General features: G+C 40.6%; 51 protein-coding genes (2 of these 51 only partly in view). 29 read left to right on the forward strand and 22 right to left on the reverse strand.

Annotation, left to right across the window (positions count from 1 at the left end; genetic code table 11):
* A protein-coding gene (gene sohB / locus CXF81_RS18120) for a protease SohB (protein WP_101182810.1) crosses the window boundary here: on the forward strand, window positions 1–931 show its 3' portion. 98 nt of this gene lie to the left of the window's left edge; the window shows 931 of its 1029 coding nt (coding positions 99–1029); the start codon falls outside the window, past its left edge; it ends in the stop codon at window positions 929–931.
* Between the two features lie 94 nt (window positions 932–1025).
* Here sohB and CXF81_RS18125 read toward each other — a convergent pair whose 3' ends face one another.
* Window positions 1026–1373 carry a hypothetical protein gene (locus tag CXF81_RS18125; RefSeq protein WP_101182811.1) on the reverse strand — a complete coding sequence of 116 codons (348 nt, stop codon included), beginning with the start codon at window positions 1371–1373 and terminating at the stop codon, window positions 1026–1028.
* 90 nt (window positions 1374–1463) lie between these two features.
* Between CXF81_RS18125 and CXF81_RS18130 the strand changes: the two genes are divergently transcribed.
* Both CXF81_RS18130 and CXF81_RS18135 read left to right on the forward strand, forming a co-directional pair.
* Window positions 1464–2222 carry a Nif3-like dinuclear metal center hexameric protein gene (locus CXF81_RS18130; RefSeq protein ID WP_101182812.1) on the forward strand — a complete coding sequence of 253 codons (759 nt, stop codon included), beginning with the start codon at window positions 1464–1466 and terminating at the stop codon, window positions 2220–2222.
* A 131-nt stretch (window positions 2223–2353) separates the two neighbouring features.
* Complete coding sequence (locus CXF81_RS18135; RefSeq protein WP_101182813.1) at window positions 2354–3130, forward strand: methyltransferase domain-containing protein; 777 nt, start codon at window positions 2354–2356, stop codon at window positions 3128–3130.
* Between the two features lie 22 nt (window positions 3131–3152).
* Here CXF81_RS18135 and CXF81_RS18140 read toward each other — a convergent pair whose 3' ends face one another.
* A complete protein-coding gene (locus CXF81_RS18140) occupies window positions 3153–3641 on the reverse strand; it encodes a glutathione peroxidase (protein ID WP_101182814.1) in 489 nt (162 codons plus the stop codon).
* A gap of 135 nt (window positions 3642–3776) precedes the next feature.
* Window positions 3777–5432: a response regulator gene (locus CXF81_RS18145; protein ID WP_232771989.1), complete on the reverse strand. Its 1656-nt coding sequence runs from the start codon at window positions 5430–5432 to the stop codon at window positions 3777–3779.
* A gap of 267 nt (window positions 5433–5699) precedes the next feature.
* On the opposite strand from CXF81_RS18145, the gene CXF81_RS18150 reads away from it, so the two are divergent.
* The 7 genes from CXF81_RS18150 to CXF81_RS18190 all read left to right on the forward strand — a co-directional run bounded on the left by CXF81_RS18150 (window position 5700) and on the right by CXF81_RS18190 (window position 15400).
* Window positions 5700–7190 (forward strand): CoA-acylating methylmalonate-semialdehyde dehydrogenase, encoded by a 1491-nt coding sequence (locus tag CXF81_RS18150; RefSeq protein WP_101182816.1) that lies wholly within the window; start codon window positions 5700–5702, stop codon window positions 7188–7190.
* A 103-nt stretch (window positions 7191–7293) separates the two neighbouring features.
* Entirely contained in the window at window positions 7294–8448 is a 1155-nt protein-coding gene (locus CXF81_RS18155) for an acyl-CoA dehydrogenase family protein (protein ID WP_101182817.1), read from the forward strand.
* Between the two features lie 2 nt (window positions 8449–8450).
* The gene (locus CXF81_RS18160) at window positions 8451–9617 is read left to right on the forward strand and encodes an enoyl-CoA hydratase/isomerase family protein (protein WP_101182818.1); all 1167 of its coding nucleotides are present in this window, start codon (window positions 8451–8453) and stop codon (window positions 9615–9617) included.
* 1 nt (window position 9618) lies between these two features.
* The gene (mmsB, locus tag CXF81_RS18165) at window positions 9619–10506 is read left to right on the forward strand and encodes a 3-hydroxyisobutyrate dehydrogenase (protein ID WP_101182819.1); all 888 of its coding nucleotides are present in this window, start codon (window positions 9619–9621) and stop codon (window positions 10504–10506) included.
* 69 nt (window positions 10507–10575) lie between these two features.
* A complete protein-coding gene (locus CXF81_RS18170; RefSeq protein ID WP_101182820.1) occupies window positions 10576–11634 on the forward strand; it encodes a putative RNA methyltransferase in 1059 nt (352 codons plus the stop codon).
* On the forward strand, window positions 11631–12206 hold the full coding sequence (gene gmhB, locus CXF81_RS18175) for a D-glycero-beta-D-manno-heptose 1,7-bisphosphate 7-phosphatase (RefSeq protein WP_101182821.1): 576 nt from the start codon (window positions 11631–11633) through the stop codon (window positions 12204–12206). Before CXF81_RS18170 ends, gmhB begins: the two co-directional genes overlap by 4 nt.
* A gap of 1073 nt (window positions 12207–13279) precedes the next feature.
* Window positions 13280–15400 carry a TonB-dependent receptor gene (locus tag CXF81_RS18190; RefSeq protein ID WP_101182823.1) on the forward strand — a complete coding sequence of 707 codons (2121 nt, stop codon included), beginning with the start codon at window positions 13280–13282 and terminating at the stop codon, window positions 15398–15400.
* Between the two features lie 72 nt (window positions 15401–15472).
* Here CXF81_RS18190 and CXF81_RS18195 read toward each other — a convergent pair whose 3' ends face one another.
* Window positions 15473–17008: a DUF3413 domain-containing protein gene (locus CXF81_RS18195; RefSeq protein ID WP_101182824.1), complete on the reverse strand. Its 1536-nt coding sequence runs from the start codon at window positions 17006–17008 to the stop codon at window positions 15473–15475.
* Window positions 17009–17016: 8 nt separating this feature from the next.
* Window positions 17017–17235 carry a DUF1414 domain-containing protein gene (locus CXF81_RS18200; protein WP_101182825.1) on the reverse strand — a complete coding sequence of 73 codons (219 nt, stop codon included), beginning with the start codon at window positions 17233–17235 and terminating at the stop codon, window positions 17017–17019.
* Window positions 17236–17434: 199 nt separating this feature from the next.
* Between CXF81_RS18200 and yejK the strand changes: the two genes are divergently transcribed.
* From yejK to CXF81_RS18215, 3 genes are read left to right on the forward strand one after another with little or no spacing between them, the layout of a single operon-like run.
* Entirely contained in the window at window positions 17435–18454 is a 1020-nt protein-coding gene (gene yejK, locus CXF81_RS18205; protein WP_101182826.1) for a nucleoid-associated protein YejK, read from the forward strand.
* 8 nt (window positions 18455–18462) lie between these two features.
* On the forward strand, window positions 18463–19353 hold the full coding sequence (locus tag CXF81_RS18210; RefSeq protein WP_101182827.1) for a 6-carboxytetrahydropterin synthase: 891 nt from the start codon (window positions 18463–18465) through the stop codon (window positions 19351–19353).
* Window positions 19346–20356, forward strand: a complete 1011-nt coding sequence (locus CXF81_RS18215; protein ID WP_232771991.1) for a M23 family metallopeptidase — start codon at window positions 19346–19348, stop codon at window positions 20354–20356. Before CXF81_RS18210 ends, CXF81_RS18215 begins: the two co-directional genes overlap by 8 nt.
* 65 nt (window positions 20357–20421) lie before the next feature.
* Here the strand turns inward: CXF81_RS18215 and CXF81_RS18220 are convergent, their stop codons facing one another.
* Window positions 20422–22230, reverse strand: coding sequence for a M61 family metallopeptidase (locus CXF81_RS18220; protein WP_101182828.1), 1809 nt, complete (start codon window positions 22228–22230; stop codon window positions 20422–20424).
* Between the two features lie 104 nt (window positions 22231–22334).
* Here CXF81_RS18220 and CXF81_RS18225 point away from each other — a divergent pair, with 104 nt between their 5' ends.
* The 6 genes from CXF81_RS18225 (at window position 22335) to CXF81_RS18250 (ending at window position 26844) form a co-directional block, all read left to right on the forward strand.
* Entirely contained in the window at window positions 22335–23000 is a 666-nt protein-coding gene (locus tag CXF81_RS18225) for a flagellar brake protein (protein ID WP_101182829.1), read from the forward strand.
* A gap of 50 nt (window positions 23001–23050) precedes the next feature.
* On the forward strand, window positions 23051–23512 hold the full coding sequence (locus CXF81_RS18230; RefSeq protein ID WP_101182830.1) for a DUF962 domain-containing protein: 462 nt from the start codon (window positions 23051–23053) through the stop codon (window positions 23510–23512).
* 279 nt (window positions 23513–23791) lie between these two features.
* On the forward strand, window positions 23792–24634 hold the full coding sequence (locus CXF81_RS18235) for a DUF6279 family lipoprotein (RefSeq protein WP_101182831.1): 843 nt from the start codon (window positions 23792–23794) through the stop codon (window positions 24632–24634).
* Window positions 24635–24893: 259 nt separating this feature from the next.
* On the forward strand, window positions 24894–25397 hold the full coding sequence (locus CXF81_RS18240; protein ID WP_101182832.1) for a hypothetical protein: 504 nt from the start codon (window positions 24894–24896) through the stop codon (window positions 25395–25397).
* A gap of 116 nt (window positions 25398–25513) precedes the next feature.
* On the forward strand, window positions 25514–26512 hold the full coding sequence (locus CXF81_RS18245) for a rhodanese-related sulfurtransferase (protein ID WP_101182833.1): 999 nt from the start codon (window positions 25514–25516) through the stop codon (window positions 26510–26512).
* An 83-nt stretch (window positions 26513–26595) separates the two neighbouring features.
* Entirely contained in the window at window positions 26596–26844 is a 249-nt protein-coding gene (locus tag CXF81_RS18250; RefSeq protein ID WP_101182834.1) for an EF-hand domain-containing protein, read from the forward strand.
* Window positions 26845–27068: 224 nt separating this feature from the next.
* Here the strand turns inward: CXF81_RS18250 and CXF81_RS18255 are convergent, their stop codons facing one another.
* The 3 genes from CXF81_RS18255 to CXF81_RS18265 form a co-directional block, all read right to left on the reverse strand.
* Window positions 27069–28436: a DEAD/DEAH box helicase gene (locus tag CXF81_RS18255; RefSeq protein WP_101182835.1), complete on the reverse strand. Its 1368-nt coding sequence runs from the start codon at window positions 28434–28436 to the stop codon at window positions 27069–27071.
* A 144-nt stretch (window positions 28437–28580) separates the two neighbouring features.
* On the reverse strand, window positions 28581–29240 hold the full coding sequence (locus CXF81_RS18260) for a 3-oxoacid CoA-transferase subunit B (RefSeq protein WP_101182836.1): 660 nt from the start codon (window positions 29238–29240) through the stop codon (window positions 28581–28583).
* A gap of 2 nt (window positions 29241–29242) precedes the next feature.
* The gene (locus CXF81_RS18265) at window positions 29243–29947 is read right to left on the reverse strand and encodes a CoA transferase subunit A (RefSeq protein WP_101182837.1); all 705 of its coding nucleotides are present in this window, start codon (window positions 29945–29947) and stop codon (window positions 29243–29245) included.
* A 186-nt stretch (window positions 29948–30133) separates the two neighbouring features.
* Here CXF81_RS18265 and CXF81_RS18270 point away from each other — a divergent pair, with 186 nt between their 5' ends.
* Window positions 30134–31015: a LysR family transcriptional regulator gene (locus CXF81_RS18270; RefSeq protein ID WP_101182838.1), complete on the forward strand. Its 882-nt coding sequence runs from the start codon at window positions 30134–30136 to the stop codon at window positions 31013–31015.
* Here the strand turns inward: CXF81_RS18270 and CXF81_RS18275 are convergent, their stop codons facing one another.
* Entirely contained in the window at window positions 31016–31714 is a 699-nt protein-coding gene (locus tag CXF81_RS18275) for a hypothetical protein (protein WP_232771992.1), read from the reverse strand.
* A gap of 99 nt (window positions 31715–31813) precedes the next feature.
* A complete protein-coding gene (locus CXF81_RS18280; RefSeq protein ID WP_101182840.1) occupies window positions 31814–32536 on the reverse strand; it encodes a sensor histidine kinase KdpD in 723 nt (240 codons plus the stop codon).
* Between the two features lie 249 nt (window positions 32537–32785).
* Between CXF81_RS18280 and cysB the strand changes: the two genes are divergently transcribed.
* Window positions 32786–33760, forward strand: coding sequence for an HTH-type transcriptional regulator CysB (gene cysB / locus CXF81_RS18285; protein WP_101182841.1), 975 nt, complete (start codon window positions 32786–32788; stop codon window positions 33758–33760).
* 49 nt (window positions 33761–33809) lie between these two features.
* Here cysB and CXF81_RS18290 read toward each other — a convergent pair whose 3' ends face one another.
* The 3 genes from CXF81_RS18290 to pabB form a co-directional block, all read right to left on the reverse strand.
* Window positions 33810–35183 (reverse strand): L-serine ammonia-lyase, encoded by a 1374-nt coding sequence (locus CXF81_RS18290; RefSeq protein WP_101182842.1) that lies wholly within the window; start codon window positions 35181–35183, stop codon window positions 33810–33812.
* Between the two features lie 225 nt (window positions 35184–35408).
* Window positions 35409–35999 (reverse strand): CoA pyrophosphatase, encoded by a 591-nt coding sequence (locus CXF81_RS18295; RefSeq protein ID WP_101182843.1) that lies wholly within the window; start codon window positions 35997–35999, stop codon window positions 35409–35411.
* A complete protein-coding gene (pabB, locus tag CXF81_RS18300; protein ID WP_101182844.1) occupies window positions 35996–37495 on the reverse strand; it encodes an aminodeoxychorismate synthase component I in 1500 nt (499 codons plus the stop codon). The genes CXF81_RS18295 and pabB overlap by 4 nt, the downstream gene beginning before the upstream one ends.
* Before the next feature lie 110 nt (window positions 37496–37605).
* Between pabB and CXF81_RS18305 the strand changes: the two genes are divergently transcribed.
* Together CXF81_RS18305 and rmuC are read left to right on the forward strand one after the other, a co-directional pair.
* On the forward strand, window positions 37606–39138 hold the full coding sequence (locus CXF81_RS18305; protein ID WP_101182845.1) for a fumarate hydratase: 1533 nt from the start codon (window positions 37606–37608) through the stop codon (window positions 39136–39138).
* Window positions 39139–39334: 196 nt separating this feature from the next.
* Window positions 39335–40966 carry a DNA recombination protein RmuC gene (rmuC, locus tag CXF81_RS18310; protein ID WP_101182846.1) on the forward strand — a complete coding sequence of 544 codons (1632 nt, stop codon included), beginning with the start codon at window positions 39335–39337 and terminating at the stop codon, window positions 40964–40966.
* Between the two features lie 31 nt (window positions 40967–40997).
* Here rmuC and CXF81_RS18315 read toward each other — a convergent pair whose 3' ends face one another.
* The 3 genes from CXF81_RS18315 to CXF81_RS18325 all read right to left on the reverse strand — a co-directional run bounded on the left by CXF81_RS18315 (window position 40998) and on the right by CXF81_RS18325 (window position 43410).
* Entirely contained in the window at window positions 40998–42071 is a 1074-nt protein-coding gene (locus CXF81_RS18315; RefSeq protein ID WP_101182847.1) for a hypothetical protein, read from the reverse strand.
* A 68-nt stretch (window positions 42072–42139) separates the two neighbouring features.
* The gene (locus CXF81_RS18320; protein WP_101182848.1) at window positions 42140–42547 is read right to left on the reverse strand and encodes an OsmC family protein; all 408 of its coding nucleotides are present in this window, start codon (window positions 42545–42547) and stop codon (window positions 42140–42142) included.
* A gap of 8 nt (window positions 42548–42555) precedes the next feature.
* On the reverse strand, window positions 42556–43410 hold the full coding sequence (locus tag CXF81_RS18325; protein WP_101182849.1) for a S1 RNA-binding domain-containing protein: 855 nt from the start codon (window positions 43408–43410) through the stop codon (window positions 42556–42558).
* An 88-nt stretch (window positions 43411–43498) separates the two neighbouring features.
* Between CXF81_RS18325 and CXF81_RS18330 the strand changes: the two genes are divergently transcribed.
* The 4 genes from CXF81_RS18330 to CXF81_RS18345 are packed head-to-tail and all read left to right on the forward strand — an operon-like array spanning window position 43499 to window position 46941.
* Window positions 43499–44236: a 5-oxoprolinase subunit PxpA gene (locus tag CXF81_RS18330; protein ID WP_101183116.1), complete on the forward strand. Its 738-nt coding sequence runs from the start codon at window positions 43499–43501 to the stop codon at window positions 44234–44236.
* Between the two features lie 5 nt (window positions 44237–44241).
* Window positions 44242–45066, forward strand: coding sequence for an allophanate hydrolase subunit 1 (locus tag CXF81_RS18335; RefSeq protein ID WP_101182850.1), 825 nt, complete (start codon window positions 44242–44244; stop codon window positions 45064–45066).
* A gap of 5 nt (window positions 45067–45071) precedes the next feature.
* Window positions 45072–46091 (forward strand): biotin-dependent carboxyltransferase family protein, encoded by a 1020-nt coding sequence (locus CXF81_RS18340; protein WP_232772011.1) that lies wholly within the window; start codon window positions 45072–45074, stop codon window positions 46089–46091.
* Window positions 46084–46941: an aminotransferase class IV gene (locus tag CXF81_RS18345; RefSeq protein ID WP_101182851.1), complete on the forward strand. Its 858-nt coding sequence runs from the start codon at window positions 46084–46086 to the stop codon at window positions 46939–46941. The genes CXF81_RS18340 and CXF81_RS18345 overlap by 8 nt, the downstream gene beginning before the upstream one ends.
* Window positions 46942–47017: 76 nt before the next feature.
* Here CXF81_RS18345 and fur read toward each other — a convergent pair whose 3' ends face one another.
* A complete protein-coding gene (fur, locus tag CXF81_RS18350) occupies window positions 47018–47446 on the reverse strand; it encodes a ferric iron uptake transcriptional regulator (RefSeq protein ID WP_101182852.1) in 429 nt (142 codons plus the stop codon).
* 201 nt (window positions 47447–47647) lie between these two features.
* Between fur and CXF81_RS18355 the strand changes: the two genes are divergently transcribed.
* A complete protein-coding gene (locus tag CXF81_RS18355; protein WP_198556429.1) occupies window positions 47648–49675 on the forward strand; it encodes a methyl-accepting chemotaxis protein in 2028 nt (675 codons plus the stop codon).
* A 585-nt stretch (window positions 49676–50260) separates the two neighbouring features.
* Here the strand turns inward: CXF81_RS18355 and CXF81_RS18365 are convergent.
* The 4 genes from CXF81_RS18365 to CXF81_RS18390 form a co-directional block, all read right to left on the reverse strand.
* Entirely contained in the window at window positions 50261–53155 is a 2895-nt protein-coding gene (locus CXF81_RS18365; protein ID WP_101182854.1) for a M14 family metallopeptidase, read from the reverse strand.
* A gap of 264 nt (window positions 53156–53419) precedes the next feature.
* Window positions 53420–54205 (reverse strand): class I SAM-dependent methyltransferase, encoded by a 786-nt coding sequence (locus CXF81_RS18370; RefSeq protein ID WP_101182855.1) that lies wholly within the window; start codon window positions 54203–54205, stop codon window positions 53420–53422.
* 778 nt (window positions 54206–54983) lie between these two features.
* Window positions 54984–55745, reverse strand: a complete 762-nt coding sequence (locus CXF81_RS18385) for a dimethylarginine dimethylaminohydrolase family protein (RefSeq protein WP_101182858.1) — start codon at window positions 55743–55745, stop codon at window positions 54984–54986.
* A 14-nt stretch (window positions 55746–55759) separates the two neighbouring features.
* Complete coding sequence (locus CXF81_RS18390; RefSeq protein WP_101182859.1) at window positions 55760–56983, reverse strand: APC family permease; 1224 nt, start codon at window positions 56981–56983, stop codon at window positions 55760–55762.
* A gap of 496 nt (window positions 56984–57479) precedes the next feature.
* Between CXF81_RS18390 and CXF81_RS18395 the strand changes: the two genes are divergently transcribed.
* Window positions 57480–57671, forward strand: the beginning of a protein-coding gene (locus tag CXF81_RS18395; RefSeq protein WP_101182860.1) for a YceI family protein. Its footprint extends 474 nt past the window's final position; the window shows 192 of its 666 coding nt (coding positions 1–192); the start codon lies at window positions 57480–57482; its stop codon lies off the right edge, out of view.

Raw genomic sequence — 57671 nt, forward strand, 5'->3', positions numbered from 1 at the left:
CAAACAGAAGCAATCAAGCGCAAGCGGTAACCTTGAATTTGAATCTTTGTCAGAACACTTTGACGATATCAAAAGCCAAGCTCAACACGTTCTTTTAGACAAAGACGAGTTGAAGAAGTTTGAGAAAGAAGAAAAGCAAAAACAAAAAAAGAAATCATCAAAAAAAGACGAAGACAAGAAGAATAATATGTTCGTCTTGCATTTTAATGGTTCGATGAATGCGCAAGAAGTCGAACAATTACGCGAAGAGATCACAGCTATACTTTGTGTCGCAACAAAAGATGACGAAGTGTTAGTTAATGTTGAAAGTGGTGGCGGGGTTGTTCACGGTTATGGACTCGGAGCGTCACAACTACAGCGTATTAAAGACAAACAAATTAAGTTAACTGTTAGTGTTGATAAAGTGGCTGCAAGCGGCGGATATATGATGGCTTGTGTTGCAGACCACATTATTAGTGCTCCTTTTGCTATCATTGGTTCGATTGGTGTTATTGCCCAACTGCCTAATTTCAATAAAGTACTAAAGAAAAATGATATTGAATTTGAACAACATACGGCAGGTGACTTCAAGCGCACCTTAACTATGTTCGGTGAGAATACAGATGAAGGCCGCAATAAATTCAAGGAAGAAATTGAAGACGTGCATGTCATGTTTAAAGGTTTTGTTAAACAACATCGTCCAGAGCTGGATATTGATAAAGTGGCTACGGGTGAATATTGGTATGGTCAGCGCGCAAAAGAATTAAATTTAGTTGATGAATTGAAAACATCAGATGACTTTTTAATGGATGCAAACAACACGTATAGATTGTTTCACATAAAATATGCGACCAAGAAAACACTTGCTCAAAAGTTAGGTTTTTCAGCATATCAAGCTATCGAACAAACATTTATGCGCTTGGTTGATGCTGGAAACAAGTTATACCGTTAGTGTAAAATTAAACGACACACAATAAAAAAGCGGCTATGCCGCTTTTTTAATTAGTATGTTGACGATAACTTACCTTCAACAAAACTTAATATTGCTACCTAGGCGCTTTTGCGCCCGGATTGATTTCCTGGATTTGCTTGGTATAAAAATCCTTTACTGAAAAGCTAGAGCTTGTCTTTTTGCTCTTGGCCGTTGCTTTAGCAGGCGCTTTTGGTTTCTCTGTTTTAGCTTCCTTACCCGGCTTTTCTACTTTCTGTTCTTTGGGAGTAGGCGCTGCGCCCATGCTATCAGCCATTTCTTCTAGTTGTGCTAAACGGATGTTTTTACCGCCGTCTACAGTGTACCAACCACCTTTTGCTTCAATTACTGGTGCTTTCCCATTAGCTGCTTCGTAAGCGGCTGTGAATTTTGCTAAGACGCTGTCTTTATCTAATTTGCTCATACGTTCTTATGAACCCTTTTTATAATAGTAATGTTAATATACCTTCTTTATTTCAAATGTCTAATTTGAGTGATTTGGAGCTGTATTTTTGTGAGAAGACATGAACTTATTAGATTAATTGACGATTTGCTACTGCCAAATACAGTTAATGACTATTGTCCAAATGGACTACAAGTGGAAGGGACTGACGAAATTAGCAAAGTAATTACGGGCGTTACAGCATCCCAAGCATTGATTGATGAAGCAATAAAACGCAAAGCCAATTGCATTTTAGTGCATCATGGTTATTTTTGGAAAGGCGAGTCACAGCCGATTACGGGTATTAAAATGCGCCGAATTAAATCACTTTTAATGCACGATATTAATTTGTTAGCGTATCATCTGCCTATTGATATACACCCAACCCTTGGCAATAACGCACAATTAGGTAATTTATTGAACGTGAGTGATATTCAGTCGCATCCCACAGTGAAACCAAGTGGCATTGTAATGTCAGGAGAGCTTGCGTTGGAGACCGGTGCGACCACCTTTCAAAAACAAATTGCGACCGCGCTAAATCGAGAAATACTGCATGTGAGTGGTCGCTCCAATAAACCGATTAAGCGAGTCGCATGGTGCACTGGCGGGGGACAAGGTTATATCGATGCTTGTGCAGAATTAGGTGTTGATGCGTTTATTTCTGGGGAAATATCAGAGCAAACTACGCATAGTGCGAGAGAGCTCGATATTCACTATTTTGCGGCGGGTCATCATGCGACTGAACGCTATGGTGTTAAAGCAATAGGTGAGTATTTAAATACACTACCGGACATTGAGGTTGAGTTTGTTGATATTCATAATCCGGCATAATGGTTGTTTTCAGATCGGTATTTCGCATTAACACGTAATTCGTTGTTAGGGCTTGATAAATCGATGTAAGAATGGGGTCAACGTAAATTGTATAAAAATTTTATTAAGACATTAGGTGTTCACGATAAAACATGAAAGATAGAAAAGTAGTTACGCCGACAGACACATTTTTTAACGGTATTGCGAATAAGTTTGACAACAATATCTATGGCACCAGCAAAGGGCGTTTGCGTCATCAGATGTTACTGCATTATTTATCTGCGTTAATTCATTCACCGCAGAATTTAGCTGTTTTAGATGCTGGCGGTGGAACAGGTATGATGTCATTAGAATTTGCGCAAGCGGGTCACCAAGTCACCTTATGCGATGGATCAGAAGAGGTGCTCGATATTGCAAAACAACGTCTAGCTGGCGCAACGAATATATGTGTTGAACAAACAGATATATTGTCACTTGACTATCCGCAACAATTCGACGTTGTTCTTTGTCATGCAGTGCTTGAATGGTTACAAGAGCCACTAGTGATTATTGACAAGTTATTTACTCAATTGCGCCAAGGTGGTCGATTATCTTTGAGTTTCTTTAATCGCGATGCCGCTTTGTTCAATAATGCTATTTGGGGAAATTTTGATTATATTGAGGCCGGATTGAAAGCCCGCAATCAAGTTAGATTAAATCCACACAATGCGCAACACCCAAGTGAAATTCTGCACTATATTAAGCATAAATATCCTACTTATACAATCGAGCATAAAGCAGGGATAAGGTGCTTTCACGATTACTTACAAGACCGTAGTAAGCAAATTGATGAGTATGACAAAATACTTGCATTAGAGATCAAATATGGGGCAACCGAACCCTACATGTGGCTCGGTAAGTATTTCCATTTAATCATTAAGAAAGACTAATGCAGTAATGCCGGGGTGTAAATTACGCTTTTAATGCGGCAGTGATGTCAGCTTCCATCTGTTCGGGTGTGGTAGTGGGACTGTAGCGTTTAATAACGTCACCTTGTTTGTTAACCAAAAACTTAGTGAAATTCCATTTAATTCGTTTACTCCCTAAAACACCCGGTGCAGCATCCTTTAAAAGTTTATAAATAGGTGCTGCGTTGTCACCGTTGACCTCTACTTTTTTCGAAAGGGGGAAAGATAGATTGAATCGCATCTCGCAAAATTGTGCAATATCGCTATCTGATCCAGGCTCTTGATGACCAAATTGGTCGCAAGGGAAGCCAATAACTTCAAGCCCACTATTTTTGTGTGTTTTATACAGAGCTTCTAAACCGTCATATTGCGGCGTAAACCCACATTTGCTTGCAGTGTTAACAATTAGTACCACTTTGCCTTCATATTGCTTCAGTGGGACTGTATTGCCATTGTTAGCAACGTAATCTAAGTCATAGAACGTGTTGGACATGTTATTCTCTTCATTAAGTCGTTGACGTAGTGTAACAGCGAGCCAACAATAGTCAGCAATTTAGCGTTAAAATAATGAAAATTTTATAATTAATTGTAAAAGTAACAAGGCGACAGGGTCACATGAGATATTTTTCTAGGCAACGTCTTCAGACATATGTTCTTCATAATCAGACATCCGATAGGCTTCAGGAAATTCATTTATCTTTTTCCTAATCAAGTTATAACGTTTTTTGTTGGATTCAGATAGGCGCTTGTCTTTCAGTTCGTCTACCAGCACTAAGGTTTTTTGATCTTTATACTCAGCCTTTTTAATGTCGCTTAAACACTGTAATAAATTAAGCGTAAAAGCAGGAACGCTTGAGTCTAATTGACGTGCTTTATAAAATAGTTCAATAGCGTCGTTAAGTTGATTACCGAGGTAGAGAACCATCCCTTGATCGTTAACGCGTTTCGCCTTTTCTTCTGATAGACCCAATGACTTTTCTGTTTCTAGCATAAGACTACCGGCTAATATTTGATCAATTTGATCATCTTTAGCCGATAGTTTGCGGTCTACTTCGTTCCAAACTTCACGTGCTTTATCTTCTTTACCCAAGCCAAACCAGACTTTAATTGCATCTACCATGGTCGTTAGTTTTGCGTTTTTCGCATCGCCGACGGTTTTGTCTAAAATAATGCGTTCCGCTTTTTGTTTATCGCCTTCCAATAAACTTGCAAGAGCAAGCATAAAGTCACGTTGATGTTGCGTTTGGTTATCAAGAATACTTCTACTCGCATTGCCAATTAAGCATTTCGCCGCATGTAGCTTTGGAGCTCGCTCGTTCATTACAGAATTTTCAGCCAGTTGTAAGTGATATCGAGCGAGTTCAATAGTGTACTCGTCAAAGCGTTCTTTAACGGTAAAATTACTTTGTCGTTTTTTTTCTAATAGCTTAATCGCTTCTTCACTCCGGCCTTGCATTTTGTAGGCGAGCACTTTTAGCTTGGTAGCTGGAATGGTGAGGTCATTTTCCTTAATATTATCCAGAATTTTTTCTGCCAAATCATAATTTTCTTTGCCAATTTCAACACACGCCATCCATTCATAGGCCTTGTCTTTAGTTAATTGGTCGCTAATTAAGCTATCTAGCATGTTTTGGCAATGACGCCATTGTCCAGATAAAAACTCACTTTTAATTAATCCCCAATGCGCCCAGAGCACATTAGATGAACGTTCTAATATATTGCGGTAAAGTGCGACTGCATCAGTGTAGCGTTGTTCACTAATCAGTAAACGCCCTTTAAGTTTAATAAAGTCGGCGCGCGCGCGCTTGCTCAAACTGCCTTGCAATGAGTCATCCACAAACTTGAGTGCTTTTTCCGGCTGTTCGTTATCTAGATATTCAAGTGCAGGTTTTATTTTTGAACGAATGCTTAGGTAATGATTCATCGACGTGTGCAATGTTTTTATGGTGTAAGGTTTGATAATCAGGATATCAGGGTGAATATCTAGGATTTGACTAATTGTTTGTGGCAAGCGATCCGATGTTAAAAACACAATACCGGTTGAAGGTTTAATCAGCTTCGCTTCTGTCAGATACTGTATCCATTCGACACCATTTTTGTTTTGACCTAAATGGAAGTCGATAACAACAACATCAAAGTTCATCGTTCTTAAGCCATTCCTTAACTCTTTGCCGTTGGTATAACTCGCAATATCAAACTCGCCCATAGACAACAGATTGCTGCGCAGATTTAGCCGAGCAGTTGTGTTGTCTTCGACGATTGCGATTTTGATTTTCTGCTTCATCACATCAACTTCCTATTTGTATCATTGTTGACAGTCTATCAATTGATGCTCCAAGTTGAACGAAATTTGTGCTGTTTTTGGGTATGCACCAAAATACATAGGTCTATCGATCCTAATCAATTAGTCGTCAGACAGCCGTTCCATAACAATAATTTCACAATAATTTCACAAAAAATAAGTGGCTCGTCTATACTTGACGTTTACGTAATGGTAAAGTCGAATTACTGAAACGGCACACTCACTGTTTAAATCATCCTAAGGTCTACTATGAACAAGATTGCTCAATTAATTGATGGACAATTTGTCCAGTCTACAACTACTGATTTTATTGAAGTGACAAATCCGGCGAACAACCAAGTTATTGCGCATGCACCTTGCGCAACGGTTGCTGAAATGGAACAAGCGGTAAGTGCAGCAACCACCGCTTTTAAAACGTGGAAAAAGATACCCGTGCCTGAACGTGCGCGTCTGATGATGCGTTATCAGCATTTACTGAAAGAAAATCATGATGAAATAGCAACTATTCTTGCACAAGAAACGGGTAAAACCTTTGCTGATGCTAAGGGCGACGTTTGGCGCGGAATTGAAGTGGTTGAGCAAGCGGCCAATATTTGTTCCATGATGATGGGAGAGACTGTTGAGAATGTTGCTACAAATATTGACACCTATAGTATGATCCAACCGTTGGGTGTTTGTTTGGGTATCACACCCTTCAATTTTCCAGCCATGATCCCACTGTGGATGTTTCCAATGGCAATTGCATGCGGTAATACATTCATTTTGAAGCCCTCAGAACAAGATCCTAATACACCCATGAAATTAGCGGAACTTTTTATGGAAGCTGGTGCCCCTAAAGGCTTGTTAAACGTGCTGCATGGCGGCAAAGACCAAGTTAATTATTTGCTCGAACATGACGCCATACAGGCTGTCTCGTTTGTCGGTAGTGTGCCGGTTGGTCAGCATATTTATAAAACAGCAACGGACAACATGAAACGTGCGCAATGTTTTGCTGGTGCCAAAAATCATTCCGTGATTATGCCTGATTCCAATAAAGAGTTTGTGTTGAATAATTTAGTCGGTGCAAGTGTTGGTGCAGCTGGACAACGTTGTATGGCAATTTCAGTTGCGGTATTTGTTGGTGACACTGTCGATTGGATCCCTGAATTAGCGAAAAAGATAGCTGACGTTAAACCAGGACTTTGGAACGACAAAGACGCAGGCTACGGACCACTAATAAGCCCGCAGGCGAAAGCCAAAGTATTGGCAATGATAGCAGAGGGAAAACAACAAGGCGCAACCTGTCTGGTTGACGGTTCTGGTTTTACCTTGGAAGGATATGAAAACGGTAACTGGATTGGTCCCACTGTGTTTTCTGATGTAACCGCTGAGATGAGTATTTATCAACAAGAAATTTTTGGTCCAGTGTTATGTTGCATGGTCGTCAACACACTTGAAGAGGCTATTGCGCTGGTGAATGCTAATCCATTCGGCAACGGTACATCTATATTTACGGCTAGCGGCGCTGCTGCACGCAAATATCAAAGCGAAATAGAGGTAGGGCAGGTGGGCATTAATGTGCCTATTCCAGTGCCACTGCCATTTTTCTCATTTACCGGCTGGAAAAATTCGTTTTATGGTGATTTACATGCGTATGGTAAACAGGGCGTGCGCTTTTACACAGAAACAAAAACAATTACCGCTCGCTGGTTGGATGACGACATTCCTTCAGGTCCAAATATGACTATTGAGTTAAAGTAATAGCATATCATTTAACACGGTATTGCTTGACCCAGTAATAGCGTGTTAATCCGCTTCTCAGCCTAGCTGTTGACGAAGAGTGATTAAAAAGAGCGAGTAACATATGAATTTTGAATTAAATGAAGACCAAACCGCCTTCGCTGCAACAGCTAGACAATTTGCCGACCAGGAGCTTGCGCCTTTTGCGGCAAAATGGGATCGAGAACATTACTTCCCAATCGAAGCAATTCAAAAAGCCGGTGAACTCGGTTTTTGTAGCTTGTATACTCCGGAAGATGAAGGTGGTTTAGGTCTATCTCGCCTTGATTCTTCGATTATATTCGAACAGTTATCTACGGGATGCACCACGACGACTGCGATGCTAACCATTCATAATATGGCAACTTGGATGATTGCGACATGGGGTACAGCGCAAGTTAAAGAAACGTGGATGCCAACATTGGTGACAGGTGAAACCATTGCGAGTTATTGTTTAACTGAACCGGGTTCAGGCTCTGACGCTGCTTCAATGCGCACCAGCGCTAAGAAAACAGAGTCAGGTTATGTGCTAAATGGCGCTAAAGTGTTTATTTCTGGTGCGGGAGCAACTCAAGTTCTGGTCGTTATGGCTCGAACAGGTGAAGCCGGTGCCAGCGGTGTTTCTGCATTTGTAGTACCTGCGGATGCCAAAGGTGTCGAATACGGTAAAGCAGAGGAAAAAATGGGCTGGAATGCGCAGCCAACAAGAATGATTACGTTTGTTAATGTTGAAGTCAGTGCCAGTGCATTACTTGGCAATGAGGGCGAAGGTTTCAAGTTTGCAATGCAAGGGCTTGATGGTGGTCGCGTGAACATCGCTACCTGCTCAATTGGTACGGCGCAACAAGCGTTGAATACCGCACAAGCTTACATGCAAGAAAGAACACAATTTGGTAAACCATTAGCTAGCTTTCAAGCGCTGCAATTTAAACTTGCTGACATGGCAACTGAATTAGTTGCCGCTCGCCAGATGGTGCGCCTAGCCGCAAGTAAACTAGATAATAACCACCCTGATAAAAGCACATACTGCGCAATGGCAAAGCGTTTTGCTACCGATGTGGGTTTCGATGTTTGTAATCAAGCATTGCAAATTCATGGGGGTTACGGCTATATCAAAGAGTATCCATTGGAGCGTCACGTGCGTGATGTAAGAGTGCATCAAATACTTGAGGGTACAAATGAAATTATGCGCGTTATTATCGGACGTCGTTTAATATCATCCAATATTGAAGTGCTTTAGTTATGGCAGTTATTGAAACTAAATTACTTTCACGTAACAAATCTGGCGAATACATAGGCGTTATCACCCTTAATAAAGAAAAATCGTTAAATGCCTTGGATCTCGAAATGGTGCAGTTGATGACAGCATCCTTGGCGCAATGGCGCGATGACGATTCGGTAGTGGCAGTGTTCATTGATGCCTCAGGTCACAAAGCTTTTTGTGCTGGTGGTGATGTGGTTTCATTGTATCAATCAATGAAACTTATTCGCACTGAGCAGCAGCTTAAAGGCAAGTTGAAACTTGAGCATCCGCCTCAGTTTTTTACTGACTTTTTTACTCAGGAATACAGTCTCGACTATTGTATACATACCTATCCAAAACCGATCATTACTTGGGGCAGTGGTATTGTAATGGGCGGTGGTTTAGGTTTATTCGCTGCGTCTAAGTTTGCCATAGCCACAAATACGTCGAGGTTCGCGATGCCCGAAATTAGTATCGGATTATTCCCTGATGTTGGTGGCAGTTATTTTCTAAATAAAATGCCAGCGGGTGTTGGCTTGTTTTTAGCCTTAACTGGCGCTAGTTTCAATGGCCGCGATGCCTTCGATGTGAATCTTGCTAGTCATAAGCTTGGGTCTGAAAGCAAGCAAGCATTGCTAACTGAGTTAATACATATGAATGAGGTGTCTGCGCAAGACATTGACGTTGCTTTATCCGCATTACAATTAGTTGATGAGCCCGAATTTAGTTCGGTTGATGCGAAACTTCAACCCAATTTTAAGCGTTTTCAACAATTAGCTGATGCGCCATCGTTGTCTGCAGTCGTCGCGCAATTAGCGATTATGGTTAGCTCTACAGAAGATGCTAGATGGTGGTTGAAAGCGCTAAAAACACTGCAAAGTGGCAGCCCGATCACTGCCAATATAATATTCGAACAACTAAAGCGGGGCAGAGGCTGCACCTTAGCTGACTGTTTTAGACAAGAACTTAGTGTAGCGTTATGTTGTGGGATGTATGGAGAATTTGAAGAGGGTGTCAGAGCTTTGTTGATTGACAAGGATTTTACACCTGAATGGTTATATGAAAATTGTGATGATGTACCGACAAGTTTGATCCATAAACATTTCACTTATTTCGATGATGCGACGAATCCTTTGCATCAACTTGAACAAACTTATGGAGGTTAGTATGGCGAAGATTGCATTTTTCGGGTTAGGTAACATGGGAGCATCCATGGCTAAAAACTTGGTCAAAGCACAGTTCAACGTCACCGTTTTCGATCTTGTTGGTTCACAAGTAGAGTTGTTAGCCGAGGCTGGCGCAACACCAAGTAACAGTGTTAAACAGGCCGTTGAGAGTGCAGATATCATTATTTCTATGCTGCCAGCAGGCAAACACGTTGAATCCCTTTATTTTGACCAAGACGGTATTGTAAATAATATTTCAGCGAAGTCCTTATTTATCGATTGCAGTACGATAGAATCAAGCACCGCCAAAAGTATTGGTGCACAACTACAGGCACACGGTCATCGATTTATTGATGCGCCGGTATCGGGCGGTGTGGCTGGAGCCGCAGCGGGTACCTTAACTTTTATAGTGGGTGGCGAGAAAGTTGATTTTGATGAAGCTCTAGGTTGCTTGCAAGCGATGGGCAAGAATATATTTCATGCTGGTGGCATTGGTGCGGGTCAAGTGGCTAAAATATGCAATAACATGTTACTCGCAATTTTAATGGCGGGTACATCAGAAGCGCTGCAATTGGGCATCGACAATGGTTTAGACCCTAAAGTCATGTCCGATATTATGTTGCAAAGTTCAGGACGGAATTGGACATTAGAGCTGTATAACCCTTGCCCTGGTGTGATGGCTAATGTGCCATCATCAAATGATTATCAAGGTGGTTTTTTGGTTGATCTAATGAACAAAGATCTGGGCTTAGCTATGGGCACAGCGGCAAATAATCAATCCGTCGTACCCTTGGGTCAATTGGCTAAGTCGTTATTCCAAATGCATGGCAATGCAGGTAATGGTAATTTAGACTTCTCTAGCATCTTCAATGCCTATAAACACGGCTAACGTCGCTTCTGAGATTGTATGAGGGTGTGATACCATGCCCTTATATTAACAAACGAAGCTTTCATCATTATGTGGCAATGCCCACTTTGTAAATTACCTCTAAAAACACATCAAACCGATGCGCCTGGCAGACTCTTGAAAACGTGGTTATGTGAAAATAATCATAGTTTTGATAAAGCAAAGCAGGGCTATGTTAATTTGCTACCAGTGCAAAACAAGCGATCTAAAATGCCTGGCGATGATGTTGAAATGGTCGCTGCCAGAACTACTTTTTTTGCCGAAAAACCGTATGCGCCTCTCGTGATAAGACTGTCCGAAGTAATACGCTGCGTAGCTATGCGAGATACAGCTGGTTTTTTTGTGCCGTGTAACTCGTCTAATACGACTGGGATGCCCCTCAAAGTATACGATTCAGGCTGTGGTGAGGGGCATTATCTTGCCGAGCTTTCTGCGCAACTTGTAGACGCTAACTTAAGTGCAGATTTAAGTGCAGATTTACGTATTAACAAGGACACTGCGACGACTCCTTTTGTATTTGCAGGACACGATATTTCTAAAGCGGCAGTGATCAGCGCAGCAAAGAGAAATAAGCATAAACAATTAGTTGTTGCCTCCACTATAAACATCCCTGTTTTGGACAGCTCACAAGATATTATTTTACAAGTTTTTGCACCAGCATGCGCGGGCGAATATGCACGAATTTTGCATTCCAATGGTGTTCTTATTACGGTAGATCCAGCACCAAAACATTTGTTTGAATTGAAAGAAATAGTGTATGAAAAACCCGAGTTTCATCAAAAGCATAGTGCAGTTCTGACCGGATTCGAGATTATTCAACAGCATCATATTGGCTTCAGTGTTTCCTTAAATAGTGCGGAGGTACGTTTGGCATTGTTAAAAATGACCCCTTTTTACTGGAAAACAAATGACACACAACGTGCGTTAATCCAGATCAGATTGATGCAAGTAACCGCGGATTTTGTGATTACAGTTTGGCAACAAAGTAAAGGCGCTGAAGGTAACAAAGCGACGCTCAGTGACTCAACGGATGTAGACGCGCCTGAGAATGGTGTTGCGCATGATAACGCGTTAGAGAAAGATTCAACTGACATAGAGAACGAATTATGAACAAGGCGCTATTTTTAGACCGAGATGGCGTGATAAATGTCAATCACGGTTATGTTTATCGAACCAGCGACTTTGATTTCATGCAAGGTATTTTTGATCTTGTTCAACGTGCAAATGCACAGGGCTATAAAGTCATTGTGGTTACCAATCAGTCTGGTATTGGTCGCGGTATGTATACCGAGTCTGACTTTGAAGCGTTAAGTGTATGGATGCTTTGTGAATTTACGAAGCGTGGCGCTATCATTGATGACGTTCTTTTTTGTCCACATCACCCCGAAGCAAAGCTCCCAGAATATAAAAAAATGTGCGAATGCAGAAAGCCTAAAGCCGGTATGCTTAAAACCGCGGCCTCTAAACACAATATCTGCCTTGCTAATAGTATGATGGTGGGAGATAAGCTATCAGACGTTGAAGCTGCAATAGAGGCAGGTCTTCGTGAGGTTGTCTGGTTTAATCCTGAATTCATAGAACCAACACAGACGAGTACTGCTGAATTTCAGGCTAAGTCGCTCTCCTGTAAACTAACGTCGATAAAGAGGAGTCACAGCCTCTGGACAATAATAACGGCCTAACTTGTATGCTAATTGGCAGCTGACTTTTTTGATTTTGTCGTTTTAATTCAGAAAATTCGGCATAAAAAGAAGTTGATAAGATGAAAAGTGAATTTTTATTAGCCGCGGCTCATAAATTAAAACTCCATTGGTCAGTATGTATGGATTCTGTGAATTATGAATGGACGTAAGGTAGAAGTTCTGCAATTTGCTCTCACCTTTCTTTCGCATTGGCAAGGTTTTCAGAATCAGTTGTGGTATCAAATTCACCTCTATATAAAAGCGGTTGGAGATAAACTATTGGCATAGCCACATAAAGCAAGTTCACGTCTTCAGTTAATTAACAAACAGTTATTGCTCGCTGCACCACGTTTTCATACTCAGCATTGAAATCAATTGCGACAACAATTTTGTTATAAATACTCATGATTAATAGACCAAACTAGTTTGATAGATTTGCCCTTTCTTTGTTTTCATGAACAGTTTCCTTTAAAAATTCCATGTGAGCTAACAACACAATTACCTATATGTTGCTAAGAATCTATTCGGTGTTTTACTTAATAAATTGTGTGAATGACTTAATTGGATTTATTAAGTGAGTCGATGAATCAGGGCTTGTTTAGTCGCTCAACACTCAGGAAGCATCAATGCAGATCTTATCAATCTTAACTGTCGACAGATTCTTAATTAGACGTTATATTATAACAAATATGCATTTATTTACTTCACACTATTTAAGAAAGCAAAAATCACTGTTGAAATATTTACTGGTGATCATTGTCCTATTTTCTGTTTTTTCTGAATGTCACCGTTTCGCTCATGCACTGCAGAGTGAGCAACAATGCCAGTTATGTTTGAGCTCTTTTGATTTTGAACACGCTTTACCAGTTAACGTTACGTTTTTTGACATTGAACGAAAAACCTATACTCCAATTGAACTACGTTATTGGCCTTTTTACTCTCTATTCAAAGCTCAATTTGGCAATAGAGACCCGCCTTTATTTCTCTGAAATTCATAGCATAACCATTTGTTAATACTGGGTATCTTTTGATAGCTCAGTGAGTTTTGATTTGTAATTTAGAGATAATATATAATGAAAGTAAAATATTCGGCGATCGTTCTAGCTGTTTTTGCAGCGTTAAGCCAAAATTCAGATGCAGTAGAAAAAAAGATTCAAAAAGATGAAAGTGACATAGAGACAATATTAATCACCGCATCGCCTTTTCAGCGCACAATACTAGAATCCAGTGTACCCGTGACAATCCTCAGTGGAGAAGAGTTAGATCAACATCAGGCTGCAACGTTAGGCGAGACCCTCAAAAATGTGCCTGGTGTTCATAGTTCGTATTTTGGTCCAGTGGCGAGCAGCCCGATCATTCGTGGTTTGGATGGTCCTCGTATCAAAGTCTTGCAAAATGGCCTAGGTGCCTCTGATGCATCGCGTGTTGGACCCGATCATCAAGTATCTACCGAAACCTCTACAGCAAGCCAAATTGAGATACTGAGAGGACCAGCCACTCTGCTATACGGCAGTGGTGCAATTGGTGGCGTGGTAAATGTTGTGGATAATCGACTACCAGTCACTAGGCAGGAAGGCCTTATTGGTGAAGTTTTTGCGCAATACGACAACGTTGCGGACGCTACAACAATTTCAACAGATTTAAACGCAGGGGTAGGCGATTTTGTAGTGCACCTAGATGCATACAATCGCAGCACCAACGATTATAAAATTCCGGTGCCAGCAAACATAAACGAGCAAGGTGGTAGCACTAAGTTGTCTAACTCTGCTATGGACGCAGATGGGTATAATCTGGGTGCTGGTTGGATTCAAGATGACACGGTTGTTGCGCTGGCATATGGAAAAATGAATTCTGAGTATGGCTTACCCGGAGAAGAAGGCGTATTTATAAAATTAAAACAGGACAGGTATCAAGGTGTTGTCGACTGGAATAATTTAGACGGCTTTGTAAACGCGGTGCATTGGCAAAATGCTTATACAGACTACGAGCATTCTGAAATTGACGTGGTCGAGGTTGGCACTACGTTTAAAAACGAGAGCATAGAGTCTAGACTGTGGGGCGAGCATGTGGCTGTGTTTGGTTGGAAGGGTGTGTTAGGTCTACATTACAACAATAGTGATTTTGAGGCCATTGGTGAAGAGGCTTTCACACCGCCAACGAAAACAGACAGTCTTGCCCTATTTTTAATGGAAGAACGCCAAACTGGCGCATTTATATGGCAAATAGGCACCCGAATTGAGCAAGTAACTCATACTGTTAATAATGACTTTTTTGCTGCACGTGATCCGCAGCAAAGTATTGCCTTTGCTGATACCGATTATGTTGCACTGTCTGGATCTGCGGGTGTTGTTTACAAAATTGATAGTGACAACACGTTAGCGTTTAACTATGCTTACTCAGAACGCGCACCTTCTGCATCTGAATTTTTCTCATATGGGCCGCACATCGGATCGGGCACTTATGAAATTGGTGGTGGCTTTGAGATAACTAACAATAATGATCAACAGACTGTTGTTCAAACTGCAAACGATATGGATAAAGAGGTATCCAATAACGTTGACTTAAGCTATCGTTTTAACACAGATGATTTGAATGCAAGCGTCAGTATTTTCCACAACCAAGTTGACAACTACATTTTCGAAGATTTTACTAACTTAGTGTTTAGTGATGGAGGGTTAGTTTCATCACAAGTGTTTGCTGACCAAGTTGCTACTTTGGGAGAATCTGCAGATGAAGCTGGCGGTTTACCTGTTGTTGTATTTGCTCAACAAAACGCCAAACTATATGGTTACGAAGCTCAAATCGATTGGCACTTAAACGACCACTGGCGTATAGAAGCATTTACCGATTACACCCGAGCTAAGTTAGCTTCAGGTCTTAATGTACCTAGAATTCCTCCGATGAGAATTGGTTCGTCGGCTCATTATGAATCTGGCAATTGGCATACCGAGATGGAGGTTATTCGAAATAGTAAACAAGATAAAATAGCGATGAATGAAACTGATACCAGAGGTTATACAATGGTTTCCGCGTCTGCTAATTACTACCTTGCTCTGGATAATGTAGATATGACGATTTACATAAAAGGAGATAACTTAACAAATCAGGAAGCCAGAGTTCATTCATCTTACTTAAAAGACGCAGCACCGTTATCAAGTCGTTCGTTTAGTATTGGCGTGCGTGCGCGCTTTTAAGAACTCTTGACAATAAAAAGCGGATGCTAAAAAGTGTCCGCTTTTTACTTATTATCAAGTCATTGCGTGAATTTACTGTTTTGAAAACTCAGTAATATGCTTAATTGAGCGACTCAATAGATTTGTGTCAATTTCAGTCAACACTTTTTCATTTGTCATGTAATCTCGAATTTCAAAACTACCATTCTTGCTAACCTCAGTAATTAACCCTTTATGCACCACTATTAAGTGTCTACCTTGCGTGCTTACCGCCCAAGCTCGCGTTGGTGATTGTAATGCTTGGCCGATAGAATAGTTATCTGGCGCAGCGTTACAACCTAATTCGGTTAATATAGTGGGGGCAATATCTTCTGTTGTCGACATGTCTGTTTTGAGCGGTAGGTTACTATACAGCTTGTGAAAGGCGCTATCTTCAGGCTTCGCTACAAATAGGATCTTGGTGGATAAGCTAAGCGCTTTTAAATCAATTGAAGCTAACTCTTGATTGGTCACGGTTGCCATGAATAAACCACTGGATTGTTCATTAAGTTTGCTAATAAATGAATTCCAATTACTTGAATAAAATGGCTTGTTCTCAGCATCATCTTGATTGCTCGTTTTATGATTGTACATGCTAACGTCGAGGTTAAATGCCTTTGACAGTGCCAGTGTGACAGGCTGCGTATTGGCAACGCTAGGCAAGAAACCCTGAGGTAAGCCATATACAACAGACATTAAATAATCACTTTTCAAAGTGCTACTAACAAAATGGAAGCCGTTGTCCATTAAGCCCTCAGGCACAAAGGATAAAGTGTCATTGCGCAAACTTAAAAATAATAATTTTTGGGTCGCATCGACCGAGCAATAAATCGGCTTTGGTGGATAATCAAAAGAATAATTATCATCGTTAAACTGTAAATTTTGACGTTGTTTATAGTCTTGCAGGTCAAAAACACCGATGCGTGACATCAATGTCTTAGCTGTTGCAGGGTAGGACAAAGGAAGCATATTATCTTGCTGTAATACGGGCGCATATAATTTTGCGTCGGCCCATACATGAATAGCGTGGCTAACGACAAAACAGAATACAAAGGCACTACTGGCGTAAATTCCTATGTGTACCTTCATGAATCGTTTTATGCGTTTATGTATTGCGTTCGCCAGCACCAGTTGAAACATTAACCAGACGACAACAAGCAATAACAAATAGAACCATTGGAGCCAATTAAATGCACCCATATGTCCTTCTGTTTCACTGCGCACCAGAGCCGCTGAACTAAAGCTAATGTGAAACCCTGTTTTATTGTAAAGCAGCGCATCAAAAGCGAGTAGGGCAAGACCAATAGCAGCGATAGCTGACCCAAAAACACGTAATATTCTAGGCTGCTTAATTTTGTAACATAGCGGTAATAGTAAAACAACGAAACCAAAGAAAGTAATAAAACTGATGTGTCCAATCCAAGTCACGAACATATAAATAATACTGATGGGGGTGCTTGATATGGGCGATGACAACAAATACACTGAGGATATGACCAGCGCCATTAGAATGTTGGCAAGGGCAAACCAATGGCCCCAAGCAACGAGTTCGTTTATTTGTTTACGTCGTGGTGATTCATTAAAAATCATAGTAGCTGTTAATTCCCTTTGACTGCTCTTTTTAATACATCACAAAATTGTGCCACCATCGCGTCTCTCTTTTCTTGAACGACTTGTTGCGTGAAGATATTAGATAACACATTGCCCAGTACCATTAACGACAAATCTCTGTTTGCATTATTTTGTTCTAAGGCGACGAAAACGTCTTGCATAGCCGCTTCAAACTCTTTATCAGAGTATCGGGATTGTTGTGGCATTAATCTGTCCTGTGATTTTTAATGAAAAACTGGTTACAATTAACCATCTCCAGAATGCTCATTATAATGGCACTCTATTCATTCACAAACAATTGTTTGGAAATCTAGGTTTATTGTGGCGGTGGTTAACGGTAAACTACGGTAAATACTATACTAATCCAATATTTTAGCACATTTAATAAGGTAGCCTTTTAAGTATATGAGTGCACTCATTCACCAATTTGTTGTTCATCGTTTAAATTTGTCTGACGATGGCAAGCTTCACTTTATTCCTCGAACGAGTTGTTTTGAGCCTAGTAAAGAAATAGAAACGTTAGCACAGCAGCTTCATACAACCTTTAATAGTAAGCCTGGAAAGGGTGTTGGAGGGTTTGTACAAGAAACTGAAAATACTTTTTCTGCAGATTTGTCACAGGTACTACAAAGTGAAATGGACTTCCATGCATTTAGTGTCAAGAGCGGCGAATTCTTACTACAAACGCTAGCTAAAGATGAAATGATAGAAACAGGGTTTCTAATATTCAGTCAATATGAATATTTGGCTACGCAATATTTGCTTATTGCGCTTATAGACACTAAACAGCATGTTGCTGTGAATCAACAGATGGATTTAGATTACAGCGACCACTTAGATTTTAGTAAGATGCAATTAGCGGTGCGAATTGACATTACGCAATGGCAAGTAACGCCTGAGCAATTCAGATATATCAGTTTCTTGAAAGGTCGCATGGGTCGTAAAGTATCAGATTTCTTTATGCACTACATTGGTTGCGAAGAGAAGGTCGACGTTAAGCAGCAAAACAAACAATTAATGCAAAATGTCGATGATTATTTGTCTCAAGAACAATGCGATGCATATGAAAAAAATCAGCATCGTGGCTCAGTAGCCAGCTATTTTAAGGAAAGAGTAGTTGAAGGTGAGGATGTTACGGTCGAGGAAATCGCTCAGTTTTTACCAAAAGATGAAGACTCTGGTCAATCTTTTACGCTATTTAATGACCAACAGGAAGTGCCATTAGAGCAGCGCTTTCAACCAGATCGCGCAGCTATTAAGTCATTGGCAAAATTTAGTGGTGCCGGAGGTGGCGTGACCATCAACTTCGATCGTCCATTATTAGGTGAACGAATCTTGTACGATCCGCACACCGACACATTGACAATTCGCGGTATTCCACCCAATTTAAAAGACCAGTTGCTACGCGCAACGAAAGGGAAATAATTGCTGATATGAAATTATTCGTAAACGACTTGACCGTTATGGATTTCTCCTACCTTTGCCCAAAACGAGGAATGGTAGGTGAAAGCTGGATTGTCGATATTCTGCTAAATGGCGGATTGAACGAAGAGAGCATGGTGCAAGATTTCGGCAAAGTGAAAAAAGAGCTCAAGCATGTGATTGATGACTATGTTGATCATAAGTTAGTAGTGCCTGCTGAACATGCATGCACCACGATTACTCACGATGATTCTAATGAGCGAGTTCAAGTTGACTTTTTTTATCATCACGAAGGCGCTGAAAACGCGCAAAGTCTGCATTTGTATTGCCCTCCTGAAGCATATGCATTTGTGTATGCTGATGAAGTAAATATGAGTTCAGTAACTGAGTATTTAAAAGAGGTCATAAAAACTCACCTACCAGAAAATGTGCACTCTGTAGAGCTTTTTTTACGTGAAGAGGCTATCCCAACAGATTTTTATCACTATACACACGGACTCAAAAAACACGATGGAAATTGCCAACGTATTGCACATGGGCATCGATCAAAAGTATTGGTTTTTGAAAATGGAAAAGAAAGTCAAAAATGGCAAAATTATTGGGCAAAGAGATGGGCTGATATTTATATAGGCACAAAAGAAGATTTAGTTTCGCCCAGTCAATTAAGTTTTCAACATGACAACATACATGCTGACAATTTTTATTGTTTTAAGTACCAATCATCGCAGGGTGAATTCGAAATGGCGATTGAAAAAGAGGCATGTGAAATTATTGAAACGGATTCAACCGTTGAATGTTTAGCCCAATTTATGTTTGATGAATTGAAAACGATGTCAGGCATGACATTAGAAGTCAGAGCATTTGAAGGTGTTGGCAAGGGTGCTATTGTTGCCGATGAATAACAGTGCAAAAAACCAAATTTATGTTGGCGTAAAGCCAGGCTTAGGTAGCATTATTTGCAGTGGCATTATTTGCGCTGGCATTATTTTCAATACAAACGTACTTGCTGAAAACATTAACACAAAAAATGCTCGCGTATTAGCGTTTGAGACACTCACTGTTGATAATAAGAAAACGGACACAACCGACCTACAGGAGCTGACGCCAAAAGATTTACCATCTGAAGCTGTTGCACAATTAACATCGCAACTTGTTTTGAATGGCAGCTTAACGCAAGGGGCCTTGTTACGTGGGAAACTGCCAAGCGGCAGTGTTGTGTGGCTTAACAATAAGCGCATTAATATTTTATTATCAGGCGATTTTGTAGTTGGTTTTGGGCGTGATGCCGCTTTAACGCAAAAACTGGAGTGGCAATTACCCGGTCAAACTAGTCGTAAGCAAAAAAACCTTAAACTAGCGAAACGTGAATACAATATACAGCGCATAGAGGGTGTTGCCTCAAAGTATGTTTCTCCGCCAAAAGAAGTGCTAGAGCGGATTCGAAACGACAATGTGCAAATTGCCACAGCAAGGGCAACAAGTTCTGAACTTACTGCGTTCACAAAAGCACTTATCTTGCCTGCCAAAGGGGTAATTTCAGGTGTTTTTGGTAGTCAACGCGTGTTCAATGGTGAACCTAAACGACCACACTTCGGCTTAGATATTGCTGGACCGGTCGGAACTGCCATCAAAGCACCTTTAGATGGCGTGGTTACTCTGACGCATGCTGATATGTACTATTCTGGTGGTACTCTTATTATTGATCATGGTCTGGGTGTTTCATCGACGTTTATTCACCTTTCTTTGATCGTTGTTAAGCCAGGGGATATGGTAAAACAAGGTCAAAAGATTGCAGAAATGGGTGCGACTGGCCGAGTAACCGGTCCACATCTTGATTGGCGGATAAATTGGTTTAAAGAGCGCTTGGATCCAGCACTGCTGGTTGACCTAACAGAAGCTGAATAGCCGGCAATCCCAAGCAACTGCAGCAGCCGGCTATTACTAAGCGCGTTCATTGAGTGGGCACTGCATTACAACGTGACTGTTCCTGCTATCCAAGTGTCAAATAGGTTTGGATTTTCGATAGTAAAATAGACGGTATCATAAATAGCGCTCTGAATAGGTAAGTTGCCTATCACGATGCGACCTTGTCGTAGCAATGTTATTTCAACTGTTGAAGTCCGTTGATTGTCCAATAATCGTTGCAAATTGCCACTATTTATCTGCCATTGACCCATAGCAATCATCACATCACCAATTTGAGCACCCGCTTGAACAATAGGAGAGCCATCAGACATTGTTTGCAATACAATGCCACTGCCATGGTCCTTAAAGGTTGCTCCAAACGCATTTTTGAAGGTCTCTTTACTTGCTTTTCCTCCCTTATCATCAACTGATGTCCGGCTGCGTAGATTTAATTTTAAGCCAATGCTCTGAATCATTGTGTCTATAGGCAGGTCCATGGTTGTGTAAATTGCTATATTAAGAAATCCAGATATATCGATATTAAAATGTTCTTTGCAGAGCGTTTGAATAACATCGTTGGCAGTGCCTGTGTTTTCTTTACCATATTGTGACCACAGTAACTGCATTAATTGGTCAATAGAGTAACGATTGTTGCTGAGTTGTCGCAATGTTATATCAAGTGCCAGCGCAATAATCGTCCCTTTATTGTAATAGCTCACAATGTGATTGTGTGACCCCGCGTCTTGCTTATAAAACTTGCTCCAAGCCTCAAAACTTGATTGCGTCACGGTTTGTTTGTGTCGGCCTTGAGTTCGGTTCATTCGTGTCATATTCTGACCCAGTATTTCAGCGTAACTTTGGGCGCTAATCAACTTAGTTCTGGCCAAACTCAGGTCATCATAAAGACTGGTGAAACCTTCATATATCCAAAGTTGCTCCATGTATTGTTCAGAACTTAGGTCGGGCGAAATCATGATTTCAGGTTTTATACGTTTAACATTCCATGCATGAAAAAGCTCATGGCTGCACAAACTCAAAAACTGCTGGTATTGCTCAGGTATGATATCGGACTCACAACGCATAGGTAAATGAAATCGGGGAAACATAAGCGCGGTAGAGGCACGGTGCTCTAAACCACCAAAACCGTCTTCACATAAAAGCGTGATAAACCAATAGTCGTTTTCTGGCAAGCCGTTAAATAAATCTAAGTGATGTTTGCAAAGGGGTTTTAGATCATTACAAATTCGTTCAACATCAGCTTCAGTCTTTCCAGAAAAGACCAAATGAAAACGCGTGCCTGCTACTTCAAATGTATGTTTTTCAACCAGTCCTAAAAGGACCGGGTGATCAATTAATTCTTGGTAATCGTTACAGCTAAAATGGTGAGTTGCATGTCCTTGCGACTCAACAATAGATTGTTGCTTTAACGACGTACACATCTGCCAGTTTCTAGCGAGTTGGTTATTTACAATTTGCACCGATATTGGGGCCGTGGAGTTTTCGGTAAATTCCTGTACTTCTAAAAAAGTGCTTGTTCCATTAAAGAATGCGTATTCGTCAAATAAGTACGCGCCGCGAACGGATAAATCAAACGCGTAAACTTGATACGAGATTTCTAAACCTGATGCAGCGTTTCGTACAAGCCATGTTTGTTTATCAATTTGGCTTATTGGCCGCTTTTCATTAGTTGGCGAACGCGCTTCTATTAAATGAATGTTTTGGCAAAAGTCTCTTATCATATAACTACCCGGTATCCATGCAGGAAGCGACAAATGGATAACATCATGTTGTGAGGCCGGAATAGATATTTTGACATTAAAAACGTGCTCAGCTAAATTTTCAGGTACGATATGGTAAGTGAGCGTGTCTGTCATGAATAAAAGCCTTTGGTAGTCGAGGTATGCGATGCGATGAGACTATATTATCATGCTAGCAGTTATTTGTGGCCAAACAGTTGTAGAGTAAAAAAGGAATTCAAGTGAAACCGTCAATATCCTCAGCTGATATCAACGCACTTCTATGTTTGTTGCCAAACACTGAGGCTGATATGCAATTAATTGCGCGTGCACAGCCTGTTCGACTAAGAACAACCTACTTTGGTACCGACGGCGAGCAATGTTTGTTGTTTCGATATCCTGCATCAACAGAGTTAGTCAACACTACGCATTTAATCGAACCCGACACGCAAGTAGTTATCAGGTATGTGCTGGACGAACCTTATGGTGAAGTCGTGGCATTTAAAGTGCGCGTTTTAAAAGTGATTTATTCACCATTGCCGATGGTAATTACAAGTTTTCCGTCGGTGTTGCAGAAACTCGGACTGAGATCGCAAAAACGAGCGATATCGGGTGTGCCGGTCGAAGTTGTTTTAGATGAACAGGAAAATCGAGAAGCAGAAGGATTAATTGTCGATATCTCAAAAAATGGCTGCAAGTTACTAATTCCATTTAAAACAGTACTTCAGGTTATCCAAAGTGAAGAAAAAATTACACTTTGTGTAGAACTGGCCGAAAGAACCCTGTTAATTGCGGCCCGAGTCAAAAACGTGCGGATTGAAAAAGAATTCCATGCTTACGGTATGCAGTTTGAAGACGATGACAATCAACTTGAACGTTTACTTGAGCGTTACATGATCACGTTGTAAACTAATTGTTAATATAAGCTAAAAATATAAAAATAATAAAGAGGTAAAAAATGCGCGAAATAGAGCGACTAATTAATAAATATGGTGAAAGTCACACCAATAGAATCAATATCATGATCCATGCCATTGCGGTTCCTGCTATTTTCTTTGTGACTATCGGGTTGCTATGGTCCATTCCTGTACCTGAGTTTATGCAAGTAATGAAAATTACCTTTGCGCATGTTCTCGCTATTCCGACGCTGTATTATTATTTTAAGCTGTCTGGCCCAATTGGTGCGGCAATGACCTTGCTTACGTTGAGTGCGTTTGGTCTCGTTAACGTACTAATTATGTTTGATGTTTCTGTTTGGATATTTAGTTTAGGCTTGTTTGTGGTGATGTGGATATTGCAGTTTATCGGTCATCACGTTGAAGGTAAAAAGCCGTCATTTTTTGAAGACTTACGCTACCTATTAATCGGTCCAGCTTGGTGGTGGGTGCATTGGCTAAAGAGAATGAACATAAGCTATTAACATAAGCTATTAACACGAGCTATTAACACGAGCAACATGAGCTATTCAGTAGCGCACTGTATTTTTAGTTCCTCGTTGTTTTGGAGCCTAACATCGAGCTTATCTCAAACCTTAACCACCTCTTTCCCTGATGATGCGCATAGGTTAGCGAAAAGAAAATACGCTGAACAATAATAAATCGCTGAAACTTGCTTTATTTATTAGCATTTGAAACCTTTATTATTCATATTGTCGTAGTAACATTAGAGTAACAAAGCGGTCAAAACGGAGCAGGTGAGAGTGAAAAAAATTATTATTATTGTTTTAGTCTTGTTTTTATCTGGCTGCTCGACAAAATTCGTGTATAAAAATGTGGATTGGTTGGCTTATTGGTATATTGATGACTTTGTAGAGTTAACTAAAGAGCAAGAAAAAGTGGTCGATGCTAAGTTAGGAAGCTGGCTTTTGTGGCACAAGAATAATGAACTTCCTATGTATCTCGAGCACTTGAACGAATTGTCAGGCGATATTCGAACCCAGCAAATGAGTCTTGATAGAATAGACTACCATCGACAAAAAGCGGCAGACCACTGGGTGCGCTTAAAGATTAAGGTTATCCCTGACTTAGTAGGCATGGCGCCTTTGCTTTCGCAAGATCAGGTGAACTCTATGTTCAAAGAAATTGATAAAATGAATAAAGAGGAGGCTGATGAAAGAGAAGAGCTACTCGCAAAGACACCTGAAAAGCGCCAAAAAGACTCAGTTAAGCGCAATAAAAGAAACTTAAAACGCTGGTTAGGCAAACTCAATTATGAACAAGAGCAACTTGTTGAGAACATGTACGGTGAATTCCATTCAAACGGTGAGTTATGGTTGCAGTATCGGGTTCGATATCAAGCGCAATTACGAGCATTATTTAATGATGCAGACAGGGGCGATGGCTTCAAAACTAGATTAAACAAGCTACTGATGGAGCCAGAGTTGCATCGTGGTGATGTTCTTAATCAACGCAATATCGAAAATAGTAATAAGTACCAAGCGTTTTTGTTAGCGGCGGATGCCTTATCAACTGAAGACCAGAGAAAACATTTACTCGCTGAAATTGCTGAGTTTGTTGATGATTTAAATGATTTAGTAAAATAATCGTTGTTGCAGGAGGTTCGGACAATTGAATTAAAAGTTTACTCTATTGCCGTTTTGTTAAATATGAATTATTTTACACGCAAATTTGAATAACCAGTCAGTGCGCATTGTATAGCTGTTCGCGTTCAACTCAAGGCCTCCCACTCACCCTGTTTATTGCTTGTGTTTACATGTTTTCTTATCGTTTACATGACTAAAAACTTTAGAAAATGCCGCTGAGTGACGATAACAAATTACCAGCCTACAAACTATGTGTGTAATGGATAAAGTCTCAGTACCGCATATTGAGCAACAATTGCGGCTCAACCGCAGCATGCAAGCGATAAATACAGATAAAAGTTTGTTTTATCTGTATTTATCTATGCTCGAAAGAGATTTGTCGACGGTACCTAGATTCGCTGATGCGCAGACAACGAATGAGATTGTATATGCTGATATAGAATCTCATTATTATAAACACCCAGCACTTCAATTCACAGAGCAAGATTTTATACTGCAAACGTCTTTTTCAGGCGCTGTCGCCCAACAATCAAGTAGCACGCTTCAATTGCTCAATGCTTTCTTCCCTCAGGGCTTATCCCAGCACAATAATCATCTAAGGCTCGATGATGACGTAGTGGATGGACTTGATTATTTTGCTAAGCAACGCCTTAATAAATCGATATCAGCTGACGTCGATAGCTTTTTAGAGCAAAATACAATTCAAGTTGACGAAACGTTGTTGTTCGACCTTATCCCCAAAGCAGCTGAATTTACTCTTTAATCTATTGCGTTGGATCAACTCTGATTAAGTTTGCATAGAGAAACTATTATTTTTCTGCTATGTTGCGCGCGTTATTTTGCCCTGGTTTTACGTTCCAATCTGCAAAAAGGAAAACTATGAACAACTACATTGTATGCGCGTTATACAAATTCGTCACGCTTAACGACTTTAAAGAAATGCGTGAGCCTCTTTGTCAATTTATGCAACAGCGCCAAATTAAAGGAACCATTTTACTAGCTTGCGAAGGCATTAATGGCACCGTTTCTGGAGCCCGAAACGCGATTGATGAGCTGCTTGCTTACTTTAACGCCGATGCGCGTTTGAACCCTATTTCATGTAAAGAATCGTTACATGAAGAACAACCATTTTATCGCACTAAAGTGAAGCTCAAAAAAGAGATTGTGACGATGGGTGTTGAGGGTATTGACCCAAGGCGCACGGCAGGAAGTTACGTAAAGCCAAAAGATTGGAATGATTTGATTTCAGACCCTGACGTTACCTTAGTCGATACTCGCAATGATTATGAAATTGAAATTGGCACTTTTAAGTACGCGGTTAATCCGAAAACTGACACGTTTAGAGATTTTCCAGCTTATGTTGCAAAGGAACTTGACCCAGCAAAACATAAAAAAGTAGCTATGTTTTGTACCGGCGGTATACGCTGTGAAAAGTCGACCGCATATTTGAAAGAGCAAGGCTTTGAAGAGGTTTATCATTTAGAAGGGGGTATCTTGCAATATTTAGAAGATGTACCCAAAGAAAAGTCGCTGTGGGAAGGCGATTGTTTTGTCTTTGACAATAGAGTTGCGGTTAATCATGACTTGCAAAAGAGTGAGTATGATCAATGTTATGGATGCCGTCTGCCGATTACCGCAGAAGACAAATTAAGTGATAAATTTGAGTCTGGTGTAAGCTGTCCTAAATGTTTCGGTAAACACACCGATGATCAGCTTGGACGTTTCCGAGAGCGTGAAAAACAGGTGCGTCTTGCTAAGCAGCGCAACGAAGAACACGTAGGAACAGAAGCAAGATTGGTGATAGAACAAAAACGCATGCAAAAAGCAGAACAACAAAGAGCTCGCAGTCTATTGAAAAATAAACAAAGGGCACAGTAACGTCGTATTTCTCCTAGACACTCAAGGGGCTAAAGGAGTAGACTTCTTAATTATAGAGCGAAATGATCACAATAGGATCTACGATGAGCCAAGACACAAAGCTAACGGACCCGCAGGTAGCGGAAATAAGAAAAGACTTCGATTTTTTCGACAGAGATTTAAACGGACAAATTGATCTGCATGAGTTCATCGAATTATTGACCGTGTTATCACCAAAAACTAAAGCCGGAAACGTGCAGGAAGGCTTTTCATTAATTGATGGAAACGGTGACGGCTTTATTGACTTTGAAGAGTTTCTTGATTGGTGGAAAGATGGTTGGTGGGAATATTAACTAACTAACTCTTTCACATTTTTAAAAAATCAAAGCCCTAAAGATTGATCATGCTAAGGGCTTTTCAGTGCTTACTAAATATGTATAGCGCCTGCTCTGAAAAACACCTTTACCACTGCGACCGCCCTGAGAGTATGCAGTAGTGACTATGTCAGCGCGTTCTTGCCAATACAATGGATTATCATCCACAATCCAACACAAACGCTGCCAACGGCTCTGAAAGGCTAAACTTTAGTGTCAGTGCTATCGTTATCAAAGTTTAAGTCGTCATTATTATCAATGTCATCAACCACGGCTCTAGGTTTGCGTTTAACTGGAATAAATCCAGTATCAACTGCATCCATGGTTCTTACCCGTTTTTTAACTGGATTCTTAATTGCTTTTTGTTGTACTTTTACAGATGCTTTGCTTTCGGCTTTCTTTTCAACCATCGCCCGTCTACCCTTGAATTTAGACGGTAATCCTTCATATTCAGAAAACGAATAGTCTTGGGTTAGTTTTGACTTAATGGCACTAAAACTGTGCCAGTCTTTACCGCTTATAAAAGAGATAGCGACGCCTTTGTTACCCGCTCTCCCAGTTCGGCCGATGCGATGAATATATTCATCAGCAAATTTTGGTAAATCGTAATTAATTACCAAGGCTACGTTTAACAGGTCCAGCCCTCGTGAAGCAAGATCGGTTGTGACTAAAACGCTATGTAGCCCCCGCGAAAATGCACTAATGATACTAGAACGTTGACCTTGCGCCAATTCACCATGCAAACTGATTGCTTCAGTACCTTTATCTTGAAGCTGCTGGGCAATTCGACCGGTATCTTCGCGAGTTGCTGTAAATACGATGGCTTGTGTCCGATTCGCTAACACTAATGATTTAAGCAGTAATTGGTCCTTGTGCGAAACCCCGTCCGACAAATAAAACTTTTGTTCAATATCAGCATGCGGTATGGCCACGTTATCAATAACAATCTGCTCAGGTGCATTCAACATTTTTTCCGTCATTGCATGCACTGCTGCACTGTCGATAGTGGCTGAAAACATCATTGTTTGGCGTTTACGATGACTGGCAGCGCGATGAATAAGATCCAGCTGGTCAGAGAATCCAAGCTCAAGCATACGATCTGCTTCATCTAATATAAGTAATTCAATGCCATTGAGAAAGAAACTTTTACCATCAATGTGGTCCGCAATACGACCTGCAGTGCCAACAATAATATCTGGTTTTTTGCGCAACATTTTGACTTGGTCATTGTAATTTTCGCCGCCCACAATTAATACCACTGAGATAGAGGATTGCGTTGCTGTCAACTTCTTTGCCTGCATAAAGACTTGTTTAGCCAATTCGCGGGTAGGGGCGAGAATAATCGCTCTAGGATCTGCTTTGGTTAGTGGTCTGCTTGTTAACAGCCGATTGACCGCGGGCACTAAGAACGCAAGTGTCTTTCCCGAACCTGTCTTTGCACCTGCTACAACGTCTTTGCCCATGAGAGCATGGGGAATACTTTTGTGTTGTACTTCTGTTAGCGTATCAATTTGCATAACAGACAACGCCTTGAGTACGCGGCTGTCGATGGGGAGTTCAGAAAATAACAAGATAGAGCCTCTTTTAATGATTCTTGCACATAATTCTTCAACATTATCCTTGAAATGCGCTCGTTATAAAAGAAAAACCCCAACATATTACTGTCGGGGCCTATTTCGAATGAAAAGTGCGCAACGAGAATGAATTAATTCATTTTAGGTAATCGTCATCTCAGGAATATCACCGTCAATAACGAGTTTCCCAGCTGTCTTCTCAATAATCTCTTCGATACTCACGCCCGGTGCACGCTCACGCAAATGAAATGCTTTATCTTTTACTTCTAATACCGCTAAGTCAGTAATGATCCGAGTAATACAGCTAACACCAGTCAATGGTAATGTGCAAGCGGATAGAAGCTTTGAATTTCCGTGTTTGTCGGCATGTGTCATCGTCACAATGATATTCTTCGCGCCGGCAACTAAATCCATAGCGCCGCCCATGCCCTTGATTAACTTACCGGGGATCATCCATGAAGCAATACTGCCGCTAACATCGACTTCAAATGCACCTAGAACAGTGAAGTCTACATGGCCGCCTCGGATCATGGCGAAACTTTCTGCAGAATTAAAAATGGAAGCGCCTGCTGCAGCCGTAACCGTTTCTTTTCCAGCATTGATCATGTCTGCATCTACCTGTTCTTCGGTTGGATAAGGGCCCATTCCTAGTAGCCCGTTTTCAGACTGCAGCATAACTTGTATATGTTTAGGCACGTAATTGGCCGCTAGAGTAGGGATACCTATACCTAAATTCACGTAATTGCCGTCTTTAAACTCTTGAGCGACGCGCATTGCAATTTGGTCTCTTGATAGTGCCATGATTATACTCCTTTTGACGTAACTAAACGCTCAATACGCTTTTCGAATGAACCTTGAATAACACGATCAACGTAAATACCTGGCGTATGTATTTGACTAGGTTCTAGCTCACCGACTTCAACAATTTCTTCAACTTCAACGACGGTAATTTTACCTGCGGTTGCTGCCATTGGATTGAAGTTCATTGCTGTGTGTCTATACATGCAATTACCGTAGCGGTCGGCTTTCCATGCTTTTACGATAGCGAAGTCACCTGTAATCGCTTCTTCCAGAATATAGTCGCGACCATTGAATTGACGACTCTCTTTGCCTTCACCTACTGGCGTTCCAAAACCAGTGGCTGTATAAAAAGCAGGAATGCCGGCGCCGCCGGCTCTCATTTTTTCGGCAAGTGTGCCTTGTGGTGTTAACTCGACTTCGAGTTCACCGTTAAGCAATTGTTTTTCAAAGAGGGCATTTTCGCCGACGTATGACGACACCATCTTTTTAATTTGTTTGTCTTCTAATAAAACACCCAGACCAAAACCATCGACACCACAGTTGTTCGAAACAACGGTGAGTCCTTTGGTTCCCATGCGCTTTACCTCAGCAATTAAGCCTTCAGGAATACCACATAAGCCGAATCCACCGGCAATAATTGTCATATTGTCTTCAAGTCCATGCATTGCATCTGCGTAGCTTGTTACTACTTTATCAAAACCAGCCATGAGTACTCTCTTATGTTGTGCGACAGTTGTACAGTATTCACCAAGATGTTAAATTTGTAAAATCGATTTATTATCAGTATTAATAATTTAAAGTTATTAATTAATTTATGCTAAATAAAAAGTAGTTGTGCATTAACGCGTAAAATCCAGTGGGTGATTTAACATAACCGATTAAAGAGTATGTTTATGGTGACTATTAAAAACCTTCAAGCGTTTGTTGAACTTGCCAAGTGTCAATCGTTTGCAGAAGCTGCGGAAAAAAGACATATCTCTCAACCGGCATTATCCAGTGCCATAAAAAAGATGGAACAACAGTTGGGAGGAGCGCTTTTTAGTCGTTCAACAAGAAGCGTAAAACTAACACCTGAAGGCACTTCATTTTTACCTGTTGCTCGTCGCTTATTAGATGACTGGGAGAATGCAGTTGGCGACGTTAAACAGCTTTTTAAGCTTGAAAAAGGACTTTTAACGATCGCATCAATGCCTTCCTTTGCGGAAGGAAAATTACCGGATCTATTGGCTTTTTTTGGTTACGCGCAACCAAATGTCAGCATTAGAGTGCATGATGTAGTGATGGAGCTCGTAATTGAAAGTGTGCTCAGCGATCGCGCGGAATTAGGCTTTGTATTTGAACCCGAGGATAAAGAAGCACTAAATTTTTATCCGATGTTTAATGATGAGTTTGTACTGATTATGCCTCCTAATCATCCGCTTACGTCAGGTTCAGAAATAGGTATAGAGGATGTTATTGAATATCCATTTGTAAGCATGAATAGAGGGTCAACTATGCGAAAATGGATAGATGATGAATTAATGAATAATAAGCAAAAGATTAGCATTGCAGTGGAAGCGTCTCAATTTAGCACTATAGGGAACTTGGTTTATTCAGGGATGGGTATTGCTATTGTGCCTGCAATGGTCCAAAAGCAAATGCAGGCAAAGGGCTGCGTTAGTGAAAAGGTAACAGGCTTGAATATTGTTAAACAGGTCGGCCTAATCACGCCGAAGAGTCGGTCTCTGTCAACAGCAGCGCACGCATTTATAGCTAGTTTGGACTTGGATTTATGATTACCACTTTTTCTTAGGACCAAATAGCTGATCAATATCGCCACTTTCCTTGGCTTTTTCAGCAACGACCTGTGCGAGGTTGCTTGCTTTCATCGCATTTTCAAGACCATCAAGCTTGCTTTCGAATTCAGTAATTCTTGCGCTTGTATATTCATCCTGTGGTTTATGTGCTTTCAGAGCACCAACTGCTTTTTCTAAATATTGCCTTGCGCTTCCCTGCATATCTCCATTCATTGCATCGCTTGCTCGTTTATTGAGAGTTTCGACGTTAACTCTTAGTTGCAATCTTTCTAAGCTCTTATCCTCTGTAGAAAAGATCTTTGAGCTAATGTTTCCTTTGCCATGCTCAGAGCGTAATATAATTCTTAATTTCTTCACTGCCTGAATATACTTGATAATAACCTTGTCATTTTCGGGAAGTTTGAATGTACTCTGATCAGGCGCAGGTTCGGCTATATCAATATTTTTGATGCTATTTGTTATATCAGTAAGACGTTGTTTTAAGTCGGAATTGAGGCTTTGTTTTAGACTTTTTTTAATTGAATTATGAATTCTGCGCGAAAGAATAGCGATGAGCTGCTGCGACACAGGCATTTGTCCAGCTGCAGTGAGTACATTTTCGGTTTCGTTTATAATCGCTCTTTGACGGCTCAGCTCTTCACGCTTTTGGGATTCCTTGCGTTCTTTATGCTGCTGCACTGCACTCGCGGAAATACCAGCGATGATGACAATGGCGATTAAAAGTATGACAATTGTGTACATTATAAATTTCCGTTTAGGCGTCAGTTTTTAGGTCCTCTAGGGTAATAGTACCTTAAATATACTACCGCCCGTAACGCTATTATTGCTTAGCTTAATACTTCCCTGTCGATCCTTGTTTTTATGCGTCTGTGCAATCATTCTAGCGAAGAATAAACCTAAGCCTGTTCTCCCTTCACTCACACTCAATGATTTCATTGCTGCATCTGACATATCGAGCATACTCTGCGGATAACCGGGGCCGTTGTCCTCGACCGCAATGCAAAGGTAGTCGTTTTCTACAGCGGTTGAAATCTTAATTTCACTTGCACCATAGCGGATTGCATTGACCAATACATCATTCATCAACAAAAACAGTAAATCCTTGTCCGCAAACCAAGATAACTCACTGTTGACCTCAACCGAACAGGTAATATTCTTTTGCTTTGTGTAGGTTTTGTTTGACTCTATAATTTCATACGCTAAATCTTGCATAAAGCATTCATCGATATTAAGTGATAACGCATCTAATTCAACCCTGTAAAGGGACAGTATCTGAACTAATGTGGTATTCATTCGATTCGCTTCATAGTGCAAATCCATAATATATTGTCTGCTTATGTTTTCCGAAGGAGGCAGAGATTCTGATAAATCTTCAATGGTCTGCAACAGCAAACTGAGTGAGTTTTTCATGTCGTGTGCAGCAACAGCCATCACCGAAGCGAAATCAATGGTTAAGTTATCGTTTCGTTTATCCACATTGAGTTGTTGATTCTGTGACATACATCACCTTTTAACAGTCCTGTTAAGATTATCGGCCGAATTACTAGATACTATATCAATAATGCCCTACAGCCTCGTTTTAAAAGAATACTAAGGTATTAAAAGACTAAAAATTTGGTGACAATTGTTGGTCATAAGAATGTTTTACTAAATTCTTATGCAAATTTGTTTTAAATTGTCTATTATTTGGTTATAAAGAGAATAAAATACAGATACTGAATTCAGTAACATCAACCCCTAGGTTATTTAATGAAATTACAACAATTAAGATATATCGTCGAAGTCCTAAACAATAACCTAAACGTGTCGGCAACGGCTGAGGCACTTTTTACTTCTCAACCAGGTATTAGTAAACAAGTAAGAATGCTTGAAGATGAACTGGGTATCCAAATATTCGGAAGAAGCGGGAAGCACCTTACCCACGTCACAGATGCAGGCAAGGATGTGATCAATATATCGCGCGAAATACTTGCTAAAGTTGAAAGTATAAAGGCGGTTGCTCGCGAGTACACATTGCCCGACCAAGGCAAGCTAAATATAGCAACCACGCACACTCAGGCTCGTTACGCGTTACCAGATGTAATAAAAGGCTTTATGGCAAAATACGCTAAAGTGTCCTTACACATGCATCAAGGTACGCCATCACAAATAAGCGATTTGGCGGCCAAAGGTGAAGCTGATTTTGCAATTGCAACGGAGTCATTGCATCTATATAACGACTTGGTGATGTTGCCTTGTTACCATTGGAACCGGTCTGTTATCGTAAACAAAGATCATCCATTAGCAAAGAAAACATCGATCACTATCCAGGACATCGCTAAATATCCTTTAGTTACTTATGTATTTGGGTTTACTGGTCGCTCAGAACTTGACCATGCATTTAATATTGCTGGCTTAGAACCCAAAATAGTCTTCACAGCGACTGATGCCGACGTTATTAAGACCTATGTCAGGTTAGGAGTGGGCATTGGTGTGATTGCCTCTATGGCTGTTAGTGATGATTTAGATTCTGACCTAGTGAAAATTGATGCAAGTCATTTGTTCGATTACAGCACAACAAAAATTGGCTTTAGAAAAGGTTCATTTCTGCGAAACTACATGTATGAATTCATAGAGCGCTTTGCACCACACCTAACTAAGGATGTTGTCGAGAGAGCCATGATGCAAAAGAACAATGAAGAAGTTGAGAAGATGTTCAAAGGGCTGACATTGCCTGTTAAATAGACTAATTGTTCATTGCAGACCAATCATTTAGTTAACTATTATCGAGTTATTAGCACTCGATAATATTTACTGCCAAGCCACCTCTGGACGTTTCTTTGTATTTGGTTTTCATGTCGTTGCCAGTTTCCCACATTGTCTTAATGACCTTGTCCAGCGACACTTTATGGTTACCTGTGCCTCTAACAGCGAGGCGAGAGGCATTGATTGCTTTGATCGCACCCATTGCGTTTCTTTCAATGCATGGCACTTGAACTAAACCGCCTACAGGGTCACAGGTTAATCCCAAATTGTGCTCCATACCAATTTCAGCTGCGTTCTCAACGGCGGCGACAGAACCGCCAAGTATTTCTGTTAATGCGCCAGCAGCCATTGAGCAAGCGACGCCTACTTCACCCTGACAGCCCACTTCAGCACCCGAAATTGATGCATTTTTCTTGTACAAAATAGCGATAGCTGCAGCAGTCAATAAATAGCGACAAGCTGTGTCGTCGTCAACGGGTTTAATAAATTTATCAAAGTAGCATAATACGGCTGGAATAATTCCTGCTGCACCGTTAGTAGGTGCTGTAACGACTCGGCCCCCAGCTGCATTTTCTTCATTGACTGCAAGCGCGAATAAATTGACCCAATCCATCGCCTGCATGGGGTCGTTATTGTTTTCATTTTTTAATTTTCGGTATAGACCGTATGCACGTCGGTGTACTTTTAATCCACCGGGCAGAATACCTTCAGTGTTAATACCGTTTTGCACACATTCCTTCATAACTCCCCATATGTGGACTAAACGTTCTCTGAGAACTTCCTCTGGCATGATTGATATTTCATTTCTTAACATCAATGTGCTGATAGAAAAGCCATTGTCATGACATATTTGCATTAATTCAGTGGCTGTTGAAAATGGAAAAGGAGCGTCGACTTGTTGCTCTGCAAATTTTTCGGCTTTTTGTGCTTTAAACTCAGATTCTTCGACGATAAAACCGCCGCCTATTGAATAATATGTTTGTTGCATTACGCACTCAGTACCAGCAAATGCAAAGAATGTCATACCATTAGAATGCAAAGAAAGTGTTTTTCTACGGTGGAAAACAATAGCCCCATCTTTTGGGAAGATAATTTGATGTTCTTGGTTAAGTCTTAACACTTGATCTATTTCGACTTGGGATAGCATAGCATCAACTTTTTTGACCGGTACGTTCTCCGGTAAATAACCAAGTAAGCCCAAGATAACCGCTTTACCAGTGCCGTGGCCTTTACCTGTTTGGCCTAACGAACCATAAAGTTCGGTCTTTACGGCTGTTATTTGGTCAAAAAGCTGTGCTTGCTTTAATACATCACAAAAAGCCGCTGCGGCTCGCATAGGGCCAACTGTATGAGAACTTGATGGGCCGATACCGACCTTGAACATGTCAAAAACGCTGATCATATTTTATCGCTTAGCTATTAATTTTATCCATCACTAGTTTTACATAGTTTTGTTAATAAACAAATGAGATTTGCTAATCAGTTGCATTAGAAATGTTAATGCGATGTTATTGATTAAAGGTTACCTGAAATAAGGTTGAATGAAGATTGAAAGAGGTCTAAAGAACTTGAATTCAGATGCTCAAGCAACGAGTTCAGTTATACTATTAAAAAGCATCCAATTTAATTATGAATAAAACTCGATATGTTTACATAGCAGCGCGGTCATACCGGCTGTAGCACCCCAAATAAGGTCATTTTGATACTGGATAAAATAGACTGGAAAAGTTTGTTTGCGACGCTCGACATGATGCACAAAATAATTTTGCTGATTCATTAAGTGTGACAACGGCACCTGAAATACGCGACTGACCTCATTTTTATCAATTATTAAGTCATTATCCAGATCAACTGATTCGTCTAAAATACCAATGACAGGTAAAACAGCGAAACCGCTAATAGTTTTATACTCCGGGAGAGTACCAAGAATACGAACTTTATCTGGTTTAAGGCCTATTTCTTCCTCGGCTTCACGCAGCGCGGTATCAACCAATGTTTCATCAGAGGTTTCATATTTACCGCCTGGAAAACTTATCTGCCCTGCGTGATGGTTTAAATGAATTGCGCGCTGCGTAAACAAAACGTGTAAATCTTCAAATGGCGGCTGCAAGCAGATAAGTACCGCTGCTGGCCTAGTTTTTACTGGAAATGGAAAGTCGTGCGATGGCCCAGCTGACCAAGGAAGGTGGAACTTGGATAAAAAGTGTTTTTCATTCATGCTATTGGTTTATCCACTTCATGTTGACTTTTCACTGTCACCGTTGCCTTCATCATACTGTCTTGTGGTAAGTCGTCTATGTGCATCGTTTCTTCGAGTACAGGCAATATTTTGGCGACTTTATCCAAACTTTCTTGGTATTCGCTGTCAATATCTGAATCTAATACAATACCACCACCAGCCCAACAATAGAGTCGATTATTTTCTGCTAGCACCGTACGAATACAAATGTTGGTGTCCATATCGTCACGTACACCAATGTACCCTATGCTACCACAATAAATACTGCGTTTATCCGGTTCAAGTTCCTGAATGATTTGCATCGCCCTGTGTTTTGGAGCACCTGTTATCGATCCCCCAGGAAAAGCGCCTTTGAGTAATTGAATGGGCGAAGACGTCGCCTTAAGCTTACCTAAAATGGTACTGACCATATGGTGTACCGCAGGATAACTCTCGAGTTTGAATAAGGCTGGGACCACTACTGAGTGCGGCTCGCAGTGTTTACTTAAATCGTTTCTAAGCAAATCAACAATCATGAGGTTCTCAGCTCGATCTTTCTCTGAATTAAGCAATTCTTCACTTAGTTTTTTATCATCTTCGCTATTTTGAGCTCGTTTGCGCGTGCCTTTAATGGGTTTTGTTTCTACGATACCTGTTTTTACTTGTAAAAAACGTTCAGGAGAAACACTTAGAATACAACTGTTTTCTAGGCGAATGAAAGATGAAAACGGAGCTTTATTAAGGTTGCGAAGCAGCTCATAAGCTTGCCACTCAGAACCTTGATAAGAAGCTTCAAAGCGCTGAGCAAAGTTTATTTGATAGCAATCACCTGAATGCAAATAATTGTCGATTTTTTGTAATTTTTTACGATATTCAGATTCTGTTTGATTCGCTAACCATTGGCTTAATTGCCGAAATTTTTCTGACTTACTTGCATCTGAATTCCTATTTTTATCTAAATTAGAAGGTTTTAGTTGCTCTGCGCGCTTCGCGTCGATATAACAACGATAAACTTTGTTGGTTCTATTATCAAAAATAAGGCTTTGATCGTAAATACCAACGGCTAAGTCAGGTGATGAATATTGCTCTGTATTTGCGTCTTGTATGCCGTCTAACTGGGTGTTTAAATCGTAATTGAAGTAACCTAATGCGCCACATAAAAAAGGAAGCGGGGTAGTGTCAGTTGCACTAACTATTAATTTAAATTTGCTGTGAATTTGTTCCAATCTTTCAAATGGGCATTGATTCACTGTATCCGATTCTGTTTCCAGTAAACCAGTCCAGCCGTGGATCGCAGATTCGACCAATTTCTTACTTTTAACCACTAACTTTGCAACAGGGGAATGCACGATAATGTCGTAACGACCATCGCTTAATTGATTATTGCAAGTGTCGAGTAACATTGCCCAAGGCAAATGCTGGTAAGCGGAAAATACTTGAATTGCGGAAATCCCTCCAAGTTCAGGGCACTCCTCAATGAAAATCGGTAATGGCAATGTTAACCTCGTAAATAATCAGGTTTTTTTGGCGAAATAGACATGAGTCACGTAGTATACTTGGCTAATTATTAAAACCATATTAATCTTTGAAAAAAATAGAGGACATCATGACCGTCATTCGTCAACAAGACTTTATAGACAGTATTGAAGATGCGTTGCAATTTATCTCGTATTATCACCCTTTAGATTACGTTAAGGCAGTCGAGGCTGCTTACAATCGTGAGGAAAGCAAAGCGGCAAAGGATGCTATGGCGCAAATTCTAATTAACTCAAGAATGTCTGCTGAGGGCAAGCGTCCGCTTTGTCAAGATACTGGAATTGTGACTTGCTTCGTTAAAATTGGCATGGCGGTAAGTTGGGATAAGACCGACATGACTGTTCAAGAAATGGTTGATGAAGGAACTCGTCGTGCTTATCTAAATCCCGACAACCCCCTAAGAGCCTCGATTGTTTCTGATCCTGCTGGTAAACGCATTAATACCAAAGATAACACACCTGCAGTTGTGCACATTGATACTGTTAAAGGCGAAAAAATAGAAGTAATGATAGCGGCCAAAGGCGGCGGTTCAGAAAATAAGTCTAAAATGGTCATGCTAAACCCGAGTGACGATATTGCAGAGTGGGTGGTAAAGACATTACCGACTATGGGCGCGGGTTGGTGTCCTCCGGGCATGTTAGGCATAGGGATTGGTGGAACAGCGGAAAAAGCAGCTGTTTTAGCCAAAGAAAGTTTAATGGATCCGGTTGATATTCAAGAATTAATGGATCGTGGTGCGGTTACGACTGAAGAAAAATTGCGTTTAGATATATTCAAGAAAGTGAATGACTTGGGTATTGGTGCGCAAGGATTAGGTGGCCTAACCACGGTCGTTGACGTCAAAATAAAATCAATGCCAACGCATGCAGCATCTAAGCCGGTTGCTATGATCCCAAATTGTGCGGCAACACGGCATGCGCATTTTTGCCTCGATGGTTCAGGTCCATCAGAGTTACAGCCACCTAAATTAGAAGACTGGCCAGAAGTGACTTGGGAAGTGAGTAAAGACACTAGACGTGTCAATCTTAATGATATTACGAAAGCTGATATTCAAGATTGGAAGGTGGGTGAAACCGTCTTACTGAGCGGTAAAATGTTGACTGGCCGAGATGCAGCGCATAAACGCATACAAATGATGTTGGATAACGGCGAGGGTTTGCCTGATGGCGTTGACCTAACAAACCGCTTTATTTATTACGTGGGTCCAGTTGATGCTGTTGGCAGCGAAGTTGTTGGTCCTGCTGGCCCAACAACGGCGACGCGCATGGACAAGTTTACCGACATGATGTTGGAGCAAACTGGCCTTATAGGCATGATAGGTAAAGCAGAGCGCGGCCCAGCAACAGTTAAAAGCATTGCTAAGCACAAGGCGGTTTATCTGATGGCAGTAGGCGGTGCGGCTTACCTCGTATCCAAAGCAATTAAGAAGTCGCGAGTGGTTGCTTTTGAAGACTTAGGAATGGAGGCAATTTACGAGTTTGATGTTGTCGATATGCCAGTGACTGTGGCTGTAGATAGCACAGGTGCGAACGCACACGAAATAGGCCCTGCTATATGGAAAGCAAATATTGCTGATTTGGATGCGGCTTTAAGAATCAAATAGCCTTTATTTCCTGTATGGGTTGACTGTAGACAGCGGTCGCAACGAAGTAGGGTCCTCAATTTGACGAGACCCTCTTATTATTTCTTTATTTGTGTTTGTCGATTTTTATTCAATCATTCAATCAATAAATTTATGTTCACGCACTTGTGTATTGAAGTAGACATATAAATAAAGACCCTAAAAGGACAAGTACCCCATGTTACAACGGATTATGAATGTCGACGTTGCAATAGCATCCGGAATTGCTGCGTTTGTTACCTTGCTGATCGTTTGGTTGACGGTTTATTTGATCATGCGCTCCCAATCAAGGCGTGAATTCGACTCAATGAATGCGACGCACCTGTCAGAACAAATACAACAGGCAGACGCATATATTGACGAACTCAGTGAGCAAAAAAATCAATATGACAGGCAAATCCAAGGTTTTAAGCAACAAATTGCGTTAAATATTCAATCTTTTACTCAATACGACGCTAAGATCGTCGATCTCCAAGATAGGCTGCAAAAAAATGAATTCGAACATAAGCTGCAGTTAGAGACAGATCGCAGCATAATCGCCGACAATCAGCGCGAAATAGGGATTTTAAGTCAAAAGGCTGATGAATTACTGCGTAAGCAAAATGAAAATACTGCTTTTTCGAAGAAGTTAGAAGAAGTAAACGATAAATACGCAAATTTACAAGCAAGTTATCACTCTCAACAAGCGGGTTTTGAGCAAGAAAGAAAGAGTTTCTCTGAAAAGTTAAGCTTGCTTGAAAATGCGGAAAAGCAGCTTTCGACACAATTTGAGAATTTAGCTAACAAAATTTTTGAGCAAAAATCAGAAAAGTTTACCAAAACGAGCGAGTCCGGAATAACCCAGCTAATCGCACCACTTAAAGATCAAATCGAATCATTTAAGCGCCAAGTTTCTGAGCAATATGTCAAAGAAGGGCAAGAAAGAGCATCTTTAAAAACTGAGATTCTCAGTTTAAAAGAACTCAACAAACAAATCACTGAAGAAGCGGCAGCCCTTACCAACGCATTAAAAGGCGACAATAAGCAACAAGGCAATTGGGGTGAACTGGTTTTAGAGCGAATATTAAGTGAATCTGGCTTACGTAATGGTCATGAATACGAAACTCAGATGTCGTTAAAAGACGATAGTGGTAAACGATATCAGCCTGATGTTGTAGTTCATCTTCCTAACGATAAAGACATTATTATTGACTCCAAAGTGTCACTAATAGCGCATGAGAAATACGTTAATGCAAAAACTGATGATGACCGTAAACGCGCTATCAAAGAGCATATCAATTCGATAAGTGGTCACGTTAAAGGATTGAGTAAAAAAGATTACCAAGACTTAACTGGGGTCAGGACATTAGACTATGTATTGATGTTTATTCCAATCGAATCGGCTTTTATTTCCGCCATTGAGCATGCTCCTGAGCTTATAAAACTCGCGCTTGATAACCAAATCATGTTGGTTAGCCCAACAAATTTACTGGTTGCACTGCGGACAATTAATAATATTTGGCAATACGAATATCAAAATCAGAATGCAAATAAAATTGCGGATCAGGCTCGCAAGATGTATGACAAGTTCCATGGCTTCGTCACAGATATGGAAAAGATTGGCCGAAATGTGGATGCCACGGCTAAGGCATATGAAGCCGCAATGGGCAAATTATCTACCGGGCGAGGAAACTTAGTTAGACAAGCAGAGCAATTCAAAAAACTCGGTGTTACACCAACCAAATCGCTAGACGCAGGTTTGCTAGATGGCAGTCTAGATGGTGATTATGACGATATTGATGACACTGAAGACATGCCAACAGAAGGGTAGTTATCTGCATCTACCTAATAATAAATTAACGTTAAAACCGAATATTTTCGATATTTAGGTTTTGACCACGACTGATATCGTTATATTCATCTTGAGATAAATCAAAACGATATAGCAAGGTATAGATTGCCTGTTGTTGCAATTCACTTTGTTCTTGCTTAGCAATGTTAAATAAGGCGTCTTTTAACGCCGGAGACCTATCCAGAGTGCCTGCCTGAATGGAGTCCATAATAATCGATTGCATTGAGTTGTTTGCGTCGGTTGCATTAAATATATCAAGTGCCAATTGCTCTCTTTGTGTTGAATTACTAAAGCGCAGTAATTGGCTAAAATAATAGGGACTGTCTGCTTTTTCACTGCTGTCTATAGCGGCTTTAAGACGCTCTGTGACTTGTTGGTTTTCAGCATTGCTTAACTCATAGGGCATCAACATATCTAATGCTCTTAAGGCTTCATCGTCTTTTCCACTAAAAATAGCGATATCTTTTAACGACACCGTAATCGAAGACGATTTGATCCCGGTTCTTGCCACTAACTCTAAAAACGTTGTTAAATTTGCCGGATCTGCTTTCAGTAGAGCGTTTTCCATAACGCGTTGCATGGCCGGTTTACTTAACTCTTGTGGCAATCCCATTATAATAGAAACAAGCATGTAACTCGCTTGAGAATGAATCGGGACTTGGTCAAAATACTCCAATATTAATGCAAGCTCACTGCCAGAGGAAACCAAAATATTGCGAATATCATCAATTTTTTTACCATACTCTTTATAGTCTGAATTTGATGTTGAATAAGTGACAAAGTTATTGAACAAAGCAATTATATCGCCATTGTCGACGATGATCTCAGTGTTGTTCAATGTAGTGGTATCAGTTCCGCTTGGTGTATCTAACTCAAGTTCTTTTTGCTCAACAGGTTTACTTGTTGTTTGCGCAGCGGTCAAAGCGTTTGATGAGGTGTAAAGGGTCTTTGTTGTTTCGGCGTTTTCGGGCTTTATTATAGACAGTATTGATGTAAGTTTAGTGTTGCTGCCAGCTAAATAGCCAGCAACAAAGGTAATACATAAAATGCATGCGATTAAAATGAGTTTTGTCACGACATTCATCGTTCTTTACCTTGTGCTGTTGATTAACACAAACCGGTGACTAGAAAAACACAAACAACCGCAGTAAATTACCTGTCTTGTATAGCGAAGCTTGTTGTAATGCTTACATTACCGGTTAACATTAACATAACGGAGCAATATTTTTCGGTACTCAATTGCACCGCTCTTGCCAAATGCTTTTCATTTATATCTTTTCCCTGAACCACAAAGTGAGCATGTATTTTGATAAATTTTCGTGGTGCAGATTCAGCTCTTTCAGCTTCTAATTCACAATAACAACCTTGCATTTGTTGACGAGATTTGCGCATGATTTCAACCACATCAACAGAAGAGCAAGCGCCTACTGAAATTAATACTGATTCCATTGGCGAGAGATTATTACCGTTGCCATCTAGCTTAAGTTTTCGGCCATTATCCATTTCACCATCAAAACTTAAACCATCTTCAGAAGGCTCCCATACGACTGTTGCTTTCATTTAACTACCTATTTATTTTCTACTATGGTGATATGTGTTTTGTTCAATAATATTTTTTTATCCTTATAAAGCGTGCCAATTGCGCGCTTATAGGCCCCTTTACTAACATGGTAACGCGCAAATATTTCATCAGCAGAACTTTTATCAGTGACAGTTGAAATGCCCCCATGCGCAACTAAGTCTTCCATAATTTCAGTTGCTAAGTCTTTTCTCGCTTCTTTTCCCTCTTTTTGCAACGACAGATCAATTTTACCATCTTCTCGTATTTGTTTTACAAACGCAGTGAGTTGATCGCCAACAGCAAGTCTTTTAAACAAATCGCTTTTGAATAGCAAGCCTTGATATTGTTTGTTGATAATACATTTGAAGCCCAAAGAAGTTTCGTCAAAAACAATTACAGACACGGCTTCACCGACCGATAAATCATCGGTAGTCTCATCTAAAAATCGATAGAGTTTGGTGCAACCTATCATTTTTCTATTATTTGCATCATCCAATAAGTAAACGACATAGCTTAAACCAATATCCATGGGTTTATGTTGCATCGACTTGGGTACTAACAAATCACGCTCTAATCCCCAATCAAAGAAGGCGCCGAAATCGGTTTCGCCGGTGCAGGTAAGCAAAGCAAAGTCATTAACTTTGATTGGAATGTCTTTTTGAGTTGCGTGAAAACTGCCATCTTGTGAGTAATACACAAAAGCTTGTAGTGTTTGTCCCTCAACGAATTGGCTATTTGCATCACTTAATGGAAGGAATACCGACTCATTAGAATCAGTTTGCGTACCTGAATAAGACAAAGTGTAACCAAAGGGAAGCTCGTCGGTGACCATCAAATCATTCACTTGACCAATAATTGGCATTTAACACTCTCTTTTACATGATTTTTTAACGTTATGGCTTTAGTATAACAGCATTGAATTTTTCAACATCATGCTTAATTTGGGTTCTATGAAATTAAATGCGGATTTAGGTGAGAGTTACGGGCATTGGCAGTTCGATGCTGATGGCGACATTATGCCATACATCGATATGGCCAATATTGCCTGCGGAGGACACGCGGGCGATCCTATCGTTATGCATAAAACGATTGTACTCGCTGCAAATTACGGCGTCCTAATTGGCGCACATCCTGCCTATCCAGACCTACAAGGATTTGGCCGCCGAAGCATGCGTGTTCCACCCGAGGAACTAAAACTCATTATTCAGGCTCAAATAGCTACCTTGGATGGCCTTGTGAAATGCCAAGGTCAAGTGCTTAACCATGTCAAGCCGCATGGCGCGCTTTACAACGATATGATGGCGGATAGCTCGGTTAGAAAGGCGGTATTCACTGCTATTGCCGGATTCTATATTGATTTACCCTTGGTAGTGCAAGCTGGTAGTCAAAATCAGGCTCTGCGCATAGAGGCCGAGGAATTTGGGGTTACCCTTATGTTCGAGGCTTTTTCCGACCGCTTGTATCTCGATTCTGGGCTATTAACACCGCGCAGTCATCCAAGAGCAGTATTGAGCGCTGGTGAGTCTGTTGAACAAGCTCGACGTCTTATTCAGTGTAGTGAGGTTATTACCCAAAGTGGCGCGGTGTTGACTATTCAAGCTGACACAATTTGTGTCCATGGTGACACGCCAGAAGCAATGCACACAGTTGAGAAAATAAGACGACTGCTGCAAGACCAGCACGGTTAACTAGTATGATAATAACAAATTATAAAGACCTTATTGAAATTAGAACGGCTTCAGATTGTTGCGTTATCGTATATGTTGATGACACAACAATCGGTCTTGAATTAGCCAATATAATCATTGAAATTCTGACCCGCGCGTTATTAGCTAATCGACCACCTTGGCTTTGTGAATATATTCCGTCGTATACTTCTTTGCTTATCGAGTTTTCACTATACGAAGTTGATCACTTTGCTGTGAATGCATTGTTGAAACAATTAGTCAGCGAAGCCGCTAGTGAAATTAAGCATTGCGTAGGTGAAAAATCAGCCGTAAAAAAACAACTCAGTTGCGATCAAATTACTAATACAAGCCGTAAAGATCAACTTGGGTTTTTAAGCGCTAAGCGCATTCATAGAATTCCTGTGTGCTACCAGCTCAATTCGTTGCAGACTGACTTGGCCAAGGTCGCTAAAGACAAAAACATAAGTGAAGACAATGTGGTAAATTTACATTGCACGACCGTGTATCGCGTTTTTGCTACCGGCTTTATGCCAGGTTTCGCCTACTTGGGAGAACTCCCTGTGGAATTGTCCCAACCAAGGTTAAGCAAACCGCGTTTAAAAGTGCCCAAAGGTGCTGTTGCTATTGCCGATCGTCAAACGGCTATCTATCCAGATGAATCGCCAGGGGGTTGGCATATTATTGGCTATACGCCGCTTGAACTTTTATTTAACACTACGAATGTTAACAGTGCAGAAAGTGGCCATTTTGAGGTACTGCTAAAAACGGGCGACTATGTCGAGTTTTACCCAGTGAGTGAAAGCGAATATATAAATTGGGTGCATTCGTGAAAATAATGGCGACGGGCCTCAGTTCTCGGTTCACTGACTTAGGCAGAGTAGGTCATAAACATAAAGGCTTCACTCAATCAGGAGCACTTGATACGAATAGCCATATGCTCGCCAATGCTATTATGCGGGTACCTGTTACTAATCCAACCATTGAAGTACTGCTTGGCGGGTTTGAGGCCGTTGCAACCCAAGATACAGAGATTGCAGTGACCGGTGCCCGAGCAAGCTTATTAATTGGCGGCGTGTGTCAACCATTGAACCATAAAATGGTTTGGAAAAAAGACGCGACCCTACAAATTATGCAGCCAATGTTGGGCGCTAGAAATTATATCGCTTGTAATAAGCGCTTCAAGACCCGCCTTTTTTTAGATTCTTGTTGTGCTGTGACGCGAGAGAAAACCGGTGGAATGAATTTTGATGGCAAAGGATTTCAGGTAGGGGATGTGCTGTATTATGAAACTGGCATATCACTTGGCGCCACATCGACAAATGCGTCTATAGATGGTCGGTTGAAAAAGGTTGCGCCGGATAACAACTTACTTGTACATGAAACGTTTACTACAATGCCTGTTCCCGCTACGACTTTGGCAAAAGTGTATATTGTGAGAATAGTGTTGGGCTATCAACAGGCATTATTTGATCATAAAATGAAAGTGCGCTTTTTTAATCAGCGTTTTACTGTTAGCAATGAGGCTAGCAATATGGGCATAAGACTAACCGGTGAATCTATTGGCCATATTGCAGTTAAACTCTATTCTGAAGGTATTGCGAATGGTGCAATACAAATAACGCCCAGTGGATTACCTATCGTCATGTTAGCTGAAAGACAGACTATTGGAGGCTATCCTAAAATTGGGAGTGTTATTACAACTGACTTACCCAAATTAGGTCAGTGTCGCCCTGGCAGTATTATTCAATTTGAGGAGTGTGATGTATTAACTGCGCGACAAGAGTGGCTGCTTCGCCAAATGCAAATGTGCACATTTGCGCAAAATCAACAGAGTAGGAATGACAACAATGAATAGAGTGTATTTGAATGGCGAGTTTGTAGATGCTAACGAAGCTAAAATTTCTCCCATGGACCGAGGTTTTTTGTTTGGTGATGGAATCTATGAAGTCATACCGACTTATTCCGGCAAACCGGTTGGCTTGGATTTGCATCTACAAAGAATGAAAAATGGATTACACAGTGTTGGTATTAACTATAAAATTGATGCACAGGTCTGGATTGGTATTATTAGCGTGCTTATTTCTCAGCAGCCCTCTGAATCGCAAGGCGTTTACGTGCACGTTAGCCGCGGTGCAGATAGTAAACGTTTTCATGCATACCCTAAAAATATAACGCCGACTGTATTTGCTTATGCTTTTGATACACCGCCAAGCCAAAACGCCACAGCTGAAAAAGTGAAAGGATTTCATGTTACTACCGGAGAAGATTTGCGTTGGCAGCGCTGCCATATTAAATCGACGTCATTGTTAGGCAATGTGATGCATTTTCAACAAGGACAAGATGCCGGTGTTGATGAAATCATTCTATACAACGAGAATAAAGAAATTACCGAAGCTGCAGCGTGCAATGTCTTTATCGTAAAAGACAACATAATTTATACACCGGCACTGGATAACCATTTACTACCGGGCATAACACGACGGATTGCGATAGATGCGATTATCCAGCATACCGATTACAAAGTGCATGAGAGCGTTATTTCATTACATGATTTGCTAAATGCAGATGAAGTATGGATAACCAGTTCGAGTAAAGAAATCGGACCGGTTTTATCAATAGATGGCAAAACAGTTGGCAATGGTAAGCAAGGACCAATATGGGTTGAGGCCCAAAACGCTTATAATAAATACAAATTTAGCTGCTAAAAAACGATGCATACTACTTATAAAAAAGTATTTTGACGTTTTTTTTATTCAGGTTACATTACTCAACACGGCACTTTTATTCATCGGCGTTTTCGCAATCTGCTCTGTTGCACTCGCCGTAAAGATATAGACTGTGGTTTGTCAGTTTCATCTGATGCTGAGCTGCAATCTCGTCTTGACGCCTTTCAATAACATTATCTTCAAACTCAAACACTTTACCGCAACTTAAACAAACTAAGTGGTCGTGATGTGCCTTCTGACTAATTTCAAAGACAGATTTTCCGCCCTCAAAATGGTGACGGTTTAAAATACCTGCATCGTCAAACTGATTAAGAACGCGATAAACTGTTGCTAAGCCAATTTCTTCACCTTTCTCAAGTAGAATTTTATATACATCTTCAGCGCTAATGTGCTGATTTTGAGGCCCTTGAAGAATTTCCAATATTTTCAAACGAGGTAATGTTACTTTCAGTCCTGCTTTTTTTAATTCTTTATTTTGGTCCATGGGAAACTTCGTTTTTGAAACTTACTGTACAGTATAGATAAGTTGTAAAAATTTAACAGTATCAGTCGGAATATTTATCGGATAACCTGAGCTTGGCTGTAAATCAATGGCATTGACGGGGTAGTTAATGTCGAAATTTATAAAATATAAAGTAAAAAGTTGCTTATATAATGTACATATTATTAAATGAAGAGCGCAGATATGCCTGAATTGATGAAACAACTGACTGTTGTTCGCAAAATGATCCTGGGGTTTAGTGGCCTTGCTATTTTATTACTTATCACCAGTTTGATGTCATATTTTGGACTCCAAGAAATAAAATATACCGCTTCTACGGTTGTTGCAGAAAAAATGCCTATGCAAAAAGCCATGACTGACGTGCGCACGGATATTCTGTCTTTGTCTAATTTAATTATTAAGGCTTACTATGAAACCGAGGACGCTGAACTAGCGTTGCAAAAAGACCGTTTTAATCAAGTTTCCCAAAGCTTAACTGATGGTCTCAAATCACTGCAGACTTTTGTCGTTGATGACAATCAGTCTCAATTAACAACTACGGTTGATTTAAGTAGCCAATATATTAGCTTTGGTGAAAAAATATTTACGGATATAAATGTCATTATTGCTATTAGAAAAGAGCTTGCGATTTCGAGTGAAATGGTTCTTAGTGTAGCAGACGAAGCAAGTGCGCTGATGCTCGATTTAAGTTACTTAGAAGGTAATGAGAGAAACTTAGAACCCCTTATTGGCATGGGCAACAATGTTGATAATAAACTCACTTCCATACTTGGCTTTACTCAAGAATTGGCTCGGGCTGAGGAACGTGGTCACATTCAGCAAACGATAGATGACATGCAATACAACATTACGAATATAGATGCAGATGCAAAATATCTTAACCGACTAGCAGAAACAGTAGAAAATGACGGTTTGGTTACTAGTTTTAATGCCCAATTTGCCATTTTAAAAACCCTTCTGTCGGGAGACATTGGTATTTATGCATTACAAATGAAACGGTTAGGCCTGATTGAAGCGATAAATAAGTCCTACAAAGAGGCGAATTTTGCGCTCAATCAAACTACTGAAATATTAAGTATGCTGACCGCCAGCGTCAACGCGGCCACCTTACAAGGGCAAGAAGATATTTTAAATACGGTTGAAAGTAATGAGATTAAAAATATTCTAGTGTCGATTATTGGTATTACGGCAACGATTATACTGGCGCTGATAGCAATACGAAGCATTGCTAAGCCATTAAAAGAAGTTAACCAACGATTAAAAGTATTGAGTAGTGGTGATCTAAGTCAGCGAATGAACGAGGCGGGTTATGATGAGTTTGCCGAATTATCAAAAAACGTTAATAAGCTTATTGATTCATTGCAAACTCTAATAGGTAGCATCCATGAGCAAGAACAGGTGCTTACTGAGGTTATCAATCGCAACATTGAAATGGGCGATAGAAGTCTGCAGCAAGTGGCTATGCAGCAACAACAAATCAGCCAGACATCAGTCAATACATTACAAGTAAAACGAACCAGTTTAAATAATTTACGACAAATTGAAGCCTCTAAAGAGCAAATGACACAAGCTATAGGACAAATTGACACTGTCAAATCACTGGTTGATCAGAGTCGCAAGCAAGTTGATGAACAAGCACAGCAAGCAGTGGAGTCGGCAATAATCATCCATAGACTGGGTGATAACAGCAGTAAAATTGGTCATATTTTAGATGTTATTAAAACCATCTCCAAACAAACTAATTTGTTAGCGCTTAACGCTGCCATAGAAGCTGCTAGAGCGGGTGAGGAGGGCAGAGGCTTCGCTGTGGTTGCTGATGAGGTCAGAACGCTAGCAACCAGAACGCACAAGTCGACCGAAGAAATTGAGCAAATGATAGTCGCGTTGCAAAAAGACGCAAGCCAAGCCGTTCAAGCCATAAACCTTGGGAGTACGCAAGTTGAGAAGGCGGTTGTACTAACGCAAAAAGTGACCGCTGAAGTGTCTGATATTAGAAGAATAATTGAAGCACTAGCTATTGTAAACAATCAGATCGTTGATGATACGCAAAGCCAAGAAGTGCTATTAGATGATGTTGTTGTTAGCTTAAAGAGCATTGTCAAACTAGCCGAAAACAGCGCGAAAAGTACCACTGAATCTAATCGTGCAACGCATCAATTAGGTGAACAAATGCGTTTGTTAAAACAAGCTGTTTCGAAATTTATATTGTAGTGAATGGCGCATTTCTAATGTAAAAAAACAGTGATTATATCAGGAGGGTGTAACAGATATTATGTAACTGCTTACCATGAATCACGCTATAAAGAGTTAAAAGGATAAGCAAATGCAATTTAACAAAAAGGAACTTGAAGCTTTCGCGAAAGAAGCAGCTAAGAGCATTAAAATGCTAAAAGACCTGAATGAATTTAGTCAAATGCTGAAAAATAACCGTTGAAGCAGTATTGAGTGCTGAAATGGAAGACCATTTAAGATATGAAAAACACGTTAAATCTGTTGTGGGAAACAACTGAAATGGCAAAACCACCAAGCGCATAAAAACTGAAGATGGCGATTTTGACCTCGAGACACCCGTGACCATAATGGCTCATTTGAACCGAAATTAGTTAAAAAAATTAGTCACGATTTACTTCAATGGATGAGAAAACATTGTGATTGTATACGCAAGACATGGGCATAAAACTGAGTGCTACTAAGGAAACAGCAGTAAAATTAGAATTGCTCAGTACGAATCGCCTTTCTTGGGAATAGAGGGTCTTAGCTGATTTCACTAAGGCCCGATATACCTCTTGTGGTTAGTTATAACTCAATATTTGAACGCGTTCCCATGCCGGGCCCAAAAACAACTGCATTCAATAGCAATCTGTTAGTCCCTAAGGTAGCTCCTCTAAATATGGGCTCACCAGAGAACATGATAATTTGACCATTACCCACACTTTCTCTTGTTAAGTAAGCAGAGTTAGCGATGCGATGGGCTGCTTCTGGCCATAATAATCCACTCATTCGAACATTAAGATCTTTGTCCTTAGGCAAACTGTACCAGCAGATGGCTTTTGTTTTAACTTCTTCATCATCGTCATCACCTTTGGATTTTTTTACTGGCTTTTTATCCGTATAAACACCTACGGTCACGACCGCTTCGGCATTTTCAGGAACAATTAGTACGGGCTGTCGTCCATACAACAAAGGTAGGGTTTTTGAGGTACCAAAAGTTAGCCAATGTTGTGTGTCAACGCTGCCAGACACCATAGCACCTGCAGGCATGAACAGCTTTTGCCACGTATTGCGTTTTTCAAGAACTTCTTTACTTAGTCTTTTAGGTGCATCATCCCAAGGGTATGCCACATCTTCTTGTACGGTCATTGCAAAATAGTCTTGCACATCACCTATAGGCTCTTGTGCAAGTAGTCTACGCTGCAGTGCAATATCATATTTTTCTGAATCTTCTAGGATATCGTCAAGCAACTTCACTTTACTGAAATCTTTTGATGCAATAGCTTGAGTTGAGCCTTCATGCGTAATCAATGTTCCGCCTTGTTCAACCCAGCTTTTCATACTGTTTGCGGTAGCGTCCGAGATTGACTGAGAACTTGGCATAATTATCACGTTGTAGCGACGTAAGTCGGTACGCGCAAGTAGAGATGAGTCTAATTGCGAATGACGAATTCCCAAATGCGTATCCAAGCTCCACCAAGTCACACCAACGTCATTACTGCTGGTTCCTGCTTGGCTAATGATGGCAATTTGTGGTTGGCGTAAAAGCGCAAAGTGTTCGCCACCCCATTCTGGCATATCGCCAGTGCCGTAACCTGTTTTAATGTTTTGAATAGATAATACGGTTTCTGCTGCGGTTTCATTAATCAAGGCGACTAAATTAGTATTGTTTGGATTGTCAGTGATGGTAACGACAACGGAGCCTCGCACTAAGGTTTCTTGTCCGAGTTGGGTTGCTTTATCGATCACACGAACCTGCACTCCACGCTCCATTAACCGCGCTGCAAAGGCGACTGAGGCGTCATCATCACCGTTAACAGCCCAAGCAATTGAATCTGTAGAGGCCTTAATTTTGGCTGCATTATTAGCTAAGTAGGGGCTAATATTATCCGTGACATTAATAGGTAAAGTCAGTGCCTCCAAGCCATACATCATGGTTAAGTTCCAGGCAGAAGTGTCATACATAATAGATTGACCCTCACGCAGCAGCTTTTGGCGTTCCTGTTGCACTGTTTCTGGCAAAAGTTGTGCATCGAACTCCATTATTGCAGAGAGGAGACGAGCTTCTGGCTGACGATTAGGAATAATTAAGCTGCCTTTTGGTATTGTTGTAGGTTGCGTTTTACCTAAGTGATTGCTTGCATCTTTTGCTTGAAAGCTTTTGTCGGCAATGTACACTTCAATGTCTTGGGCTTGCAGTTTTTCAACTAAGGTATTCATGCGAGTGTGGTTATTATTAGCCAACACAACATAGGTTTTATTCGCATACGGACTGTCTTTTTCAAGAACCGATTTTCTGTCGCTCCAATAATCTTTGTACATGTCCTTACTGTATTTGTGCAATGATTCTAAGTTTGCCATGGTGCTAACGAACTGATGATGAACTGATTCTTTATAGGTTTGAATTGTGCCTTCTGGGCGTCTCACTCCGTCTTCAGCAATCCGTGATTGTTCATACAAAATATGCATAGAACCTCGGTACTCAGCATAATTTGAGTAGCCAGGATACCAGTTTTCAAACCATTCTCCGGTGTAGTACCGCCATCCTTTTTCATCAAACGCAGCGCCTTGGTCAACTGAAAATATTTCTGCCCATTTCTGCACGCTAGAGGCGATATTGAAATTAAGTGGCTGTCTCGGTGGACCCATTAAATAGGTGTCTTGTGGCCCCATTTCATGACCATCAATCATTAACTGAGGACGCCATTTGTTGATTAGCGATACTCTGCCTTTTGTCTCTGGTTGAGTTAGGTAGAAGAAGTCCCGATTTAGATCAAAAAAGTAATGGTTGGTTCGACCATAAGGCCAATCGCCGCGATGCAGTAATGATTGATCGTCAACATTAGGAGCAGTTCCTCGATATTGTTCAAGTGACTTTGCAAAACGATCGCGGCCATCGGGATTCATGATGGGGTCGATAACAATAATCATATCCTCAAGCATTTGTTTTACTTTTGGTTCATCCGAAGCGGCATAATGATAGACAGACATTAATGCGGCATCAGAACCCGATGTCTCGTTACCGTGAATAGAATATGCCATCCACGCTATTGCGGGTAATTCTTCAATAATTTTTGACGCTTGTGCGTCAGACGTTTTTCTCGGGTCTGAAAGAGCATCCAGCTTTGCTAAGATCTCATCCATTTTCGCCAAGTTTTTAGGACTTGAAATGAAAACTGCATGCAACGGTCTACCTTCATGACTTTTCGCATACTCGAGCACATGCATGCGTTCGGTTTGGTTTTGCCAAGTTTGAATCAATTGGTTAATCTGGACCGGTGTTGCAACACGCTGACCAATAGAGAAGCCAAGAATAATGTCGGGGTGGGTCAATGCTTCGTTGTAATTATCGCTGAGCATCTGCGATTGATAATCGAAATCGGCGTTATAGGTGGGTTTCATTAATAAACTTGCATGACTGACGCCAATCGATAATGCAAGTAATCCTGCGCAAACAACAGCGCTAATAGGTTTTCGCATAACTTTTCCTTTTATCGTTATAATAATTATGTTTCCTGTCTTTAGTGTGCGACAAAAATGGCATATGTGACAAGCTAAGAGTTAAGATTATATTAGCTGTATTCAGCTGATAACAATATATCCTCTACATAATGCTGTGTGTCCAATCTTTTATGTTTGTCAGCTGTGCGCAAATACTCACTATACCGTTTCCGAAAACAATACTTGGCGATACTTCCGCAAAAAAAAGTGAGCATGGTATGGTGTTTTTGCATCGAGACAAGTTTACAGGTTTCGTGGTCTGAAAATTTTCTTTAAAGTAAAGTAGATTTTAGGAGCTGCGCTTTTTAAACCTTCTAAGCCCTTGAGTATAAAAGTCGGTCTACTTTTTCCTTTACCAAATGTTAGTTGTCGGTATATCAGTATAAAGTCGTCAAGATCAAAGGTAACGTCCACATTTTTATTTTCTGGTTTTACACCAAAATAAGTCTCTTTGATAACTTTGTCTCTTATCAACAGGCCTTTGGCCTCGAAATAATCAATAAATAATGCCGTTAGTCGATGTTTTTGATCGATCACACAATGTCCATTTAAACTGCGCATAACATTGACGGAACTAGCGTGATAGTCATCAATTACGATTGGCGCTCCGGGCTTAAGGAGATTGTAATAAAGTCGAAAATCTCTGTCGATAGCGCCATCTGCATCAAGTATCAGCATACCGATGCCGTTATCAAATTTTAGCGTTGGGGCTACCTCTTCAGATGAACCAATGAATAGTTGTATACGATCCTCAACACCAAACTCGATAAAATTGGCGTTAACCATTGCCGCGTTTTGTTTAATGTCGCCATATAACTCGCGAGAACCACCTTGCAGACGATCTATTGTTTTAACTAATAAATGCTCGCTTAATCCCTTAGCCGCAGCGATAGCACTGGCGCCATGCGCCGTACCAACCTCAAGAACATCCGCTTTCGCGTTTGCAGCAGCTTCAGATATCGCGATGTAAACCGACGTTGGTAGCATTCCGTTAGCGCTAGTAATTAGCTTTTCAAAATTAAACTGCAACGTCACGTTCCCATTAAATTAGTAAGCTGTGAGCGTACAAGAATTATAAAATAGATTCAATATAAATGGAAAACGTGAGCTTAATAGCATTTTTTCGGGCATTTGATTGACGAATACGCAATACAGCACGAAGCAAATGTTGCCGCGTTCATCATTAACATGCACTTGGTTTACATACTGAGTTACATTCACCACCTTTGTATTGATCAAAAAGTTAACTTTACTTGCCTTAGCATGCTGTTCAAATAGACGTTGTAAGTCATTTGTAAAATTGCAATGTTCGGCTTGAATGAGTGTCTTGGTATTACCAATACTGACAATATTTTGCAAAACTTCAAGTGCTGATAGTTCTCACGCATTGTTGCAAACGCTTTGTTCTATTAAGTTATTCCAATAGCGTGCACCTGCCTTCGACCATGCTTGCTGTAAAACCCAGTCCACGCAAGATATGTCATCGGAGGCGTCATTGATATGCTTTTTACAACCGTATTGCACAAAATATGCGTAGTAAGGGCCTCATAATGATTAGCTTGGTATTGAGCATCGTATTTCTTGGCCAGGCCCTCTAATCGATGTTGTTTCGATTTTGCTAACCATTGAGCACCAAATTCTACTGCACCACCGCCTTTAATCCGCAAACTATAAAACGATCAACAAGGCGTGCTGATGTCTCTAATAAGGTCACATTCTGGCCTCTATTAGAGAGCAAATAGGCAGCATGAACAAATGCAGCGCCAATATCGGGTCTGAGCCAAAAAGGCGTTGACTTGTTAGTATGCTAAAAACGCAGGGACAAGCAGCTTAAGCCTCCATCCAGTTTCTGAAATTCAGACATAGCGACTTCGCGTGTTTTATAGCCCAATTGTTGGATCGCATGCAGCGCCTTAGGAAATCCTTTGGGTACCAATACAGTGCCATTTATCCATACGCTGTTGGCTGCGTAGTCCTCATCCTTATCAATCTTAATACCATTAAACTGCGCAAAATCAGGATGTGTGTTCATTTCGCCAAAAGTAAGCAAGTTATTGTTTTCTAGATAGCTTAAGCCTGTTTTTAAGTGTAATAATTCTGACATTTCAACCATTGATCCCGATAAATTATGCTTGACTAATATCTTGATCATTTGAGTTGCGCCGTCAACATTGGTGCGTGCTGATAGGCCAATGTAAAAATGATCATCTACCATCATAATGTCACCGGCTTCCACATGACCAGTTAAATTGATGCGCTCAATGTGGGGGTAAAATAGTTTAATGGCATCCTCTATGTGCGACACTTCTCCTCTGCGGCTTGCTGCACCAGGGTGAGTTAAAATAGCGCACTTGCGTGTTAGTAAGGCAACGTCTTCCACAAAACATGAATCTGGGTAGTCTTCTATTGCAGGCAGTTCGGTAACCTGCAAACCACACTCTTTAAGAGCGCTAATATAATCATCATGCTGTGCACAGGCTAAGGTGTAATCGGGTAAGCCCATATTCGCTTCGGTGAGCCCGCTCAGCATTGCTAGGCAGGGTTTGCGCACAATTGCTCTGGTAAACATTTTCGCTCCTAATATTAATTTATGACCCACGCACCAATGATGGCCAATAGTGAAAACAAAGTGGCTAGTATGGCGGTGGTTAGATGAAAAACACTAATATGTTGACCTTGCTTATGGTCTTTCCATTGTAGCTTTATGCTTGCCAATCCTGTGCCTAAATAAACAATTAGCACAGCGAAGGTGGCAATAATCAACAAATATTCATAACTACTGATGAGTGATTCACTGTTATTAAACAATAGCAAGATTATGCCCAATGTACTTGAAAATAACAATGCGCGTACGGGCGTTCCTTGCGAATTTTGTTGCTTAAAATAAGCAGGAAACATTCCGTCTCTAGCGCCTGCGAGCATAATAGTGCCGGTGATCATAATACACACATTTAAGGTGCCACTAATGGCAAATAAAGCGCCTATGGTTATAATGATGGCGCCCGAGTTGCCAATAAGTATTTGTGCCGCATCAGCAAAAGGTGAAGTAGATTGTTGTAATTCTGCCAAGGAAATAGTGGACATTAATCCTAACATGGCGACCACATACACGATTAGCGCGGTTAGTGTGCCTAATATAGAGGCTCTGGGAATCGTTTTTTTAGGCTCGATGGTGTCTTCTGATGGCAATGTCGCCGACTCCACGCCAATAAAAGCGAACATGATCAGCAAGCATAATCCCGCCACCATGTGAAATAGCGAATTATTGTCAGGATTAATCGCTGGGATCGCCTTTATATCGCCAAAAATGATCCCAGCGACACCGATAAACATCAAAGGTAGGATTTTGAGTACAGTGGTTATAAGCTGAACTGTGCTCGCTTCACGAACACCACGAATGTTGATAAACGTAAACAACATAATAATACAAATGGCAAAAGTTGCGCTGTACAGCGGATTATTGTCGAGAAAGGGCAGATAGACCTTACTATACCCTGTAAACGCCAGCGCAAGAGCTGCTGCCGAGGCGACTAATGACAACCAATATCCCCAAGCCACAATAGCCGCCCATTTGGATCCAAAAGCATCATGTACATAAAAGTAAGGGCCGCCTAAACCAGGCTTTCGGGATGATAAATAACAATAGGTTAAGGCTAGACAAATAGCGCCAAACCCAGTTACCGCCCAACCAATGAAACTATAACTACCATAACCGGCAAGTAAGGCTGGCATAGTTAAAATTCCTGATCCGATCATCATGCCTGCCACTAATGCCCAAGAACGCCATATTCCAATTGTTTTTTTCATTATTCTTATTCTTATATTTTAGTTTTACTTCGAAGATTGCCAACCGGGGTTTTTTTAAGGCATTTTTCACTCAGTGTCACTTATGCCAGTGCCACTTACACCAGTATTACGCGCTGAATCATTCAACATTAACGATAATTTACTTCTTTATAACTATATGCTTCGCAACATTTACCATCTAGGAAATTCTGCAGTTGCTAAGCATCGTCTTTTTTGGGAGCTGATCCTGAATTTGTGTTTGCGATATCATATTTCGACAATAGAACATTGTATAGTACTATATGGTGTGTCTATTGTAGTGATTTAAACGTCGTCTTTAATTTACCCAAACGTTTTCAAACGCTGGCGCCTATTTATGAGAATAGCTCATAAAAAGAGCTCATAAAAAGAGCTCATAAAAAGAGCTCATAAAAAGAGCTCATAAAAAGAGCTTACAAGTAGCAGAAAATCATAGGCTGCACACGAGGTTTAATCGTAACAAAGGATACAGATGTAGATGTCAGACCTTTTTTCCCCATTTCAACGTTTAGGCCTAAAACTGCTAAATCATCAGTTTTGTCGCACATTAATGATTGTCTCTTTGCTCTTTTTAACGAGTTCCTGTGCGAGTTGGCTACAGCCAACGCTACAACAAGATATCGTTGAAATTCAAGCCGGTGAATACAAACTTGATAAAGACCATGCTGTG

Source organism: Glaciecola sp. 33A, assembly GCF_002836745.1.
Classification (GTDB): domain Bacteria; phylum Pseudomonadota; class Gammaproteobacteria; order Enterobacterales; family Alteromonadaceae; genus Glaciecola.

What these genes read in the sequence shown, in the direction of transcription:
- CXF81_RS18125 (WP_101182811.1), bottom strand. Translation starts at nt 1,373, where the DNA reads ATGAGCAAATTAGATAAAGACAGCGTCTTAGCAAAATTCACAGCCGCT.
- CXF81_RS18135 (WP_101182813.1), top strand. Translation starts at nt 2,354, where the DNA reads ATGAAAGATAGAAAAGTAGTTACGCCGACAGACACATTTTTTAACGGT.
- CXF81_RS18140 (WP_101182814.1), bottom strand. Translation starts at nt 3,641, where the DNA reads ATGTCCAACACGTTCTATGACTTAGATTACGTTGCTAACAATGGCAAT.
- CXF81_RS18145 (WP_232771989.1), bottom strand. Translation starts at nt 5,432, where the DNA reads ATGAAGCAGAAAATCAAAATCGCAATCGTCGAAGACAACACAACTGCT.
- CXF81_RS18150 (WP_101182816.1), top strand. Translation starts at nt 5,700, where the DNA reads ATGAACAAGATTGCTCAATTAATTGATGGACAATTTGTCCAGTCTACA.
- CXF81_RS18155 (WP_101182817.1), top strand. Translation starts at nt 7,294, where the DNA reads ATGAATTTTGAATTAAATGAAGACCAAACCGCCTTCGCTGCAACAGCT.
- CXF81_RS18160 (WP_101182818.1), top strand. Translation starts at nt 8,451, where the DNA reads ATGGCAGTTATTGAAACTAAATTACTTTCACGTAACAAATCTGGCGAA.
- mmsB (WP_101182819.1), top strand. Translation starts at nt 9,619, where the DNA reads ATGGCGAAGATTGCATTTTTCGGGTTAGGTAACATGGGAGCATCCATG.
- CXF81_RS18170 (WP_101182820.1), top strand. Translation starts at nt 10,576, where the DNA reads ATGTGGCAATGCCCACTTTGTAAATTACCTCTAAAAACACATCAAACC.
- gmhB (WP_101182821.1), top strand. Translation starts at nt 11,631, where the DNA reads ATGAACAAGGCGCTATTTTTAGACCGAGATGGCGTGATAAATGTCAAT.
- CXF81_RS18190 (WP_101182823.1), top strand. Translation starts at nt 13,280, where the DNA reads ATGAAAGTAAAATATTCGGCGATCGTTCTAGCTGTTTTTGCAGCGTTA.
- CXF81_RS18195 (WP_101182824.1), bottom strand. Translation starts at nt 17,008, where the DNA reads ATGATTTTTAATGAATCACCACGACGTAAACAAATAAACGAACTCGTT.
- CXF81_RS18200 (WP_101182825.1), bottom strand. Translation starts at nt 17,235, where the DNA reads ATGCCACAACAATCCCGATACTCTGATAAAGAGTTTGAAGCGGCTATG.
- yejK (WP_101182826.1), top strand. Translation starts at nt 17,435, where the DNA reads ATGAGTGCACTCATTCACCAATTTGTTGTTCATCGTTTAAATTTGTCT.
- CXF81_RS18210 (WP_101182827.1), top strand. Translation starts at nt 18,463, where the DNA reads ATGAAATTATTCGTAAACGACTTGACCGTTATGGATTTCTCCTACCTT.
- CXF81_RS18215 (WP_232771991.1), top strand. Translation starts at nt 19,346, where the DNA reads ATGAATAACAGTGCAAAAAACCAAATTTATGTTGGCGTAAAGCCAGGC.
- CXF81_RS18220 (WP_101182828.1), bottom strand. Translation starts at nt 22,230, where the DNA reads ATGACAGACACGCTCACTTACCATATCGTACCTGAAAATTTAGCTGAG.
- CXF81_RS18230 (WP_101182830.1), top strand. Translation starts at nt 23,051, where the DNA reads ATGCGCGAAATAGAGCGACTAATTAATAAATATGGTGAAAGTCACACC.
- CXF81_RS18240 (WP_101182832.1), top strand. Translation starts at nt 24,894, where the DNA reads ATGGATAAAGTCTCAGTACCGCATATTGAGCAACAATTGCGGCTCAAC.
- CXF81_RS18245 (WP_101182833.1), top strand. Translation starts at nt 25,514, where the DNA reads ATGAACAACTACATTGTATGCGCGTTATACAAATTCGTCACGCTTAAC.
- CXF81_RS18250 (WP_101182834.1), top strand. Translation starts at nt 26,596, where the DNA reads ATGAGCCAAGACACAAAGCTAACGGACCCGCAGGTAGCGGAAATAAGA.
- CXF81_RS18260 (WP_101182836.1), bottom strand. Translation starts at nt 29,240, where the DNA reads ATGGCACTATCAAGAGACCAAATTGCAATGCGCGTCGCTCAAGAGTTT.
- CXF81_RS18265 (WP_101182837.1), bottom strand. Translation starts at nt 29,947, where the DNA reads ATGGCTGGTTTTGATAAAGTAGTAACAAGCTACGCAGATGCAATGCAT.
- CXF81_RS18270 (WP_101182838.1), top strand. Translation starts at nt 30,134, where the DNA reads ATGGTGACTATTAAAAACCTTCAAGCGTTTGTTGAACTTGCCAAGTGT.
- CXF81_RS18280 (WP_101182840.1), bottom strand. Translation starts at nt 32,536, where the DNA reads ATGTCACAGAATCAACAACTCAATGTGGATAAACGAAACGATAACTTA.
- cysB (WP_101182841.1), top strand. Translation starts at nt 32,786, where the DNA reads ATGAAATTACAACAATTAAGATATATCGTCGAAGTCCTAAACAATAAC.
- CXF81_RS18290 (WP_101182842.1), bottom strand. Translation starts at nt 35,183, where the DNA reads ATGATCAGCGTTTTTGACATGTTCAAGGTCGGTATCGGCCCATCAAGT.
- CXF81_RS18295 (WP_101182843.1), bottom strand. Translation starts at nt 35,999, where the DNA reads ATGAATGAAAAACACTTTTTATCCAAGTTCCACCTTCCTTGGTCAGCT.
- CXF81_RS18305 (WP_101182845.1), top strand. Translation starts at nt 37,606, where the DNA reads ATGACCGTCATTCGTCAACAAGACTTTATAGACAGTATTGAAGATGCG.
- rmuC (WP_101182846.1), top strand. Translation starts at nt 39,335, where the DNA reads ATGTTACAACGGATTATGAATGTCGACGTTGCAATAGCATCCGGAATT.
- CXF81_RS18315 (WP_101182847.1), bottom strand. Translation starts at nt 42,071, where the DNA reads ATGAATGTCGTGACAAAACTCATTTTAATCGCATGCATTTTATGTATT.
- CXF81_RS18320 (WP_101182848.1), bottom strand. Translation starts at nt 42,547, where the DNA reads ATGAAAGCAACAGTCGTATGGGAGCCTTCTGAAGATGGTTTAAGTTTT.
- CXF81_RS18325 (WP_101182849.1), bottom strand. Translation starts at nt 43,410, where the DNA reads ATGCCAATTATTGGTCAAGTGAATGATTTGATGGTCACCGACGAGCTT.
- CXF81_RS18330 (WP_101183116.1), top strand. Translation starts at nt 43,499, where the DNA reads ATGAAATTAAATGCGGATTTAGGTGAGAGTTACGGGCATTGGCAGTTC.
- CXF81_RS18335 (WP_101182850.1), top strand. Translation starts at nt 44,242, where the DNA reads ATGATAATAACAAATTATAAAGACCTTATTGAAATTAGAACGGCTTCA.
- CXF81_RS18340 (WP_232772011.1), top strand. Translation starts at nt 45,072, where the DNA reads ATGGCGACGGGCCTCAGTTCTCGGTTCACTGACTTAGGCAGAGTAGGT.
- CXF81_RS18345 (WP_101182851.1), top strand. Translation starts at nt 46,084, where the DNA reads ATGAATAGAGTGTATTTGAATGGCGAGTTTGTAGATGCTAACGAAGCT.
- fur (WP_101182852.1), bottom strand. Translation starts at nt 47,446, where the DNA reads ATGGACCAAAATAAAGAATTAAAAAAAGCAGGACTGAAAGTAACATTA.
- CXF81_RS18355 (WP_198556429.1), top strand. Translation starts at nt 47,648, where the DNA reads ATGCCTGAATTGATGAAACAACTGACTGTTGTTCGCAAAATGATCCTG.
- CXF81_RS18365 (WP_101182854.1), bottom strand. Translation starts at nt 53,155, where the DNA reads ATGCGAAAACCTATTAGCGCTGTTGTTTGCGCAGGATTACTTGCATTA.
- CXF81_RS18385 (WP_101182858.1), bottom strand. Translation starts at nt 55,745, where the DNA reads ATGTTTACCAGAGCAATTGTGCGCAAACCCTGCCTAGCAATGCTGAGC.
- CXF81_RS18390 (WP_101182859.1), bottom strand. Translation starts at nt 56,983, where the DNA reads ATGAAAAAAACAATTGGAATATGGCGTTCTTGGGCATTAGTGGCAGGC.